The organism is Streptomyces sp. NRRL WC-3626, from assembly GCF_000718785.1.
Taxonomy (GTDB): Bacteria; Actinomycetota; Actinomycetes; order Streptomycetales; family Streptomycetaceae; genus Streptomyces; species Streptomyces edwardsiae.
Genome location: NZ_JOCA01000021.1, coordinates 1 through 55876 on the forward strand (window position 1 = coordinate 1; position 55876 = coordinate 55876).

Genomic DNA, 55876 nt, shown 5'->3' on the forward strand with positions numbered 1-55876 from the left:
AACGCCATCCTCGGCCCCCTCGAGGACAAGCGCGTCGCCGTCGTCAACCGCATCGCCACCGCCATCGGCCGCACCGCCGAACGCCCCGCGGGACTGGACTCCCTGGCCGCCTGCACGCTCACCAAGTGAGGTGACAGGCGCTGTGGCCGCCCCGCACAAACGCCGGCCGGGGCGGCCACGGCGGGCGGAGGACCCGCCGTCAATTGTTTAGACAAACGAAAGACCGTGTCCCATAATCGGTGACCATGGGAAAGACGTATGAGCGCATCGACGGCCGCCTCCGCGCCTTCATCGAGGAACAGCCGGTCTTCTTCACCGCCACCGCCCCCCTGTCCGCCGACGGCACGGTCAATCTCTCGCCCAAGGGGCTCAAGGGGTCCTTCGCGATCCTGGACGAGCTCACCGTGGCCTATCTCGACTTCGCCGGATCCAACGCCGAGACCATCGCGCACCTGCGGGAGAACGGCCGGATCACCCTGATGTGGTGCGCGTTCCAGGGGCCGCCCAACATCGTGCGAGTGCACGGCCGGGGCGAGCCCGTCTTCCGTGACGACCCCCGCTTCGCGGGCCTGCTCGCCCGTTTCCCCGACATCGACCCCTCGGCCCACGGGCTGCGCGCCGTCGTCGTCGTGACGGCCGAACTGATCCGGGACACCTGCGGCTACGCGGTGCCCTTCATGGCGTACGAGAGCGAACGGGACCTGCACGCCAGGCGGTTCGCGCGGGAGGACGACGCCTCGCTCGACGCGTACTTCACCAAGAAGGAGTACATCGCGACCAGCATGGACGGTCTTCCCGGGCTGCCGTTGCCGCTGCCCCCCTCTACCGTCTGAGCCATGCGTCCAGGTGCCGCCCCCACCGCCGTACTCGTCTGTCTGTCCCTGCTCCTGCTCGGCGCCGGACGGCCGTCCGCGCCGCTGCCGGACCGGATGGCGGACACCGGGGGCGGCACCCAGCTGATCACCGCGGTGGCTCCGGCCACCGGCTCGACGACCGGGACCGTCACCTGGTGGGACCGCGAGGGCGGCCGCTGGGTCGCGGCGGGCTCCGCCCCGGCCCGCTTCGGGGCGAACGGCCTCACCGAGGGCGCGGCCCGGCGGCAGGGCACGAACACCACTCCGACCGGGCTGTACGGGATGCCGTACGCCTTCGGCATCGACGCCGCACCGCGCGGGACGGCGTACACGTACCGTCCGGTGCGGCAGAACTCCTGGTGGTGCCAGGACAACGACTCGCGCTCCTACAACCGCTGGACCGAGCCCCGCGCGGCCGACTGCCGGGCCGCCCGGGCCGAGCATCTGATCGGCTACCGCGCGCAGTACGCCCATGCCCTCGTCGTCGATTTCAACTACCGGCGCCCGGTCCGCGGCCGGGGCGCCGGGATCTTCCTGCACGTCAACGGGCGCGGGGCGACCGCGGGATGCGTGTCCGTGCCGGAGGCGGCCATGCGCGAGATCCTGCGCTGGGCCGATCCCGCGCGGGGTCCGCACCTCGCGATCGGCACCGAAGGCGGACGCACGGCGATCACCCGGTACTGAAACCGGATTTTCCTCTGAACACTCCAGCGTGATGGCACGTATGTGTGGGCCAAGGGTCAATTCCCCACGGAGGAACCGTGACCACCACGCTCGCCGGCGGCCGTGCCGCCCGCCGCCAGACGATGCGCCGCATCCGTCCGCGCCGCTCCCCCGCCGTGCCCCTGTTGCTCGCGGTGGCCGCGGGCGCGGTGGCCGTGCTGTGGTTGTGGTGGACCAACACACCGTCCATCGCCGACACCACCGGGAAGATCATCGCCGCGGGCCGGATCACCGGCCTGCTGGCGGGCTATCTGATGGCCCTGGTGGTGCTCCAGATGGCACGCGTGCCCGCGCTGGAACGCCGGGTGGGCTCCGACCGGGTCGCCCGCTGGCACGCGATGAGCGGCCGCTACACCGTCAGCCTGGTCATCGCGCACGTCTTCCTGATCATGTGGGGCTACGCCCGTCAGGCGGGCAAAAGCCTCGGCGACATCGTGCAGCAGACGATCACGTCCATCAACACGCTGCCGGACATGGGCAAGGCCGCGATCGGCACCGGTCTGCTGTTCGTGATCGCGTTCATCTCCATCGGCCCGATCCGGCGCCGGCTGCCGTACGACGGCTGGTACCACGTGCACCTGCTGACGTACGCGGCGGTCTTCCTGACGTTCTGGCACCAGATCACCACCGGCAACGAGTTCGCCGTCCAGCCGGCGGCGAAGACCTTCTGGTACGGGCTCTACGGCGTGGTGACCGCGCTGGTGCTGTGGTACCGGATCATCACCCCGGTACGGCTGAACATGCGGCACCGGATGCGGGTCGAGGCGGTCATCGAGGAGACGCCGGGCATCGTGTCCGTCCTGATCGGCGGGCGCAAGCTGCACCGGATGGGCGCGGAGGCCGGACAGTTCTTCCGCTGGCGGTTCAAGGCGCCGGGCATGCGGTTCAGCTCCCACCCGTACTCGCTGTCGGCGGCGCCCCGTCCCGACATGCTGCGGATCACGGTCAAGGCGATCGGCGACCACACCTCCCGGCTGCGCGAACTGACGCCCGGCACGAAGGTGTGGGCGGAGGGCCCGTACGGCGCGCTGACCGCGCAGCGGCGCAGCCGGGGCAAGGTGCTGCTGGTCGCGGGCGGGGTGGGCATCACCCCGATGCGTGCGCTGTTCGAGACGCTGCCCGGCGCCTCCGGCGACATCACCCTGCTCTACCGGGCGAACAGCACACAGGACCTGGCGCTGTGGGGCGAGCTGGCGAAGATCGCCGACGAGCGCGGGGCCCGGCTGATGTACGCGGTGAACAGCCCCGACGGCGAGCGCCCGGACATCTCGGCGGAGAGCCTGCAGCGGAAGATCCCGGACGTCGACCGTCACGACGTGTTCATGTGCGGTCCGCCCGGGTTCGCGCAGTCGGTGTACGAGGCGCTGCGCGGCGCCGGGGTCCCCGCGCGCCGTATCCACCACGAGTCGTTCGAGATGTGAGCGCCGGATCAGCCACGCGATCCAGCCGGGTCGTCCACACCCATCAGGAGCCTGAGAAACGATGAGGAAGAGTCACCCCGTCCGGCGGGCCGTGCTCGCGACCGCCGCCACCGTGTCCGGCATCGTGCTGCTGCTGTCGCTGAAGCCGGCGTCCGACCCCGGTTCGGCCGCTGCGGCCGGCGGGGCGGCCCCGCCCGTGGCGGCCCAGTCCCCGCAGGGCGGCGCCGCCCAGCCGATCGGGAACGGCACCGTCACCGGTGACGCCGCGCAGACCCAGTACGGGGCGGTGCAGGTCCGGCTGACGGTGAGCGGTGGGAAGATCACCAGGGCGGAGGCGGTACAGGCGCCCAAGGGCGGGCAGAGCGACCAGGTCACGTCCAGCTCCGTGCCCCGGCTGAACCAGGCGGCCGTGGCGGCGCAGAGCGCGGACATCGACGTGGTGTCGGGGGCGACGTACACGAGCGGCGGGTACAAGAAGTCGCTGCAGTCGGCGCTGGACAAGGCGCGGGCGGCGGCCGGGTCCGGGCAGGGCTCCGGCGAGGATGCCGGCGGTGGGAGCGCTCAGGCGCGGACCGTCACCGGGGACGTCGCGCAGACCCAGTACGGACCGGTCCAGGTACGCGTCACCGTCAGCGGCGGGAAGATCACCAAGGCGGAGGCGGTGCAGACGCCCAAGGGCGGGCAGAGCGACCAGGTGACCGCGAACGCGGTGCCGAAGCTCAACCAGGCCGCCGTGGCGGCCGGGGACGCGGAGATCGACGCCGTGTCGGGGGCCACGTACACCAGCGCGGGATACCGGCAGTCGCTGCAGTCGGCGCTGGACAAGGCCGGTGGCTGAGACGGTGGCCGAGCCGGCCGAGGCTCCCGCCGCGGTGCGTCACGTGGAGGAGACGATGGGGACCGTCTTCTCCATCGACGTCCGCGGCGGGGAACCCGCTGTGGTGCGCGCGGCGCTGGAGGAGGCGGTCGCGGGGCTGCACCGGGTGGACGAGGTGTTCAGCACGTACCGCGACGACAGCCAGATCTCGCGGCTGGCGCGCGGGGAGCTGGACGTCGGGGAGTGTGCTGCCGAGGTCGCCGAGGTGCTGGAGCTGGCGGCGGAGGCGGAGCGGGTGAGTGAGGGCTGGTTCAGTCCGCGCTACCGGGGGTCGCTGGATCCCACGGGGATCGTCAAGGGGTGGGCCGTGGAGCGGGCCGCGCGGCGGCTCGCCGCGGCGGGGGCCACCGGGGTGAGCGTCAACGGGGGCGGGGACGTGCAGTTGCTGGGGGTGCCCGGTGCGGGGCGGCCCTGGCGGGTGGGGGTGTCGGATCCGTTGCGGCCCGGAGGGCTGGCGGCGGTCGTCTCGGCGGCGGGGGCCTCGGAGCTGGCGGTGGCCACGTCCGGGACGGCGGAGCGGGGGGATCACATCGTCGATCCGCGGACGGGGCGGTCGGCCGTGACCGATCTGGTCGCGGTGACGGTGGTCGCGGCACGGCTGACGTGGGCGGACTGCTGGGCCACGGCGGCGTTCGCGATGGGTGCGCGGGAGGGGTTGGCGTGGCTGGAATCCCTGCCGGGGGTGGAGGCCCTGCTGATCACGGCGGGCGACGAGGTCCGCTGCACGGGAGGTTTGGCGGGCCGGCTCGGCTGAGCGGCGCTCACGCCGTCAGCCGGGGTACCGGCGTGTCACTCCCCCGCGTTGGCAAGGTGCCGCCGCGCCCACCCGTGCCGCCCCAGCGGCACGACTGCCCGCAGTTCCCCAGGGGCGCGGGGAACCGCGCGACCGGCCACGACGCCGCCGCACCGGCACGACCGCCCGCAACCGCGGCGACTTCGAAACCGACGGCGGTACGACTCCCCAGGGGCGCGGGGAACCGCGCGACCGGCCACGACGCCGCCGCAGGGGGCGTACCCGGGAGACCCCCGCGGAGCGCTCAGTGGCCGTTCTGCGCCAGCCGCAGCAAGTGGTCCGCCAGGGCCTGTCCTCCCGCCGGCTCCCGGCTGATCAGCATCAGCGTGTCGTCGCCGGCGATCGTGCCGAGGATGTCGTGGAGTTCCGCCTGGTCGATGGCCGAGGCGAGGAACTGCGCGGCGCCGGGCGGGGTGCGCAGAACCACGAGATTCGCGGAAGCCTCCGCGGAGATCAGCAGTTCCTGCGACAGCCGCCGCATCCGCTCCTCCTTCGCGGACTCCCCCAGCGGCGCCCGCGGCGTACGGAACCCGCCCTCACTGGGCACCGCGTAGATCAGGTCGCCCTCGTGGTTGCGGATCTTCACCGCGTTCAGCTCGTCCAGGTCGCGGGAGAGCGTCGCCTGGGTGACGCTCAGCCCGTCGTCCGCGAGCAGCTTCGCCAGCTGGCTCTGCGACCGCACCGGCTGCCGGTTGAGGATGTCCACGATCCGGCGGTGGCGCGCGGTACGCGTCTGCGGCACGGCAGGCCCCGCCTGCTGTCCCTGGTCCTGCTCCTGGCTCATCGTCGTCTCATTCTCCGGATCGTCCTTCCCCGCCCGCCGTACCGGCCTGGTCCAGGATGCCGGGCAGCGCCCCGAGGAAGGCGTCCACCGCGTCGTCCCCGAGGGTCAGCGGCGGCATGAGCCGTATGACATCGGGGGCGGGCGCGTTCACGAGGAAGCCGGCGTCCTGGGCCGCCTGCTGCGCCTGGGGCGCGAGCGGCTCGGTGAGCACGATACCCAGGAGCAGTCCCGCACCCCTGACATGGTCGATCAAGGCGTGGCCGAGCGCCTCGATCCCGTCGCGGAGCCGCTCGCCCTGCCGCTTGACGTTCTCGAGGAGCCCCTCCCCGGCGATCGTGTCGAGGACGGCGAGACCGGCGGCGCAGGCGACGGGGTTGCCGCCGAAGGTCGTACCGTGCTGGCCGGGCTTGAGCAGATCGGCGGCGCGGCCGAAGGCGACGGTGGCGCCGAGCGGCAGCCCGCCGCCGAGCCCCTTGGCCAGGGTGACGACGTCCGGCAGGACGCCCTCGTGGGCCTGGTACTCGAACCAGGTCCCGGTCCGGCCGACCCCGGTCTGCACCTCGTCCAGCACCAGCAGCGCACCCGTGGCCGCGGTGATCGCGCGGGCCGCCTTGAGATAGCCGGGCGGGGGCACGACGACCCCGTTCTCGCCCTGGATCGGCTCGATGACGACGAGCGCGGTGTCCTCGGTGACCGCGGCGGCGAGCGCCTGGGCGTCGCCATAGGGGACGTGGGTGACGTCCCCGGGCAGCGGCTCGAAGGGTGCCCGCTTGGCGGGCTGGCCGGTGAGGGCGAGGGCGCCCATGGTGCGGCCGTGGAAGCCGCCGTCGGTGGCGACCATGTGGCCCCGCCCGGTCAGCCGGCCGATCTTGAAGGCGGCCTCGTTGGCCTCGGCGCCCGAGTTGCAGAAGAAGACCCTGCCGTCGCGGCCGAAGAGCTGGACGAGCCGTTCGGCGAGCGCGACGGGCGGTTCGGCGACGAACAGGTTGGAGATGTGGCCGAGGGAGGCGATCTGCCGGCTCACGGCCTCGACGACGGCCGGGTGGGCGTGGCCGAGCGCGTTGACGGCGATACCGCCCACGAAGTCGGCGTACTCCCTGCCGTCGGCGTCCCAGACCCGCGCGCCCTCGCCGCGTACCAGCGGCAGCCGCGGGGTGCCGTAGTTGTCCATGAGGGCGCCCTGCCAGCGCCGGGTCAGCTCTTCGTTGCTCACGACTCCCCCTGTGCGTCGGTCGTCGGGTCGGGCACGACCATCGTGCCGATACCCTCGTCGGTGAAGATCTCCAGCAGGATCGAGTGCTGGACCCGGCCGTCGATGACGCGGGCGGTGGTGACGCCGCCCCGCACGGCGTGCAGACAGCCCTCCATCTTCGGCACCATGCCCGAGGACAGCTCAGGCAGGAGTTTCTCGAGCTGGGAGGCGGTGAGACGGCTGATCACCTCGTCGGAGTCCGGCCAGTCCTCGTAGAGTCCCTCGACGTCCGTGAGGACCATGAGGGTTTCGGCGCCCAGTGCAGCAGCGAGTGCCGCAGCCGCCGTATCAGCATTGACGTTGTAGACATGGTGGTCGTCCTGGCTGCGGGCGATCGAGGAGACGACGGGGATGCGGCCGTCGGCGAGCAGTGCCTCGATCGCGCCCGTGTCGATCGCGGTGATCTCGCCCACCCGCCCGATGTCGACCGGTTCTCCGTCGATCGTGGGCCGGTGCTTGGTGGCGGTGAGGGTGTGCGCGTCCTCGCCGGTGAGGCCGACGGCGAGCGGTCCGTGCCGGTTGAGCAGCCCGACCAGCTCCCGCTGCACCTGTCCGGCGAGCACCATGCGAACGACGTCCATGGCGTCCTCGGTGGTGACGCGCAGGCCGGCCTTGAACTCGCTGACGATGCCGTGCCGGTCGAGGGCCGCGCTGATCTGCGGGCCGCCGCCGTGCACGACGACGGGCTTGAGGCCGGCGTGCCGCAGGAAGACGACGTCCTGCGCGAAGGCGGCCTTCAGGTCCTCGTCGATCATGGCGTTGCCGCCGAACTTGATGACCACGGTCTTGCCGTGGTGTCGCGTCAGCCAGGGCAGTGCCTCGACGAGGATCTGCGCCTTGGGCAGCGCGGTGTGCTTCCGCGTGGGTCCGTTGCTCATGAGGAGTACGCGCTGTTCTCGTGGACGTAGTCGGCGGTGAGGTCGTTGGTCCAGATGGTGGCGGTGGCGTCGCCGGCGGCGAGGTCCGCGACGATGTGGATCTCTCGGTAGCGCATGTCGACCCGGTCGCGGTCCTCGCCGACTCCGCCGTTGCGGCACACCCAGACGCCGTTGATGGCGACGTTGAGCTCGTCGGGCTCGAAGGCGGCCCGGGTGGTGCCGATGGCGGAGAGGACGCGGCCCCAGTTGGGGTCCTCGCCGTGCAGGGCGCACTTGAGGAGGTTGTTGCGGGCGATGGAGCGGCCCACCTCGACGGCGTCGTCCTCGGTCGCGGCGCCCACGACCTCGACCTTGATGTCCTTGCTGGCGCCCTCGGCGTCGCGGATGAGCTGCTGGCCGAGGTCGTCGCAGACGGCCCGTACGGCGTCGGCGAAGTCCTCGTACTCCGGGGCGACTTCGGAGGCGCCGGAGGCGAGCAGCAGCACGGTGTCGTTGGTGGACATGCAGCCGTCGGAGTCGACGCGGTCGAAGGTGACCCGGGTGGCGTCGCGCAGGGCCTTGTCGAGGACGTCGGGGCCGAGGTCGGCGTCGGTGGTGAGGACGACGAGCATGGTGGCGAGGCCGGGGGCGAGCATGCCGGCGCCCTTGGCCATGCCGCCGACGGTCCAGCCGTCCTTGGTCACCACGGACGTCTTGTGCACGGTGTCGGTGGTCTTGATGGCGATGGCGGCCTTCTCCCCGCCGTGCTCGGACAACTGCCCCGCCGCGGTCTCGACGCCGGGGAGCAGCTTGTCCATGGGGAGCAGGACGCCGATGAGCCCGGTGGAGCACACGGCGATCTCGCCCGCGCCCGTGCCGAGCACCTCGGCTGCCTTCTCCGCGGTCGCGTGGGTGTCCTGGAAGCCCTTGGGCCCCGTACAGGCGTTGGCGCCGCCGGAGTTGAGGACGACGGCGGACAGCTGCCCGCTCTTCAGCACCTGCTCGGACCAGAGCACGGGTGCCGCTTTGACGCGGTTGGAGGTGAAGACGCCGGCGGCGGCGCGGCGGGGGCCGTTGTTGACCACGAGGGCCAGGTCGGGGTTGCCGTTCTCCTTGATCCCGGCGGCGATGCCCGCCGCCGTGAATCCCTGTGCTGCCGTCACACTCACTGTGTCTCCTCGTTCGCTTCTCCGCCCGTGCGGCGCGGAGGTGCGGGCGTCGTGCTCGTCTGCGGCCCGGCGGCTGCCCGCGCGTCGCTCACGGCGCCACTCCGATCGTCGTCAGCCCGGTGGTCTCGTCGAGACCCAGGGCGAGGTTCATGCTCTGGACGGCACCGCCCGCGGTGCCCTTGGTCAGGTTGTCGATGGCGCTGATCACGATGATCCGGTGCGTGGCGGCGTCGTACGCGACCTGGATCTGAACGGCGTTGGAACCGTGGACGGACGCGGTCGCCGGCCACTGGCCCTCGGGGAGCAGCCGGACGAAGGGCTCGTCGGCGAAGGCCTTGTCGTAGACGGAGCGCAGGGACTCGGCGGTGACGCCGGGCTTCGCCCTGGCGTTGCAGGTGGCGAGGATGCCGCGGGGCATCGGCGCGAGGGTCGGCGTGAAGGAGACGGTGACCCGCTCCCCCGCCGCCGCGCTGAGGTTCTGGATCATCTCGGGGGTGTGCCGGTGCCCGCCGCCGACGCCGTACGGCGACATGGAGCCCATCACCTCGGAGCCGAGGAGGTGCGGCTTGGCGGACTTGCCCGCGCCGGAGGTGCCGGAGGCGGCGACGATCACCGCGTCGGGCTCGGCCAGCCCCGCGGCGTAGGCCGGGAAGAGGGCGAGGGAGACGGCGGTCGGGTAGCAACCGGGCACCGCGACGCGCTTGGACCCCTCCAGCGCGGCGCGGGCACCCGGCAGTTCGGGCAGGCCGTAGGGCCAGGTGCCGGCGTGCGGGGAGCCGTAGAACGCCTCCCAGTCGGCGGCGTCCCGCAGCCGGAAGTCGGCACCCATGTCGATCACGAGCACCTCCTCGCCGAGCTGCTCGGCGACGGCGGCGGACTGGCCGTGCGGCAGCGCGAGGAACACGACGTCGTGCCCGGCGAGCGCCTCGGGCGTGGTCGGCTCCAGTACGCGGTCGGCCAGGGGCGCCAGATGCGGCTGGAGCGCGCCCAGCCGCTGTCCGGCGTTGGAGTTGCCGGTCAGGGCGCCGATCTCGGTCCCGGGGTGCGTCAGGAGCAGACGCAGCAGCTCTCCGCCCGCATATCCGCTCGCTCCGGCCACCGCCGCACGTACCACCATGGAAAACCCTCCTCCTGGAGAGCATGACTATACGTATCCATGCACGTTTATGCAATGTGTCCCCGAAACGATTCCGCGGCTGCGGTGGCGGGGGTCAGGCCAGGAGTGTCAGGCCGACGAAGATCACGACGGGGGTGAGGAGCAGGGCGGCGAGGTGTCCGATCAGGGTGCGGGGCAGGCCGAGCGCGACGAACAGCACGGCTCCGCCGACCAGCCACCAGCCGTAGATCCGCAGCGCCAGTTCCTGCGCGGCAGTCTCCTCCTCGCGGGTCGCCGGGTTGCCGATCCCACCGATGGCCAGCCACAGGAGTATGCCGCCGACCAGGGCGTTCGCCGCCATGACGAAGAGTGCGACGGACCTGTCGGACCGCCGCACCCTCTTCCAGACCCTCAGGACGCTCATGAGCATGAGAGCGTAACCCGGAGGGTCCCGGGTCACCGCTGCTTGATCCGCAGGAACGTCACCGAGTTGGCCGGAAACGTGTACGTGAACGCGCCGTCGACGCCCCGGAACGTGGACGTCACCGGGGTGACCGGGGCGTCCGTCTCCGTGTTGACCGCGTCCGCGTCGGCGGCCAGCGTGGTCACGCGGGCCTTCGGGGAGACCCTGGCGCCGCCGAGGTCTATCGCGGTGCGGGCCTCGGCCGGCCGGGCGTTGACGACCTTGACGATCAGCTCACCGGTGCGGGTGTCCTCGGTGACCACCTGGCGGAACGGCTCGGCCGGCTTGTCATCGGTGAAGCTCCCCCACTCCTGGCCGTCGAGGTAGAGGGTGACCTGGCGGCCGCGCACCTTGACGTCGATGTCGTAGGCGCGGCCCGTCTCGATCGAGCCGGCCCTGGAGATCAGCGTCGACTTGCCGCCGTCCACGGCCTGCTCGACGGCGGACTGGGTGTTGTTCCAGCCGCCGAGGTTCCACCAGTAGTAGTTGCCGGTGTCCTTGACGCCGAAGGCGACGAGGAAGCCCTCTTTGCCGGCCCTCTTGGTGGCCTTCACATGGAGGTCGTAGTCGCGCCAGGCCGGGTCGCCGGCTGTGACCAGGGTGTTCTCGGCGGTCTCGTCGCTCTGCACGTACTGGCCGTCCTGGACGCTCCAGCTGCCGCCGCCGCTGTGGGTCCACTGTCCGGCGTCACCGGAGAAGTCGTCGGTCAGCAGGGACGCGCCGTCGGCGGAGGTCACCTTCACGTCGTCGTACGCCGCGCTGGTCGCCCAGGTCGACAGGCCGACGGCGCCGGTGATCGGGCCGCTGACGTCGGGGGTGGTGGTCGCCTGCGAGGGGACCACCCGGTCGCCGGTGTTGGTCATGAACAGCTTCTGGACCTCATAGTTGGCCGAGCCCCAGGAAGCGCGGTTGTTGAACCAGATCATGTCCGGGGACCACTGGACGTAGTCCTCGTTGGCGAGCAGCGGCGCGTACGAGGCCAGCTTCACGATGTCGGCGTTGCGCTCCAGGCCGGTCATGAACGCGGCTTCGGCGAGACCGTTCTTCCAGGCGTTGCCCTGGGAGGCGTACTCGCCGAGGAAGACGTCGGGCCCGTTCCTGTCGTAGGAGTCGTAGCGGTCGTTGTTCTGCAGGAACCACTGCGGGCTGTTGTAGTAGTGCTCGTCGACCAGGTCGACGCCGGCCTCGCGGTTGAGCTGCCAGGCGGTGTCGAAGGTCGTACCGGAGTCGTCGGGGCCGGAGTTGGAGACGACGGTGATGTCCGGGTGCTCCGCCTCGATGGCGCTCCGGAACTTCTGGAAGCGGGCGAAGAACTCGCGCGGCAGGTTCTCCTCGTTGCCCACGCCGACATGGGTGAGGCCGAAGGGCCTGGGGTGGCCCATCTCGGCACGGACCTTGCCCCAGGTGGAGTTCGCGGGGCCGTTGGCGAACTCGATGAGGTCGAGGGTGTCCTGGATGTGCCGGTTCAGCAGCGCCTCGTCGTCGGTGGCCCTGTTCTGGCCGCAGCCGGTGACCAGGGCGGGGACGACGGGCAGCGGCATCGCGCCGACGTCCTCGGCGAAGCGGAAGTACTCGTAGTAGCCGAGGCCGTAACTCTGGTTGTAGCCCCAGAAGTTGGCGTTGGTGGCGCGCTCCTCGACCGGGCCGACGGTGTCCTTCCACTGGTAGGAGCGCTTGCGCTGCCAGCCGGAGGCCTCGCTGTAGTCCTCCATGGAGCCGGTGTTGACCAGACAGCCGCCGGGGAAGCGGACGAATCCGGGGTTCAGGGCGGCGATCTTCTCGGCGAGGTCCTTGCGCAGGCCGTTGGGCTGGTGCTTGTAGGTGTCGCGCGGGAACAGCGACACCATGTCGAGGGCCGCCGCGTCCGTGGTGGCGACGGCGAGGCGGCCGCGGTTGCTGGTGCGGGACGCGGTGAACGTGGCCGTGTACTTGGCCCAGCCGCCCCGGACGGCCACCTTGCGGGCCCTGGCGAGGTCACCGGCGGCGTCCTTCAGCGTGACGGTGAGGGTGCTCGCGCCCCCGGCGCGGGCCCACACGGAGAAGTCGTAGCGCTCACCCTCCTCCACCCGGACGCCGGTGTTGTAGCCGGAGTTGGTGACCGACGAACCGGCGTTCAGGGAGAGGTAGTTGCGGTTGCGCTCGTTGAGTCGGCCGGAGTCGTTCAGCACCTCGGCCGTGCCGCCCACCGTCCAGGAGGTCAGCGGCGTGTAGGAGCCGTTGTCGGCGGTGGAGTACTCGAAGGACCTGTTCTGCACGAGCTCGGCGTACAGACCGCCGTCGGCGGCGCGGTTGATGTCCTCGAAGAAGACGCCGTACATTCTGTCGCCGATCTCGGCGCCCCTGGCGTCCGGGTCGACGGTGATCGTGTAGTCGGGGGCGTCCTCGGCGTGCGCGGGAACCGGGACGAGGGCGGCGGCGGTCAGCAGCGCGGTGGCGGCGGTACCGAGTCCGAGCCGGGCGCGGTGGCGTGCTGTGCGTGACATGGATACTCAGCGGCTCTCTCTAGGAGTTGGGGTGACTCTAGGAGGTGTTCGATATATCGATCAGTGGTCAGCACTTCGAACGGCAAGATAGGGAGGAGGCAGGAGCACGTCAATGGGTCGCGCGAGGGCGGAGACCATGCGGGAACGAGGCGGGATGGGCGAGTTCTGGCCGGTGCCCGATGTACTGGACTATCTGAACGGCCGCTGGCGGGCTGAACGGACCGTGCGGGACCTGACGGGCGGGGAGGAGGGCCGGTTCGAGGGGACGGTCGTTTTCGGCCCACTGGAGGGCGGCGGTCTGCTGCAGAGCGAGTCCGGCGACTTCACCTGGCGGGGGGTCACCCGGCCCGCGGAGCGGACCCTGCGCTTTCTGCCCGGTCCGGGCGGCACGGCGGACGTACGGTTCGCGGACGGCCGGCCCTTCCACGGCCTGGATCTCACGACGGGCCACCACATCGCCGACCACCCCTGCTCGGCGGATCTCTACCGGGGCGAGTTCACCGTGCGGGACGCGGACCACTGGCGGACGGTGTGGAGGGTACGCGGCCCCGCCAAGGACCTGGAGCTCACCACCGCCTACGCGCGCGTGGGCTGAGCGGACACCCCTTCGAGGCGCAGGCTCCAGCGGCCCGCCAGGCCGGCGACGCCGATCGTCGACAGCGGGCCGACGTCGATGCTCCAGAACGCGGACGGCGGCGCCTTGAGCACATACACCAGGGCCGCGCGGATCACGGACGGCTCGGCCACGGCGACGACCCGGCAGTCGTCCTCGGCCGGCCGGGTGTCGAGCCAGCCGCCGACCCGGCCGATGAACCCCAGCAGCGACTCCCCGCCGTGCGGGGCGGAGCGCGGGTCGGCGAGCCAGGCGTCCACGGCACCCGGCTCGCGGGCCATCGCCTCCCCCAGGGTCAGCCCCCGCCAGCGGCCCATGTCGCAGTCGCGCAGGGCGAGTTGCACGAGCGGCGCGTAGCCGAGGCACTCCCCGGTGGCGCGGCTGCGCGGGGCCGGCGAGCAGTAGCGCAGATCGGCGGCGGCGAGGGGCAGCAGTTCGTGCGCGACCCGTTGCACCGCGCTCCAGCCGGCCTGGTCCAGTGGCCGGTCGTCCTCGAAACGTTCCGCGAGCACCGAGGAGCTCCCCGCGGCGGCGACGAACGTGACCCGAAGTGCCATGCGGCGATCGTGAGACGCCCACGGGTCCGGGTCAAGGGGTGTCACCGAGACGTCACTCACGGTACATCCGGCCTTACCGGCTGGTAGGGCCAGGCGGGCGAGCGCCCCCGGCGCCCCCTCATTCGTCGACGAGCGCCATCCACTGATCCGGCCGCTCCAGCGGCCGGAACCCGAGCCTGGCGTAGACCTCGTGCGCGTCGTGCGTGGCCAGCGCGATCCGGCGCAGCCCGTACGGCCGCAGCTCCTCCCGTACGGCCGCCACCAGCGCCGTGCCCAGACCCTTGCCGCGCACGGAGGGGTCCACGTACACATCGCAGAGCCACGCGAACGTCGCCCGGTCGGTGATGATGCGGGCGTAGGCCACCTGCTCACCCGAAAGCGTGTCGTAGACGCCGAAGTTGAGCGAGCCCTCGACCGCCCGGTCGTGCTTCTCACGGGTGCGGCCCAGGGCCCAGTAGGCGTCGCCGGCCAGCCACCGGTGCACGCGCTCGGCGTCGATCCGGGCGGGGTCGGTGGAGATCTCGTAGCCGTCGGGCAGGGGCGGGGTGTCGGTCATGACGGGATGCTCGCAGCTCACGCGAGGCGGCGTCGAACACTTATCCCCGCCGCGCCTCGTTCCAGGCCGCGCGCAGTCGTCGTACGCCTTCCGTGATCTCCTCGGCGCCCGCCACCGCCGCGAAGCTCAGGCGGAGGTGGGCGGCCGGGGGTTCGGCGCTGAAGTAGGGGCGGCCGGGGGTGACGGCGACGCCCGCGCGCAGGGCCGCGGCGGTCAGGGCGGACTCCGCCGTGCCGTCGGGCAGCCGCGGCCACAGGTGGTAGCCGCCGGACGGGATGTGCGGCAGGGTGAGTTCGGGCAGATGGAGGCGGAGCGCGGCGGTCATCGCGTCCCGGCGGGTGCGCAGCGCGGCCGAGATCGCGCGCAGATGGCGCGGCCAGGCCGCCGAGCCGACGAGTTCCAGCGTGGCCTCCTGCAACGGCCGGGGCACGAAGAAGGTGTCGACGATCTGGATGGCCCGCAGCCGTTCCAGGACCGGCCCGTGCCCGACGAGCGCGCTCACCCGGAAGCTGGGCGAGGTCGCCTTGGTCAGCGAGCAGACGTGCACCACCACCCCGTCGGGGTCGTCGGCGGCGAGCGGACGCGGCAGCGGGCCCGCGTCCTCGTGCACCAGCCGCCGTACGAAGTCGTCCTCGACGACGAAGGCGCCCGCCTCGCGGGCGATGCGGAGCACCTCGCCGCGCCGCCCGGGGGCGAGCACGGCCCCGGTGGGGTTCTGGAACAGCGGCTGGCAGACGAAGACCCGGGCGCCGGTCGCCCGGAACGCGTCGGCGAGCAGTCCGGGCCGTACGCCGTCCGCGTCCACCGGGACGGGCACCGGGCGCAGTCCGGCCGCGCGGGCGATGGCGAGCATGCCCGGATAGGTGGGCGACTCGACGAGGACGGGTGCGCCCGGCGGGGCGAGCGCGCGCAGGGCGGTGGTCAGGGCGGACTGTCCGCCCGCGGTGACCAGCACACCGGCCGCCGTGACGGGCCCGCCGATGCTGCGCGCGAACCACTCGCGCAGCTCGGGCAGCCCCTCCATGGGCGGCCGCCCCCAGGCTCCCGGCCGGCGCCCGGCGCGGGACAGTGCCGCCGCCATGGCCCGTTCCGGCTGCAGGGAGGGGTGCAGATAGCCGCCGTTGAACTCGATCACCCCGGGCGGCGGGGCGGCCAGCGAGACCAGCACCCCGGAGGCGTCCACCGAGCGCGGTACGAGGTCGGCGGCGCCGTCGGCGCTGAGGGCGACCTCCTGCCAGGAGGTGTCCCCGGCGGGCGCGGACGTCACCCGCGGCTGTGCGCGGAAGGCGCCGGCGCCGGGCCGGGTGACCACCAGCCCCTCGGCGGCGAGCTGCGCCAGCGCGCGGGACACGGTCACCGGACTGACCCGGAACCGCTCCACCAAAGCCCGGCTGGACGGGAGCTTTCCACCGGGAGAGTAGCGGTCCAGCTCCCTTCGCAGCTTGTCCGTCAGCTCACCGACACTGCTACGCTCATGCATGAGAGCTCAGAGTAGCGCTACCGCCCCGGCACCGATAGCAGTCACCGCCCCGCACGACCGGCGCGGATTCGGCACCGTCCAGGCCGCCCTCGGCGTGATCGCCTTCTCCCTCACCTTCCCGGCCACCGCCTGGGGTCTCGAGGGCTTCGGGCCCTGGTCGCTGGTGGCCGTGCGCAGTGTGCTCGCGGCGTTCATCGCCGGCGGCTGTCTGCTCGCGCTCCGCGTGCCGCCGCCGGAGCGGAAGCACTGGCCCGGACTCGCGGTGGTCGGCGCCGGAGTGGTCCTCGGCTTCCCGATGCTGACCACGCTCGCCCTGCGGACCTCCACCACCGCGCACGCGGCCGTCGTGGTGGGCCTGCTCCCGCTGACCACGGCGCTGCTGTCCGCCCTGCGGGTCGGCTCCCGCCCCTCGCGCACCTTCTGGGTGGCCGCCCTGGCGGGCGCGGCGGCGGTGCTGGCGTTCACCGTGCAGCAGAGCGGCGGCGCGCTGACCACGGCCGACCTGTATCTCTTCGGCGCGCTCCTGGTGTGCGCGGCCGGCTACACCGAGGGCGGCAGGCTGGCCCGGGTGCTGCCGGGCTGGCAGGTGATCGGCTGGGCGCTGCTGCTGTGTCTGCCGCTCACCCTGCCCGTCGCCGCCGTCGCGCTGAGCGTGGAGCCGGTGGAGCCGACCGCGCACAGTGTGGCCGGACTGCTGTGGGTGGCGGCCGGTTCGCAGTTTCTCGGGCTGATCGTGTGGTATCGGGGCATGGCGGCCATCGGCATACCCAAGGCCAGCCAGTTGCAGCTGGCGCAGCCGCTGCTCACACTGGTGTGGTCGGTGCTGCTGCTGAACGAACAGCTGACGGTGGCCGCCCCGCTGACGGCAGCGGCCGTGCTCGTCTGCATCGCCGTCACCCAGCGGGCACGCGGCTGAGAGGAGGCCCCGATGCGCGCAACCGAGGGTGACCAGCTTGTCCAGCACGGCAGGGTGGTCGGCCAGCAGGACAAGGTCGGAGAGATCGTCGAGGTGATGGGCCAGGAGGGGAACCCGCCCTTCCGCGTCCGCTTCGAGGACGGGCACGAGGGCGTGTGCTCACCCGGCCCCGACACCGAGATCCGGCACCGGGCGGCTCGGCGGAGGTGACTCAGCGCGGGGGCTCCGCCGGCCGGCCGTAGTGGTCGGCGACCACCCGCGCCATCGCCCCGGCCGGATCGGCCGCCACCTCACGGGCGGCGAAGTAGACATGCCCGCGCACCTCCGGGTACGTCCCGGCGAGCGTGAGGTGACGGGACAGCTCGGCCGGATCCCGCCAGGGCGCGGGCTGGGCCGGATCGCCCGCCTTGTAGAGCGCCTCCCCCGCGTAGAGCCGGGTCCCGGTGCCCCGGACGACCTCGGCCCACCAGGGAAGCAGCTTCGCGTAGTCGGCGGCGGCGAAGCCGATGTTCCAGTACAGCTGCGGGCAGATGTAGTCGATCCAGTTCTCCCGCGCCCACCGGCGGGTGTCGGCGTGCAGATCGTCGTACGTCTGCACGCCCGCGCGTGTGTCCGAGCCCCGCTCGTCCGTCTCCGCGTTGCGCCACACGCCGAAGGGGCTGATGCCGAAGCGTGTGCCGGGCCGGATCCGCTCGATGTGGTCGGCCGTCTCGCGCACCAGGCGGTCGGTGTTGTCCCGCCGCCAGGCCGCCCGGTCCTCGAAGCCGCCGCCGAAGGCGTCGTAGGCGAGGTCGTCGTCGAAGGTCTGCCCGGCCACCGGGTACGGGTAGAAGTAGTCGTCGAAGTGGACCGCGTCGACGGGGTAGCGGCGCACCGCGTCGAGCATCGCCTCCCGCACGAACGCGCGGACCTCGGGCAGGCCCGGGTTGTAGTAGAGCTTGCCGCCGTACGTCACGACCCAGCCGGGGTTGCGGCGGGCGGGATGGGAGGCGGTGAGCCGGGCGGGGTCGGCGTGCGTGGCCACGCGGTACGGGTTGAACCAGGCGTGCAGCTCCAGCCCGCGCGCGTGCGCCTCCTCGACGGCCGTGCCGAGCGGGTCCCAGCCGGGATGCGCGCCCTGGGTACCGGTGAGGTACCGCGACCAGGGTTCGTACGGCGACGGCCACAGCGCGTCGGCGGTGGGCCGTACCTGGAAGACCACCGTGTTGAGACGGTTCCGGACGGCCGTGTCGAGGTGGGCGAGCAGTTCGGCGCGCTGCCGCGCGGCGCTCAGCCCCGGCCGGGAGGGCCAGTCCCGGTTGGTGACGGTGGCCACCCACATGCCCCGCATCTCACCGGTCGCGATCTCGCCGGTCGCGGCGGCCGGCACCTCGCGCCGGCCGGGCGCGGCCGACGCCCGCGGCACCGTCGCCAGCGCGGCCAGCGCCGCCGTGGCGAACGCCCTGCGTGACACCCGCCCCATCGCATCCCCCTGCAACACCGTCGAAACACCTGGTCGGGTCCGGTCCTGCGGCCAGGATGCCCCACCCCCGCGATCGATCATCGATACTTCCGGGTAACGTGCACGAACGGAGCAGGCCCCGGGACCGGAACCTGCCACAGCCGTAAGCAGGAGCGAAAGGACCGATGTGACCGACATCGAACGCGTCGGAGTGGTGGGCTGCGGTCAGATGGGTGCGGGGATCGCCGAAGTGTGCGCCCGGGCCGGACTGGACGTCAAGGTGGCCGAGACCACCGGCGAGGCCCTGGAGATCGGCCGCACCCGGCTGTTCAACTCCCTGTCGAAGGCGGCCGAGCGCGGCAAGATCTCGACGGAGGAGCTGGAGGCCACGCAGGCGCGGCTGAGCTTCACCACGGACCTCGGCGAGTTCGCCGACCGTGATCTGGTGATCGAGGCCGTGGTCGAGAACGAGCAGGTCAAGACCGAGATCTTCCAGGTCCTCGACCAGGTCGTGACCCGGCCCGACGCGATCCTGGCGTCCAACACCTCCTCCATCCCGCTGGTGAAGCTGGCGGTCGCCACCGCGCGGCCGGACCATGTCATCGGCATCCACTTCTTCAACCCGGCCCCGGTGCAGAAGCTGGTCGAGCTGATCCCCGCGCTCACCACCTCCGAGGGCACGCTGAGCCGCGCCCAGGCGTTCACCGAGAAGACGCTGGGCAAGCACGCGATCCGCGCGCAGGACCGCTCCGGTTTCGTGGTGAACGCGCTGCTGATCCCGTACCTGCTCTCCGCGATCCGGATGTTCGAGTCGGGCATCGCCAGCCGTGAGGACATCGACAACGGCATGGAGATGGGCTGCGCCCACCCGATGGGCCCGCTGAAGCTGTCCGACCTGATCGGCCTGGACACGGTGGCCTCGGTGGCGTACTCGATGTACGAGGAGTACAAGGAGCCGCTGTACGCCGCTCCCCCGCTGCTCCAGCGCATGGTCGACGCGGGCCGCCTCGGCCGCAAGAGCGGCTCGGGCTTCTACACCTACTGAGCTCCGGTGAAGGCCCGGCACCCCGCGGGAAGCTGCCCGACAGCATCCCCGCGGGGTGCCGGGCCTTCGGCGTTTCAGGGACTGCCGTCCTGGCCGAGCCTGAGGTGGTGCAGCAGGAGTAACGCCGCGGCCATGCCCGCGGCCGGGACCTCCTGGGCGGCGACCAGATCGGGGACCACCTTCAGGGGCACCCACTCCCGGCGGTCCGACTCGAAGTCGTCCACCGGGTGGCCGACGTACTCGCCCTCGTCGGACCAGTAGACGTGGTGCCGGGCGTCGGTGAGGCCGTTGGACGGCTCCACGCTCATCAGATGGCGCAGCGGTCCCGGGCGCCAGCCGGTCTCCTCCTCCAGTTCCCTCGCGGCGGCCACGGCGATGTCCTCGCCGTCCTCGACGACGCCGGCGGCGAGCTCCCATCCCCAGCTGTCGGTGATGAAGCGGTGGCGCCACAGCAGGAGGACCTCGTTGGCCTCGTTCACCACCGTGGCCACGGCGACGGGCCGCAGCCGTACGAGGAAGTGGTCGAGGTGCCGGCCGTCCGGCAGCTCGACATCGGCGAGGTTGACGCTGAACCAGCGGTTGGCGTACACGGTCTCTTCGCTCTGCTTCGTCCACTGCACGGTGCTGCCACCTTCCGACGGGTAAGGCGCAATATCGCAGCAGCGGTGGCCCCGCAGGCAGGCGCACGGGAGGCCGCCCGCGGCGCAGCGACGGGCGCGGCGGGGGCGCGGACAGGGCACGCGGTCCGGGGGATGCGCCGGTCGCCAGGGGGCGCGCGACACAGGAGCGCGCGACGCCGCGGGCATGCGTCGGACGCCCTCTAGAGCGGTACGCGCAGTGCCCCGTCGATGAGTTCGGCCGCCTCGGCGGTGCCGGCGCCGCCGCTGCGGACGAGGTGCTCACGCACCGCGCGCAGCCGGTCCCGCACCCGCTGCGACTCCATTCCCCGGGCCAGTTCGGCCATCTGCACGGCGAGGGCGACCGCCCTGTCGGCATTGCCCTGGCGCAGTTCGACGGTGCTCAGCATGGCCAGCCGGTGCACACGGCCCCGGTCGTGCGCGGGCGTGTCCACGGCCGCCGCCGCGTGCTCGCCGGCCGCCGCCAGTTCGCCGAGGCTGAGCAGCGCCTCCGCCACCTGGACGTTGACCAGGCCCGGCTGGACATAGCCGGTCTCGTCGGGTTCGGTGCCGGGCCGGATCCGCTCGGCGGCCTGCTCGGCCCGCCGGATGCGGGACAGCGCGCCGCTGCCGTCACCGAGGTGCGCGTACGCCTTGGCCTGCATCGCGTACAGGTCGGAGGCGAGCGCCGGGGTGATGTGGGGGCCGGCGGCGCGCAGCGCGGCCTCCGCGAAGGCGACGGCCTGCCGGTACTCCCGCATGAACAGCGACTGGTTGACGAGGAGCGCGATCACATAGGCGCCCAGTCCCCGGTCGCCGCTGGCCTTCGCCAGCCGCAGCGCCTGGTGGAAGTAGCGCTGGGCGAGCCCGTGCGCGTCGGAGTCGTACGCGCAGATGCCGGCGATCGCCACCAGGCCGCCGGTGGCGCGGTGGAGCTGGCGGCCGGTGGCGTCGGTGTAGCTGCCGCGCAGCAGGGGGGCGGCCTCGGCGTTGAGGAAGCCGACGATCCGGGCGCGGGTCGCGACCCCGCCGGCCTTGCGGTACAGCTGCTCGTAGTGGGTGCGGGCGGTGCGCAGCATGTCGAGGTCGCCGGAGGTGACGCGGTGCCGGCCGCCGCGGGAGACGTCCACGTCCTCGGGCGGGTTCTCCCACTCCCATACGGGCATCACGGCGGGCGTGCCGGTGACGGCGGGGGCGCCGAGTATGTGCGGGCGGCGCTGCTGGTCGGAGCGCCACAGGGCGGTGGCCCGCTCGACGAACCCGGAGAGCGAGCCGGCGTGCGGGTCGGCCGGTCCGCCGGGCACACCGAGACCGATGTCGTCGAGCGTGACCTGGCGCCGCAGCCGGGCGGCGAGCACCTCGCAGATCAGGTCGGGCACCTGGCCGCGGGGCCGCTGTCCCTTCAGCCACCGCGCCACGGCGGTGTGTTCGTAGCGGAGCGACAGTCCGCGGGCCCGACCGGCCTGGTTGACGTGGGCCGCCAGGCCCGCGTGCGAGATCCCGGACTCGTCCAGGATCGCGTCGAGGAAAGTGTTGGGCTGCATTCCAGGCCCCCCGTTGGCTCGGTGGCGGACAGAGTAATGGCCTGCCGTTCACACGGGGTGCGAACGGAGTGCCCCGATCCGTAGTGTGCGCACACTGTCGCTGAGCGTGTCCGGCCGGTTGACTGAACTGCCTCGAAAGAGGCCGGCCGGGCCGCCGGCTCCCCCTCGTACAGTGCGGCGGCCCGATTCCACGCCGTCCGCCCCGCTGCCTGCCCGACACTCCGTGGTGGGACGGACGGCGTGGCGCGGCCGGTCACGCGGGGGACTGGAGGTGGGGTTTCGCGTGCGGGTGCGCGGGGGTGATGCCCACGTGCCGCTCGTTCCTGAGGATCAGCAGCGCCACGTCGTCGTTCGGCGGGCCGGCGGTGTGTTGCAGGAGTGCCGTCAGGACCGCGCACAGCACGGAGCGGGGCGTGAGGGGGCGTTCGCGGGCGGCCGCGGTGAGGACGTCGCGCAGCGGGAAGAACCGGCCCTCGGCGTCCCGCGCCTCCTCGGCTCCGTCCGTGTGCAGGACGAGCGTGTCGCCGGGCAGCAGCGGGCCGCAGAGGACGGCGGGGAGGTCCGCGGGCAGCGGGAACAGGCCGAGCGGCGGGAGCGGTTCGGTGCGGGCGAGCGGTTCGGCCCGTGCGCCGGTGAGCAGATACGGCCAGGGGTGGCCGCAGTTCAGGGCCCGTACGACGCCGTCGGGGAGGATCTCCAGGAGCAGGACGGTGACGAACTCCTCGCCGGGCGGGCCGTCCTGGGCGCGTTCGCGCAGGTGCCGGGCCATCGCCCGGTCCAGTCGGCGCAGCACGCCGGCGAGGTCCGCCTCGTCGTGGGCGGCCTCACGGAAGCTGCCGAGGACGGCGGCGGCGGTCCGTACGGCCCCGAGGCCATGGCCGCGCACGTCGCCGATGACGGCGCGTACGCCGTGCTCGGTGGCGACCACCTCGTACAGGTCGCCGCCGATCCGGGCGCCGGGGTCGGCGGAGAGGTGGACCGCGGCGGCGGCCAGGCCGTCGACTTTCGGGGGCGGCGGCCTCAGCAGCGCGCTCTGTGCGGCCTCGGCTGTCCGACGGGCCTCGCGCAGGTCGCGCAGGAGGCGGTGGCGTACGTGCATCACCAGGCCGGTGATGAGCGCGCACATGACGGCGCTGCTGATGAGGCGGGCGGTGAGGGCGTCGTCGTGGGCGAGTGGGCAGGTCGCGCGGTAGGCCACCGCGGTGGCGCCCAGGGCTGTGGGTACGGCGTAGGTGGGCAGCCTTGTGGGCTGGAACCTCGGTGGCACCCTGTGGGGAGCCCCAGGCTTGAAGCGGATCATGCGGATGGCCCCCCATTTTGGCCCGGACAGCGCAGACCGGCCTCTCGAGGCCGGTCTGATTCTGTCCAGTGGGTGGCGTGAAATGGGGGTATCGGGGTGGTTAGTCACCCGAACGAGTGAGGTGACCGGCGGGTTGAGGGGGGCGGGGGAGGCGCGGGCGGCATGTCGCGCCCCCCGCGGCCTCCGGGGGCGGAGTTTTTCGCCCCCGCCGCCCCTTCCCGTTCCCGTCCCCGGGGGCTGCGCCCCCAGACCCTCATGTCGGCCCTTCGGTCCTCGTCCTCGAACTCCCGGAGCGGCTGAGGGTCAGCCCCTCAGTACCGCCCCCGTGCGGTCTCCCGCCAGCGTCACCGCCGACTCCCGGGCCGCCGACGCCTCGTCGACCGTCAGGGTGCGGTCCGTGGCCCGGAAGCGGAGGGCGTAGGCCAGGGACTTGCGGCCCTCGCCGAGCTGGTCGGCGTTCTCGTACACGTCGAACAGGCGGATGGACTCCAGCAGTTCGCCGGCGCCCTCGCGCAGCGCCGCCTCCACCTCCGAGGCGGGTACGAACGCGTCGACGACCAGGGCGACGTCCTGCGTGGCGACCGGGAAGGTGGAGATGCCCGGCGCCTGCGGGGTGTCGTCGCCGACCTGCTCCAGGGCGTCCAGGTCCAGTTCCATCGCGCAGGCGCGCGCGGGCAGGCCCAGGGTCTTCAGGACCCGCGGGTGCAGCTCGCCGGCGTGGCCGATGATCCGCTCCTCGCCGTCGGCCGTGACGGTCAGCTCGGCGCAGCGGCCGGGGTGCCACGGGCCGTACTGGCCCTTGCGGACGCCCAGTTCGGCGCCGGCCTCACGGGCGACGGTCCGGGCGGCCTCGACCGCGTCGGCCCAGTCGCCGGAGCGGCCCCCGCCCCACCAGCCGGCCTGCTCGCGGGCGCCGGCCAGCACCACGGCGACGTGCCGGGGCTGCTCCGGCAGCGCGGCGTCCAGCGCGGCGATGTCGTCCACGCTGGGGCGCCGGTCCACGGGCAGGTTCGCGGCGGCCCGCCGCTCGTCGCGCGGATGGAAGACCAGGCCGGTCTCGAACAGGGCGAGGTCGTGCGAGCCCCGGCCGTCGTTGCGGCGCAGCGCGCCGAGCAGGCCCGGCAACAGCGAGGTGCGCAGCGCGGGCTCCTCGTCGCTGAGCGGGTTGACCAGCTTCACGACACGGCGGGCCGGGTCGTCGGCGTCCAGGCCGAGCTGGTCGAAGACCTGCTCGCTGACGAACGGGTAGTTCAGCGCCTCGACGTAGCCGGCGCCGGCCAGGGCGCGGCCGATCCGGCGGTGCAGACGCTGACGGGCGGTGAGCCCGCGGCCGGCCGGCGGCTTGGGCAGCGTGGAGGGCAGGTTCTCGTAGCCCTCCAGCCGGATGACCTCTTCGGCCAGGTCGTTCGGGTCGGTGAGGTCGGGCCGCCAGGACGGCACGGTGACGATCAGCTCGTCCTGGCCGTACACGTCGCAGCCGACCTCCTGGAGGCGGCGTACGACGGTCTCGCGGCCGTACGCCACACCCGCGACCTTGTCCGGGTGGTCGGCGGGCGCGGTGATGGTGTGCGGCGCGGTCGGGGCGATGACCTCGGTGACGCCGGCCTCGGCGGTGCCGCCCGCGAGCAGCACCAGCAGGTCGACGGTCCGCTGCGCGGCAGCGGCGGCGGCCTGCGGGTCGACGCCGCGCTCGAAGCGGCGGGACGCCTCCGAGGACAGTTTGTGGCGGCGGGCGGTGCGCGCGATGGACACCTGGTCGAAGTGGGCGGCCTCGATCACCACGTCACCGGTCGGCTTCTCGAGGTCGTCGTGGTCGGCGATCTCCGTGTCGGCGCCGCCCATGACACCCGCGAGGCCGATGGGGCCGCGGTCGTCGGTGATGACGAGGTCCTCGGCGTGCAGCGTGCGCTCGACGCCGTCGAGGGTGACGATCTTCTCGCCCTCGGCGGCCCGGCGCACGCCGATGGTGCCCTGGACCAGGGAGCGGTCGTAGGCGTGCAGCGGCTGGCCGAGCTCCATCATCACGTAGTTGGTGACGTCGACGGCGAGCGAGATCGGGCGCATGCCGACCTTCTGCAGCCGGCGCTTCAGCCAGATCGGGGAGCGCGCCTCGGGGCTGAGGCCGGTCACCGTACGGGCGGTGAAGCGGTCGCAGCCGGCCGGGTCGGACACCTTCACCGGGTAGCCGAACGCGTTCGGGCCGGGCACGTCGAGGAGGGCCGGGTCGCGCAGCGGCAGGCCGTAGGCGATGGCGGTCTCGCGGGCGACGCCGCGGAGGGAGAGGCAGTCGCCGCGGTTGGCGGTGACGGCGATGTCCAGGACCTCGTCGACGAGTTCGAGGAGCTCGATGGCGTCCTTGCCGACCTCGGTCTCCGGCGGCAGCACGATGATGCCGTGCGTGCCGTCGTCGCCCATGCCCAGCTCGTCGGCGGAGCAGATCATGCCGTGGGACGTCTTGCCGTACGTCTTGCGGGCGCTGATCGAGAAGCCGCCGGGCAGGGTGGCGCCGGGGAGGACCACGACGACCTTGTCGCCGACGGCGAAGTTGCGGGCGCCGCAGACGATCTCCTGCGGCTCACCGGTGCCGTTGGCCCGCCCCACGTTCACCGTGCAGAAGCGGATCGGCTTCTTGAAGCCCTCCAGCTCCTCGATGGTCAGCACCTGGCCGACGACGAGGGGGCCCTTGAGGTCGGCGCCGAGGTGCTCGACGGTCTCGACCTCCAGCCCGGCCGAAATGAGCTTGGCCTGTACGTCACGGCCGGTCTCCGTCGCCGGCAGGTCGACGTACTCCCGCAGCCAAGAAAGCGGGATCCGCATCAGATCTCCATCCCGAACGGCCGGGTGAACCGGACGTCACCCTCGACCATGTCTCGCATGTCCTCGACGTTGTGGCGGAACATCAGCATCCGCTCGATGCCGAACCCGAAGGCGAAGCCGCTGTACTTCTCGGGGTCGACGCCGCAGGCGGTGAGCACCCGCGGGTTGACCATGCCGCAGCCGCCGAGCTCGATCCATCCCTCGGACGAGCAGGTGCGGCAGGGCCGGTCGGGGTTGCCGACGGACGCGCCCTTGCAGACGTAGCAGAGCATGTCCATCTCGGCGGACGGCTCGGTGAAGGGGAAGAAGTTCGGCCGCAGCCGGGTCTTCATCTCCGCGCCGAACAGCGACTGGACCATGTGGTCCAGGGTGCCCTTGAGGTCCGCCATGGTCAGGCCCTCGTCCACGGCGAGCAGCTCGACCTGGTGGAAGACGGGGGTGTGTGTGGCGTCCAGCTCGTCGGTGCGGTACACCCGGCCGGGGCAGATCACGTAGACCGGCAGCTCGCGCTCCAGCAGGGAGCGGATCTGCACGGGCGAGGTGTGGGTGCGCAGGACGACACCGGACTCGGTGCCGCCCTCGGGGCCCTGCACGAAGAAGGTGTCGGCCTCGCCGCGGGCCGGGTGGTCCGGGCCGATGTTGAGGGCGTCGAAGTTGAACCACTCGGCCTCGGCCTGGGGGCCCTCGGCGACCTCGTAGCCCATGGCCACGAAGACGTCCTCGATGCGCTCCGACAGCGTGGTGAGCGGATGGCGGGCGCCGGCCGGGACGCGGTCGTGGGGCAGCGTGACGTCCACGGCCTCCTCGACCAGGACGCGCGCGTCGCGCTCGGCCTCGAGTTCGGCCTGACGGCCGGCGAGCGCCTTGTTCACGGCGCCGCGTGCCTGGCCGACGCGCTTGCCGGCCTCGGCCTTGGCCTGCGGGGGCAGGGCGCCGATCTCACGGTTGGCCAGCGCCAGCGGGGAGGCGCCGCCGGTGTGGGCGACCTTGGCCTCCTGGAGCGCGTCGAGGGAGTCCGCGGCGGCGAAGGCGGCGAGCGCCTCGTCCCGCATGCGCTCGATCTCTTCCGGTTTCAACGCCTCGACCTCGACAGGGTCGTACGACTTATTCGGTGCCGACATCTCTTCCCGTACTTCCGATTGTCCCCCAGCTACCACTGGGAGGTGCCCCCGGGCTGATGGTCCCCGTACCGACTCCCGGACGGTGCGTCCAGGTTTTTGGGACACAAAGGTGCCAAAGGCCGAGTCTAACGGTGTGGTGGTGAGCGAATGCGCCCGTGGCGCCGGGCCCGGATCTCAGCTGAGATACGCGGGTGCCGCCACGGGCAACGTAAATCGGAACTCGGCGCCGCCGCCGGGGGCGCGTCCGACCGTGATGGTGCCGCCGTGGGCTTCGACGATGCCCTTGACGATGTACAGCCCGAGGCCCGTGCCGCCACGTTTGCTGCCCCGCCAGAAGCGGGTGAAGACGCGGTTCATGGACTCCTCCGGGATGCCGGGCCCCTCGTCGCTCACCGTGACCGACGTGGCCGCGCTCTCGCCGGTCTCCCGTTCGCGCGGGGACGCCGAGGGCGTGATGTCGATCGTGACGGTTCCCTCGCCGTGGCGCACCGCATTTTCCAGCAGGTTGCTGAGCACCTGGTCCACCTTGTCGGGGTCGGCCCACAGGTCGGGCAGCGGGTGCTGCACCCGGAGCAGGAAGCGGTCTGCCTCCTGGCCCGCCGCGACATAGGCCTGGATGTGCCGTCCGACGGCGGCCCCGATGTCGACGGGCTGGCGGCGCACCTCGAGCCGGCCGGAGTCGATACGGGATATGTCGAGCAGCTCGGCGATGAGCCGGGTGACCCGGTCGGCGTCGGCGTCGACGGTCTCCAGCATCAGCCGTTTCTGGTCGTCGGTGAACCGCTCCCACTTGGCGAGCAGGGTGGCGGTGAAGCCCTTGACGGAGGTGAGCGGGGAGCGCAGTTCGTGGGCGACGGTGGCGATCAGCTCCGCGTGGCTGCGCTCGGTGCGGCGCCGGGCCTCGGTGTCGCGCAGGCCGACGACGACACGGCGGACGGGGCCGGTGGGCCGGGTACGGACGTAGCGGGCGGAGACGAGGACCTCGCGGCCGCCGGGAAGCAGCAGGTTGCGTTCGGGCTGGCGGACGCGGATGGCGAGGCCGCCGTAGGGGTCGGTGAGCTGCCACCAGCGGCGGCCCTCCAGGTCCTCTAACGGCAGGACGGTCTCCAGCGGCTGCCCGAGGGCGCGCTCGGCGGGGACGGCGGTGATACGGGCGGCGGCCGTGTTGAAGCAGATCACCCGCCCGTGCTCGTCGGCGACGACGAGTCCGTCGGGCAGCTGGTCGGGGTCGATGCCGAGTTCGGCGAGATCACCGGGCCGGGGCGCGGGCGGGCGCGCGGCCCGTCGTGCCCCCGGTGCGCTGCTCGTGCCGACACTCATCCCCGTACCCCACCTCTCGGACCATCCTCGGGGCGCCCCGTGCTCGAGCCCCTGCCGAGAGCTTGGGGAGGGTCCCCCGGGCTGGTCACCCTACTAGCTCCCGGTGACGGAGCGGCACCCTCCGGCGGCGCGCTGTGCACGGGCCGACGCGTAGAGACATACGGCGGCGGCGGTGGCGAGGTTCAGGCTCTCCGCCTTTCCGTGGATGGGAACGCGGACGACGGCGTCGGTGAGGGCGCGGGTCTCCTCGGGCAGACCCCAGGCCTCGTTGCCGAAGACCCAGGCGGTGGGGCCGCCCATGGTGCCCTTGTCGAGCTCGTCGTCGAGGTCCCGGTGGCCCGCGCCGTCGGCGGCGAGGAGGCGTACGCCCGCGTCCCGCAGTCCGGCCACGGCCTGTTCGACGGGAACGCCGACGGCGACGGGAAGGTGGAACAGGGAGCCGACGGAGGCGCGTACGGCCTTGGGGTTGTACAGGTCGACGGAGGCGTCGGTGAGGACGACGGCGTCGGCTCCGGCGGCGTCGGCGCAGCGCAGCACGGTGCCGGCGTTCCCGGGGTCGCGCACATGGGCGAGGACGGCGACGAGCCTGGGCCGGGCGGCGAGGATCTCCTGGAACGGCGTGTCCAGGAACCGGCACACCCCTACCAGCCCCTGCGGGGTGACGGTGGTGGAGATGTCGGCGATGACGTCCTCGGACGCGAGGTGGACACGCGCCCCGGCGTCACGGGCCGCCCCGACGATGTCGGCGTACCGCTCGGCGGCCTCGACGGTGGCGAACAGCTCGACGAGCGTGTCCCCGTGCCCGGCCGCCTCCCGCACGGCCTGCGGCCCCTCGGCGAGAAACAGCCGCTCCTTCCCCCGGAAGTTCCGCTTCCCGAGCCGCCGAGCGGCGGCAACACGCGGAGAACGGGGGGAGATCAGCTCGGGGCTGACGGGAGCCATGTCTTCACCTTCGGAGGAATCGCAATGTACGGGGTCGCGGCAACGGTGCAGCTCCCTGGTGGCCCTGCGCCGCCCTGCACACAGCGGCGCCCGCAACCCCCTGGGGGCGCGGGGCTGTTTCGATGTGCGGCTCCGCCGCGTGGGCGCGACCAGCCGCAGCCGGGCCCGCACCCGAAGGACCGCCGAGGAACGGCAAACAACAGGACCCGCAAGCCATAAGCCTGCGGGTCCTGCACTCACGTCCGGCTCAAGGCCAGCGCAGCGTCACGCGGCCTTCGGCGCGTTGACGTCCGCCGGCAGCGCCTTCTGCGCGACCTCGACCAGCGCGGCGAACGCCGTCGCGTCGTTGACGGCCAGCTCCGCGAGGATCTTGCGGTCGACCTCGACGTTGGCGGCCTTCAGGCCCTGGATGAAGCGGTTGTACGTGATGCCGTTGGCGCGGGCAGCGGCGTTGATGCGCTGGATCCACAGCTGACGGAAGTCGCCCTTGCGCTTCTTGCGGTCGTTGTAGTTGTAGACCAGCGAGTGGGTGACCTGCTCCTTGGCCTTGCGGTACAGGCGCGAGCGCTGACCGCGGTAGCCGGAGGCCTGCTCGAGGATCGCCCGGCGCTTCTTGTGGGCGTTGACTGCCCGCTTGACGCGTGCCACTTGTTAACTCCTTGTAGCGGGGCCGTGGTTGTCGCCACACGGCCCGGAAACGATTGGGTCCCGGTGTGCGTGGATCAGGCGCGGTGCGCCCGACCTCACTTGCCGAGAAGCTTCTTGATCTTCGCGGCGTCGCCCGGGGCCATCTCGGCGTTGCCGGTGAGGCGACGCGTCACGCGGGACGACTTGTGCTCGAGCAGGTGGCGCTTGCCGGCGCGCTCACGCAGCACCTTGCCGGAGCCGGTGATCTTGAAGCGCTTGCTGGCACCGCTGTGCGACTTGTTCTTCGGCATAGCGCCGTTCTCTCCTCGTCGGTGGCGCTCCGATGCCCGGTCTTGAGAACCGGGCACGGTGGAGCGTCGTACTTGTTGTCGGTTGCTTCCTGGGGCTCGCACCCCGGGGAGTCACGCCTCGGCAGGCTCCTCGGCCGGCAGGTCCTCGGCTTCCGCGACGTTCTGCGACTTGCCGGGGTTGGCCTTCGCGTCCGCCTTGCGGGCTTCCTGCGCCTGCCGGGCCTCGGCCATCGCCTCGGTCTTCTTCTTGTGCGGACCGAGAACCATGATCATGTTCCGGCCGTCCTGCTTCGGGTTCGACTCCACGAACCCGAGGTCGGCCACGTCCTCCGCGAGACGCTGCAGCAGTCGGTAACCGAGCTCCGGCCGGGACTGCTCGCGACCACGGAACATGATCGTGATCTTGACCTTGTCGCCCTGCTTGAGGAACCGGACGACGTGACCCTTCTTGGTGTCATAGTCGTGCGGGTCGATCTTCGGCCGGAGCTTCATCTCCTTGATGACCGTGTGCGCCTGGTTCTTGCGCGCCTCACGGGCCTTCATGGCCGACTCGTACTTGAACTTCCCGTAGTCCATGAGCTTGCACACGGGCGGACGGGCGTTCGCCGCGACCTCGACGAGATCGAGGTCGTACTCCTGCGCAAGCTCCAGGGCCTTGGCAAGCGGGACAATCCCGACCTGCTCGCCGCTGGGACCGACAAGTCGCACCTCGGGAACGCGAATCCGGTCGTTGATGCGGGGCTCGGCGCTGATGGATCCTCCTCGGTAGCACCACGCGACGGTCTGGCGGACAGCCGCGTAACGTCTGTATTCGTGAGACCTAACCGCGCCGAAACAGAAAAAATGCCCCGGCCGATCACAGGCGGGGTTCCTCGAACTACCGGAACACCGCCACGATGATCGCGGGGCGCGCTTTCGGGCCGATCGCCGCCTCGGGGGACGGGACCGCCTGACCGGTGACCTGCCGCCCGGGGGGCGGTCAGGTGGGAGTTCGAAGCCTCCACTTGTGGGCCGGGCTCATATGCTGCGAGGCACACGGGTCCGACCGGTCGTTACACAAGGTTAGCAGCTCCCGGTGGGCCGCACCAACCGGCCGTACCGGCCTCCTGCCGTCAGGGGGGCGCCCCCCTTGCGCCTATCGTGTGGGGCATGAGTGAGACCTCCCCTTCGGACACCCCCGGAACCTCCGGTGACCCCGACTTCGACGCCATGGCCCGCGACATCGCCGAGGTCCCGGCCGTCGAGGTGATCGTGACGGTCGCCGTCAACCTGATGAGCGCCGCCGCCGTGAAGCTCGGTCTGACCGAGGAGGGCGACACGTTCAAGGACCTGGACGAGGCCCGCAAGCTGGTGCACGCGCTGGCCGGTCTGCTGGACGCCTCCGCGACCGAGATCAGCTCGTTCCACGCGGCGCCGCTGCGCGACGGTCTGAAGTCGCTCCAGCTGGCGTTCCGCGAGGCCTCGCTGGTCCCGGACGAGCCGGGTCAGGGTCCGGGCGAGAAGTACACGGGCGCCGTCTACGGCTGAGGTCTCAGGGACGTACGTACAAGGGCTCGCCGGGAGGCGTGGTCCCGGCCGGCAGGACTGCCAGGTCGAGGCCGCGCACCAGGCGGGCCCTCAGTGTCTCGTCGGCGGCCAGCCGCCGCGCCATGGCGCGCGCGGCCTCGGCGGCCGGCACGGCGGGGTCGAGGACGAGGGCGAGGGTGCCGTCGGCCTGGCCCGGCCCGAGGTGGGCGCGCAGGACGGCGGGTTCCGCGGCGACCGCGGCGCGTACGGCCTCGACGACGGCCGGGTCGGCGAGCGGGTCGGTGCTGGTGCGGCCCTCGGCGAGGGCGAGCAGGGTGGGGCCGGTCAGTTCGAAGGGCACGGGCCCGGCCAGGTCCAGTACGACGGTGTCCGCCTTCTCGTGCGCGGCGGCCTCCAGGGCCTGGCGCAGCGGTACGGCGACGGGGCGGGCCTCCGGGTCCCAGCGGGCGAGCGACTCGGTGGAGGTGAAGGCGGGAAGGGCGGTGCGGTTGCCCGCCTTCAGCGTCGGTACGGCCATGTCGCTGGTCTTCTCACGGCGCAGCCCGTTCTCGTCCCGCTCCACCTCGCCGAGTACGGCCACCACGGGAACGAGCAGCCGGGCGTCCTTGAGTGCCGCGAGGACGGGGCCGACGGCGTTGCCGTCCTCCGCCCAGCCGGCGAGCGCGGCGCTCAGCCGGGGGTCGGCGGTGCCGTCGTCGTCGCGGAACGGGGAGTCGGGGATGTTCTTGTTCGCCACGGTCACCGACCCTATCGGGGGCGGGCCGGGGTTCACGGCGGCGGGGACGATGTACATGACCGCGCACCCGGCGGCGGTGCGGACGGCGGACAGGGAGGACGCGGTGGAGAGCGCGACGGAGGCGGCGGTGGACCGGGACGCGGTGCTGGCGGCGGCCATGGAGCGGGTGGACGTGGCGGACGGCGCCGAGGTGTCGGTGGCGGTGCTGGAGACCGGCTCCGGGGAGGGTGCCTCGTACGGCGCGGGCGTCTTCGACACGGCGAGCGTCGTCAAGGTCGACGTCCTCACGGCGCTGCTGCTCCGGGCGCAGGACGCGGGGCGGGCGCCGACGGCCGAGGAGCGGACGTACGCCACCGCGATGATCGAGAACAGTGACAACGACGCCACGTCGGCGCTGTGGCGGTCCATCGGCACGGCGGAGGGGCTCGACGCCGCGAACGAGCGGTTCGGGCTGACGGACACGGCGGGCGGGGACGGGCCGCTGTGGGGGCTGACGCAGACCACGGCCGACGACCGGATCCGGCTGCTGCGGCAGGTGTTCGTCGCGCAGGGGTCGCGGCTGAGCGAGGCCTCGCGGGCGTATGCGCGGGAGCTGATGGGGCGGATCGCCGCGGGGCAGCGGTGGGGGGTGTCGGCGGCGGCCGACGGCGCGGGGTGGGCGCTGAAGAACGGCTGGCTGCGGCGCGGCACCACCGGCCTGTGGGTGATCAACAGCATCGGGCGGGTGACGGCGGGCGGCCACGACTACCTGGTGGCGGCGCTGTCGCGGGGCAGCGCGACCCGGGAGGAGGGGATCGCGCTGACCGAGGCGGCGGCGCGGGCGGCGGTGTCGGTGTTCAGCGGGGGCGGACCGGCCGGGGCTCAGACCTCGTCGTAGCGGGGGCGGCGGCCTCGCCACAGGACCACGGCGGCGACCAGCAGGACTCCGCCCGCGCCGCCCGCCAGGGGGGCCGCCCAGTCGGCGGTGTCGCCGCCGGAGTCCGCGGTGTCCGGTCCGGGGCCGAAGTACCGGTCCCCGTAGGCCGCCGCCTTCAGCCCCTCCGGCTTCAGCCGGGACGCGGCCTCGATCGCGGCGGCCGGGTCGATGAAGCCGAAGCCGCGGGAGTCGTCGCGCCCGTCGGCGGGGGCGTTGCGGGCGGTGTCCTTCAGGAGGTCCTTGACCTGGGCCGGGGTGAGGTCCGGGTGGGCCGCCTTGATCAGGGCGACGGCACCGGAGACGAACGCGGCGGCGGCGCTGGTGCCCCAGCCCTCGTAGTACTTGTGGTCGGGGTCGGCGATGATCACGTCGACGCCGGGGGCGCTGACCGTGGCGTACCAGCGGCGGGTGGAGAAGGGGGCGCGGGTGCCGTAGCGGTCGACGGCGGTGGCGGCGATGACGCCGGGGTAGGCGGCCGGGTAGGAGACGTGGTCGCCCTTCTCGCCGCCGTTCCCGGCGGAGGCGACGACGGTCACGCCCTTGCGCAGGGCGTACTGGATGGCCTGGTCCTCGCCGGATTCGGGGTGCGCGGAGGCGGAGTCGTCGCCGAGGGAGAGGTTGATGACGTCGGCGCCGTGGTCGGTGGCCCAGCGGATGCCGTCGGCGAGGGCGTTGCCGCGGGTGCGGCGGGCCTTGGCGCGGGCGTCGTCGCCGTCCTCGAGGATCACGCGGACGGGGAGGATCTTCGCCTCGGGCGCGATGCCCATGACGCCGTCGGCGTTGCCGGCGCCGTGTCCGTGGCCGGCGATGATGCCGGCCATGGCGGTGCCGTGGCGGGCCCAGGCGCGGTCGCCCTCGCTCGCGCCGAAGCCGACGAGGTCCGTGCCGGTGAGGACGTTGCCGTCGAGGTCGGGGTGGTCGGCCTCGACGCCGGTGTCCAGGACGGCGACGGTGACGCCCGCGCCCTTCGTGGTCTGCCACGCCTCGGTGGTGTGCATGGCCTCGAGGGCCCACTGCCGGGCGCGGATGCCGTCCGCGTGCGCCTCGGTGGCGGGGACGAGGACGAGGGCGGCGGCGAGGAGGCCGCCGAGTGCGGCGGTGCCGGTGCGAGGGCTCATGACGGCTGCTCCGTGGCGGTGCCGGCCTTCTTGCGCAGGCCGCGTTCGACGCGGTCGGCGAGGCCCTGGGCCTCGTGGCCGAGGCCTGCCTGGGCGGGGGCGGTGGTGGCTCCGGACTCCATGGCGTCCTCGGCGGGCTGGGGGGTGTCGACGGTGCGGCCGTCGGCCCAGCCGGTGACGGCGTAGACGACGACGGGGGCGTCCGTGAGGACGGAGACCGTCCAGGAGGCGCGCTGCTTCGCGCCGAACCCGGCGGCGGCGGTGCCCTTGGCCGCGTACGGCAGGGGCATCAGGTCGCTGCGGCGGTCCAGGCGCTCCTTCTCGAAGCGGCGGGCGAGGGTGGTCATGGCGGCGGCGTCGGCCCTGGTGAACAGCAGGCCGACGGTGGTGACATGACTCTGGGTGGCGTCGGTGTAGGTGGCGCGCAGCAGGCGCTCGCAGCCGACGGGAGCGAGGACCTTGCGCATCAGGGCGTCGAAGGCGCCGTCGCAGTCGCTGTCGGGGGCCACGGCGATACGGGTCCAGACGCGGTCGGCGCCGCCGGGGCCCGCGCCCTTGCCCTGCACGGTGGGCGGGAACAGCTGGTCGACCGGGACGTCGTGCCACATGTCCTGGGCGGCGGCGAAGCCGGGCCGGGCGCCCGGCCCGTCGGAGTCGCCGGTGAGCCAGCTCCCGGTGACGGCGCCGCCGATGAGTCCGGTCCCGAGGACCAGGCAGGCGGCTGCCGCGATGGCCTGGGACCGTCCGCGCCGTCCGAGCGGCCGGGGCCGCGCGCCCTCGCCGTACCCTTCCGGCTCCCCGAACGACACCACGGGCCGCCCCGCCCCGGACGCACCGCCCGGCGCCATGGGCGCACTCCAGGAGAACGCGGGATCGGGCACACGACCGCTGCCGGCCCCGGACGGGGTGCCGTGCGCCGGGCCCGCGCCCGGACGCGGGTCCGAGGCCCGGTGATCGGCGCCGGGGCGCCGGGCCGGGCCGGGTACGTCGGTCGGCGCGTACGGCGGTGGTGAACCGGCACCGCGCGCGTCGCCCGTGCCCGGACGTCCGTCCCAGGGTCGGCCGGCCTCCGGTCGCCGCGCCGGGCGGGACGCGTCGGCCGGCGGGTACGCCGGGGCCGCCCCGGCAGCGGCCGTGCCCGGGCGCGCGCCCGGAGACTGCCGGCGCGCGGGGCGCGGCGGGTCGGTCGGCGGGGGCGTCCCGGGGCCGCGTGTTTCGCGCGTGACCGGGGGGCGTTCGCCGGTGTCCCCCGGCGGGGGTGTGTGGGCGTCCCGGGTGCGCAGGGGGCGCAGGCGGGTGGTCGTCTCCGCGGGGGACTCGGGCGGGGTGGGGCGGTGGGTGGGCTGTGGGGGGACGGAGCGGGTCTCGCCGCCGACGGTCGGCGGGGTGTCGGGGAAGCGGGCGGAGGCGCGGGGCGGCGGGGGCGTGCCGTCGCCGGTGCGCGGGCGGGGCGCCGAGGGGCCGGTGTTCCCGGCCGGCGGTTCGCGCCGTTCGAAGGCGCCGGAGGCGCGTCCACGCGGCCCGCCCGTGCCGTCGGCGTCCGTGGCGACCGGTTCGCGGGGGTCGAAGAGGCCGGCGCCGCCCGAGGTGCGGCCTCGGGGGACGCTGGGTTCCGGGGCGTCCTGGCCGTCGCGTTCGTCCGTCGGGGACTCGTTCGGTTTCGGCGGATGCGCGGGGCGCGGTGGGACGGCGGGTCGTGGCGGGTGGGAGGCGCGGCGCGCTTCCGTGCTCATGCACCCCCCGTTCCGTCGTGCCCGCCCGGCACGGACTCGTCCCGGGCACAGATACCCGCACGGACGGCGCGTCATCCCGGCCCGGCCCGACGGCCGGCGCCTGTTCCGCCCTGCGTGCGCGTCACTCTACGGCGTGATCCGCGTCGAACGGGAACCAGTCCGCAGGCCCGCGGCATCTGCCCGGAACATCCCCTACCGTGCGGTAATCGCGTCTGGCAGGCTGCGTTCATGACTGTGCGCGCCGCCGACCGGGCCCGTTACGACAGGGCCACCGCACCGCTCGACGCCCCTTTCGCGATCGTGGACCTGGACGCCTTCGACGCCAACGCGGACGATCTGGTCCGCCGGGCGGGCGGGAAGCCGGTCCGGGTCGCGAGCAAGTCCGTACGCTGCCGTGCGCTGCTCGAACGGGTGCTCGCGCGGGACGGTTTCGCGGGGATCATGTCGTTCACCCTGGCCGAGTCCCTGTGGCTGGCCCGCTCCGGATTCGACGACGTCCTGCTGGCCTACCCCTCCGCCGACCGGTCCGCCTACGCGGAGCTCGCCGCCGATCCCAAGCCGGCCGCCGCCGTGACGGTCATGGTGGACGATCCGGCGCAGCTGGACCTGATCGACGCCTCGCGCGGGGGCGGCGGCGAAGTGGTCCGGGTGTGCCTGGAGTTGGACACGTCACTCAAGCTGTTCGGCGGGCGGGTGCGGATCGGTGCCCGGCGTTCCCCGCTGCACTCCCCCGCCCAGGTCGCGGAGTTCGCGCGCGCGGTGGCCCGGCGGCCGGGATTCCGGGTCGTGGGGATCATGGCGTACGAGGGTCATGTGGCCGGTGTGGGTGACGCGGTGGCCGGGCGCCCGCTGCGGTCGCGTGCGGTGCGGCTGATGCAGACCGCCGCGCGCCGGGAGCTGGCCGAGCGGCGGGCCGCGGTGGTACGGGCGGTCCGGGAGGTCGTACCGGAGCTGGAGTTCGTCAACGGCGGCGGCACGGGCAGTGTGCAGCACACCGCCGCGGAGGACGCGGTCACCGAGATCGCGGCCGGTTCGGGGCTGTACGTGCCGCGGCTGTTCGACAACTACACGTCGTTCGCCGGCCGTCCGGCCGCGCTGTTCGCGCTGCCCGTCGTACGGCGGCCCGGTGTCGGCGTGGTGACGGTGCTGGGCGGGGGCTATCCGGCGTCGGGGGCGCCCGGCGCGGACCGGCTGCCGGTGCCGTATCTGCCGGAGGGGCTGCGCTACGACCCGCAGGAGGGGGCCGGCGAGGTGCAGACGCCGCTGCTGGGGTCGCCCGCCGACGATCTGCTGATCGGCGACCGGGTGTGGTTCCGGCACGCGAAGGCGGGCGAGCTGTGCGAGCGGTTCGACGCGCTGCGTCTGGTGGAGGGCGACACGGTGACGGCGACCGTGCCGACGTATCGCGGCGAGGGCCACACGTTCCTGTAGCCGCTCAGTCCGCGGGGCCGATGCTGCTGCCGACGCCACCGGAGGAGGCCGTGTCGGTGACCGAGCGGATGCCGTTCGTGATGCGGTCCATGTCGGCCAGGGGCGGGCCGTCCTCGCCGGCGTCGAAGACGTAGCGGACGAGGACCGGGGAGCCGGTGCCGACGCTGGAGGGGAATACCAGTGACTGCACGTAGCCGCCGGGCCCCTTGGCGGTGGTGACGCGCCACCGCACGAGATATCCGGCGCGGCCCGCCACCGCGACCGGACCGGACTTCACGACCTCGTGGGACGTCAGGCCGCCATAGGGGCGCTGGCCGAGGGCGTCCTTGTCGAAGGCCGCGTCGGCCGCGTCGGAGACGTCCTCCTCGGCGAGCGCCTCGGGCGAGGTCTCGTCCTTCCCGGTGACGGTGCGGGAGATGACGAGGCCGTGCCGGCAGACGGTGCCGTCGCCGGGGCAGTCGTAGGTTCCGTCGGTGGTCATGACGACGTCGTCCTGGGGCACGTTCTTCGGCCGGACCCAGCCGTCGAGGAGCGGGAGGGTGATCCCGTTGAGCTGGTCCTCGACCACGTTCGGGTCCTCGGAGGAGGACGGCGACGGCGTCGGTGACGACGGCAGGGGCGGCGGGGCGGACGTGGAGCCCGTCGGGCCGCTCCGCGTCTTCGGTTCGCCGTCGTCACCGCCGAGCAGTACCGCACCGGTGACGACCGCCGCGACCAGCACGGCCCCGGCCGTGGTGAGCGCGATCGCCTTCGTACGGCCGCCGGACGGCGCCCGCGGCACGGCGGGAGCCCCGGGGGTGCGCCGGTGCTCGGTCCAGGCCGTGCCGTCCCACCAGCGTTCCAGGTGCGGGCCGTGCGGGTCGGCGTACCAGCCGGGCGGGGGCGTCATGCTCATCCCGGCACTGTAACGACGAGGGCTACAGCGGCGTGACGTACGCCCCCGAGATCCCGCCGTCCACGAGGAAGTCGGTGGCGTTGACGAAGGAGGAGTCGTCGCTGGCCAGGAAGGCGACGGCGGCGGCGATCTCGGCGGCGTCGGCGAACCGGCCGAGCGGGATGTGCACCAGCCGGCGGGCGGCCCGTTCGGGGTCCTTGGCGAACAGTTCCCGCAGGAGCGGGGTGTCGACCGGGCCGGGGCACAGGGCGTTGACCCGGATGCCCTCGCGGGCGAACTGCACCCCGAGTTCGCGGGACATGGCGAGCACGCCGCCCTTGGAGGCCGTGTACGAGATCTGGCTGGTAGCCGCCCCCATCCGGGCGACGAAGGACGCCGTGTTGATGATGGAGCCCCTGCCCTGGCGCCGCATGTAGGGGATGGCGGCCCTGCAGCACAGGAAGACGGAGGTGAGGTTGACGTCCTGGACGCGCTTCCAGGCGTCGAGCCCCGTCTCCAGGATGGAGTCGTCGTCGGGCGGGGAGATTCCCGCGTTGTTGAAGGCGACGTCGACGCTGCCGTAGGTGTCGTACGCGGTCCTGAACAGCGCCTCGACCTGCTCGGGGTCGGTGACGTCGACGTGCACGAAGATGCCGCCGGTCTCCTCGGCCGCGGCCTTGCCGCGTACCTCGTCCACGTCCGCGCAGACGACGTGCGCGCCCTCGGAGGCGAGCCGGCGGGCGGTGGCGAGTCCGATGCCGCTGCCGGCTCCGGTGACGACGGCGGTACGGCCGACGAGTCGGCGGCAGATGATCTCTTCGCTCATGTGCGGTCAGGCCTCCGTGCTGATGAAGACGTTCTTGGTTTCGGTGAAGGCGGTCAGCGCGTCCGGGCCGAGCTCGCGCCCGACCCCGGACTGCTTGAACCCGCCGAACGGGGTCCAGTAGCGCACGCTGGAATGGGAGTTGACGGACAGGTTGCCCGCGCGGACGGCCTGCGAGACGCGCAGGGCGCGGCCGACGTCGCGGGTCCACAGGGAGCCTGAGAGGCCGTAGTCGGTGGCGTTGGCCAGGCGTACGGCGTCGGCCTCGTCGTCGAAGGGGAGGACGACGGCGACGGGGCCGAAGACCTCCTCGACGGCCACCCGCGCCTGCGGGTCGACGCCGGTGAGGACGGTGGGCGGGAACCAGTACCCGGGGCCCTCGGGGGCCTTGCCGCGGATGCCGTCGAGGCCGTCGGTGGCGTAGGAGCGGACACGGGCGAGCTGGGCGGCGGAGATCAGCGGGCCCATGTCGACGCTCTCGTCCGCCGGGTCGCCGACCCGGACGGCCTCGATCGCGGGGGCGAGCAGTTCCAGGAACCGGTCGTGCGCGGAGCGCTGGACGAGGATGCGGGTGCGGGCGCAGCAGTCCTGCCCGGCGTTGTCGAGGAAGGACATGGGGGCGGCCGCGGCGGCGGCCTCCAGGTCGGCGTCGGCGAAGACGATGTTGGGGCTCTTGCCGCCGAGTTCGAGGGTGACGCGCTTGAGGTGGGCGGCGCCCTTGGCCCACACCTGTCTGCCGACGGCCGTGGACCCGGTGAACACGATCTTGGCGACGCCGGGGTGTTCGACGAGGGCGTTCCCGGTGACCGGGCCGTGTCCGGGGAGCACCTGGAACAGGCCCTCGGGCAGGCCGGCTTCCAGGGCGAGTCCGGCCAGGCGCAGGGCGGTGAGGGGGGTCGTCTCGGCGGGTTTGAGGAGCACCGCGTTGCCGGCGGCGAGGGCGGGTGCGGTGCCCCAGGCCGCGATGGGCATCGGGAAGTTCCAGGGGGCGATGACGCCGACGACGCCGAGCGGTTCGAGGAAGGTGACGTTCACGCCGCCGGGGACCGGGATCTGCCGGCCGGTGAGGCGTTCCACTCCCCCGGCCGCGTAGTCGAGCAGGTCGCGGACGTTGCCTGCCTCCCAGCGGGCGTTTCCCAGGGTGTGGCCGGCCTCGCGGACCTCCAGGCGGGCCAGTTCCTCGAGGTGCTCGTCGACGGTGGCGGCGAACCCGCGCAGCAGCCGGGCCCGGTCGGCGGGGGCGAGGGCGGCCCAGGCGGTCTGCGCGTGTGCGGCGCGTACGACGGCGGTGTCGACGTCGGCGGGGGTGGTGGCCGGGACGGTGGCGATCAGCTCCTCGGTCGCGGGGTTGCGTACCTGGAGCTCGGGGGGCTGGTCGGACACGGAGGGCCTCACATGCGTTCGAAGGAGCGGCGCAGCTCCCAGTCGGTGACCGCGGCGTCGAAGGCGTCGATCTCGACGCGCGCCATGTTGCGGTAGTGCGCGACGACCTCGTCGCCGAAGGCCGCCTTGGCGATCGGGCTGGTCTCCCACAGCTCGGCGGCCTCGCGCAGGGTGGTGGGGACGTGCGCGAAGTCGGCCGTGTAGGCGTTGCCCGCGCACCGCTCGGGCAGTTCGAGCTTCTGCTCGATGCCGTACAGCCCGGCCGCGACCATGCCGGCCACGGCGAGGTGGGGGTTGACGTCGCCGCCGGGCAGCCGGTTCTCGAAGCGCAGGGAGCGGCCGTGGCCGACCACGCGCAGCGCGCAGGTGCGGTTGTCGTGGCCCCAGGCGACGGCGGTGGGGGCGAAGGAGCCGGGCTGGAACCGCTTGTACGAGTTGATGTGCGGGGCGTAGAGCAGCGAGAACTCGCGGAGCGCGACGAGCTGCCCGGCGAGGAAGTGCCGCATGACCTCGGACATGGCGTCCGGTACCGCGGCGGAGTCGGGCATCGCGGTCCCGCCGTCGAGGCCGGCGAGGGAGAGGTGGATGTGGCAGGAGTTGCCCTCGCGCTCGTTGTACTTCGCCATGAAGGTGAGCGAGACGCCCTCCTGGGCGGCGATCTCCTTGGCGCCGGTCTTGTAGACGGCGTGCTGGTCGCAGGTGACCAGGGCCTCGTCGTAGCGGAAGGCGATCTCGTGCTGGCCCGGGTTGCACTCGCCCTTGGCGGACTCGACGGTGAGTCCGGCGCCGGCCATCTCGTTGCGGATACGGCGCAGCAGGGGCTCGACGCGGCCGGTGCCGAGCACCGAGTAGTCGACGTTGTACTGGTTCGCGGGGGTGAGCCCGCGGTAGCCGGCGTCCCAGGCCTGCTCGTAGGTGTCCTTGAAGACGATGAACTCCAGCTCGGTGCCGACCTGGGCGGTGTAGCCGAGGGCGGCGAGACGGTCCAGCTGGCGGCGCAGTATCTGCCGGGGGGCGGCGACGACCGGGGAGCCGTCGGCCCAGGCGAGGTCGGCGACGACCAGGGCGGTGCCCTCGTTCCAGGGCACCCGGCGCAGGGTGTCGAGGTCGGGGTACATGGCGAAGTCGCCGTAGCCGGTCTCCCAGGAGGACATGGCGTAGCCGTCGACGGTGTTCATGTCGGCGTCGACGGCGAGCAGGTAGTTGCAGCCCTCGGAGCCGTGGCGGAGGACCTCGTCGAGGAAGAAGCGTGCGGCGAACCGCTTGCCCTGGAGGCGTCCCTGCATGTCGGGGAAGGCCAGGACGACGGTGTCGATCTCGCCGCCGGCGACGAGGGCGCGCAGTTCCTCGACGGAGAGCGGGGGTGTGCGGTCTGCCACGGGAGGGCCTCCTCGGGCCGCTGCGAGTTGCTGTGGGGAGGGTGCGGGCTTCTGCGGTCGGGCCGGGAGCCATAAGGTATTGCGGGGAACCATTGCTTGGGAAGGGGGCGCGGCGGGATGCCGGACGATGCGGGCGGCGGGGTCGGTGACCGGCTGGCGCCGGTGCTGCGGCAGGTCCGCGCGGGCAACGGCTTCGAGGAGGCCCTGGAGCAGATCCTCCAGGTGGTGCGGCTGGGTCTGGTGGCGGACGGGGAGCGGCTGCCGGCCGAGCGCGAGCTGGCGGAGCGGCTGGGGATCAGCCGGGTGACGCTGCGCGAGGTGCTGAAGGTGCTCCAGGACCAGGGGCTGGTGGAGTCGCGGCGCGGCAGGTACGGCGGGACGTTCGTGCTGCCCCGCCCGACGGACACCGGCGGGGAGGAGCTGCGGCGGCGGATCGCCGAGGTCGACATCGAGGACGTGCTGCGCTTCCGGGAGGTGCTGGAGGTGGGCGCGGCGGGACTGTGCGCGGCGCACGGGCTGGCCCCCGAGCAGGCGGCGCGGCTGCGCGAGGCGCTGTCCGGCACGCGGGACGCGCCGCTGGCGGAGTACCGCCGCCTGGACACGCTGTTCCATCTCACGCTGGCGGAGCTGTGCGGTTCGCCGACGCTGACGGCGCGGTACGCGGCGGTACGGGCGTCGGTGAACGACCTGCTGGACTGCATCCCGCTGCTGGTGCGCAACCTGGAGCACTCGCAGCGGCAGCACACGGCGCTCGTGGAGGCGGTGCTGGAGGGGGACGCGGACGGGGCGCGGGAGACGGCGCGCGAGCACTGTGCGGGGACGGCGGCGCTGCTGCGGGGGTTCCTGGCGTGAGGTGATCCGGATGGTTTGCCGCGGCTTGATGCACGGGTCTTGCGCTCACGCCGTTCACGCCAGGAAGGTATGGGCCGACAAAGGTCTGGATCAGCTCCATTACCCGTTGCTCGCCACCGCCCCCTGCGGAGTCGCCCCGTGAGCCTTCCATCCGCGTCCCCCGAGCCCGCCGGTGAGGCGGACGACTACCTCGAACGCCGCAGACTGCGCCGTGGCAGCGCCGGCTGGCTGCTGCTGACCGGGCTCGGTGTCGCCTACGTCGTGTCCGGCGACTACTCGGGCTGGAACTTCGGCCTGGCCGAGGGCGGCTTCGGCGGCCTGGCCATCGCCATGGTGCTGATGGGCGCCATGTACACCTGCATGGTGTTCGCGCTGGCCGAGCTGTCGTCGATCCTGCCCACGGCCGGCGGGGGCTACGGCTTCGCCCGCCGGGCGCTCGGGCCGTGGGGCGGATTCCTCACCGGGACCGCGATCCTCATCGAGTACGTCCTCGCCCCGGCCGCGATCTCCATCTTCATCGGCGACTACGTCGAGTCCCTCGGCCTGTTCGGCCTGGAGTCCGGCTGGCCGGTGTACCTCGTCTGCTTCGTCGTCTTCATCGGCATCCATCTGTGGGGCGTCGGGGAGGCGCTGCGCTTCAGCTTCGTCGTCACGGGCATCGCGGTGGCGGCGCTGGTGGTGTTCGCGCTGGGCGCGCTGCCCGGGTTCGACGCGTCCTCGCTCGACGACATCCCGGTGGACTCCTCGGCGTTCGGGGCGAACTCCTGGCTGCCGATGGGTCTGTTGGGCATCTGGGCGGCGTTCCCGTTCGGCATGTGGTTCTTCCTGGGCGTGGAGGGCGTACCGCTGGCCGCCGAGGAGACGAGGGAACCGGCCCGTACGCTGCCGAGGGCGATCCGCTGGTCCATGGGCATCCTGGTGGTGCTGGCCGTGGTGACCTTCGTCGCGGCGGCCGGGGCGCGGGGCTCGGCGGCGGTCCAGGACGCGGGCAACCCGCTGGTGGAGGCGCTGCAGCCGGACGGCGAGGCGACGACGCTGAGCCGGATCGTCAACTACGCGGGCCTCGCCGGGCTCGTCGCCTCGTTCTTCTCGCTGATCTACGCCGGTTCGCGCCAGCTGTTCGCGCTGTCACGGGCGGGCTATCTGCCGAGGTTCCTGTCCCTCACCAGCAGTCGCAGGGCTCCGTATCTCGGTCTCCTCGTGCCGGGCGCGATCGGCTTCGCGCTGGCCGCGGGGACGGGCAACGGCGCCCGCATGCTGAACATCGCCGTCTTCGGCGCGACGATCTCGTACGCGCTGATGTCCCTCTCGCACATCGTGCTGCGCCGCCGGGAACCGGAACTGCCGCGGCCGTACCGGACCCCGGGCGGGGTGCTGACCTCCTCCGTCGCGCTGGTGCTGGCCTGTGCGGCGCTGGTGGCGACGTTCCTGGTGGATGTGACGGCGGCGTTCATCGCGCTGGCCGTGTACGGCGTGGCGGTCGCCTACTTCGGGCTGTACAGCCGCAAGCATCTGGTGGCGAGGGCACCGGAGGAGGAGTTCGCGGCGCTGGCGGCGGCCGAGGCGGAGTTGACACGGGAAAGGTGAACGGCATGACGGCGAGGCCACTCATCGGCATCAGTACGTACGCGGAGCCCGAGGTGAGCTGGGGGGCGTGGCGGCTCGACGCCGCGCTGCTGCCGGCCGGCTATCCGAGGCTGGTGCAGCGGGCGGGAGGGCTGGCCGCGATGCTCCCGCCGGACGCCCCGGAGCACGCGGCGGCGACCGTGGCCCGCCTGGACGGCCTGGTCATCGCGGGCGGTCCTGACGTGGAGCCGGTCCACTACGGCGCCGAGCCGGACCCCCGCACGGGCCCGCCCGACCGGGCGAGGGACGCCTGGGAACTGGCCCTGATCAAGGCGGCCCTGGCCCAGGGGGTCCCGCTGCTCGGCATCTGCCGGGGCATGCAGCTCCTGAACGTCGCGTTGGGCGGCACCCTGACCCAGCACATCGACGGCCACGCGACCGCCCCGGGCACCTTCACCCACCACTCGATCAAACCGGTCCCGGGCACCCTCTACGCCGCGGCGTCCCCCGCCCAGATGTCGGTTCCCACCCACCACCACCAGTCGGTGGACCGACTCGGCAAGGACCTGTCCCCCTCGGCCCACGCGGAGGACGGCACGGTGGAAGCCATCGAACTCCCCCCACCCGCATGGACCCTGGGCATCCAATGGCACCCGGAAATGTCCAACGACCTCAGCATCATGCGGTCCCTGGTCGACTCGATCCGCGGCCTCCCGTAAACACCGCACCGCGCGAACACCCCCCGCCCCCGCCCCCGCTCCCGCGGGCAATCGTGTCGCTGGGGCGGCACGGGTGGGCGCGACGGCACCCTGCAAACGCCGGGCCGCGCGAACACCCCCGCCCGCGGCCCCGGCCGACCTCACCCCCGCGTCAGTGACAACAGATCCCGAGCCGGCCCCGTGGGCCGGTGCCCCGTGGGCCACACCGCCCGCAAGTCGCGAGCCAGCGCCACCCCGTCCACCGGAATCCGCACCAGCCGCCGCAACGCCAGCTCCTCCCCCACCGCCAGTTCACTCAGCACCGCCGGCCCCGCCCCACCCACCGCCGCGGCCTTCACCGCAGTGGTCGAGGACAGCTCGATGAGCGGCCGAGCCAGCCCCCCGAGCGCGGCGTCCAGCACCTGCCGGGTCCCCGACCCCTCCTCCCGGAGAATCAGCGGCGTCGCCGCCAGTTCCTCCGCCGCCAGCGCCCGCCGCCGCCGCGCCCACGCATGCGACGGCGCCGTCACCACGATCAGCCGGTCGTGCCCGATCACCGCGGAGTCCAGCCCCGTCGACACCGTGAGCCCCTCCACGAACCCCACGTCCGCCTCCCCGGACAGCAACCGCTCCGCCACCGCCGCCGAGTTCCCCGCGAGCAGCGACACCGCCGTGTCCGGCCGCTCCGCGCGCAGCGCGAGCAGCCACCCGGGCAGCAGATACTCGGCGATCGTCATGCTCGCGGCGACCCGCAGCCGCGAGTCCCTGCGGTCCCGCAGCGCCTGCGCGCCCACGTCGAACGCCTCCGCCGCCTCCACGATCCGTCGCGCCCAGTCGGTGACGAGCGCCCCCGCGTCCGTGAGCCGCGACCCGCGCGGCGACCGGTCGACCAGCGCCACCCCCAACTGCCGTTCCATCGACCGGATACGGCTGCTGGCGGCCGGCTGGGTGATGCCCAGTTCCCGCGCCGCCCCGCCCAGACTCCCCAACCGGGCCACGGCCAGCAGCAGTTCCAGCGCGCCGAGGTCCGGCACCCGGTGCGCCAGGGACCCCGGACTCACCGTGCGCTGCCCCGGATGATCGTGGTCGTCCGTCTTGCTCATAAGCCCAGCTTATGCCGCCATAGAGGAGTGCTCCCTGGTCACGGCGCCCCGCCCGTCCGACCGTAGGACCATGGTCACCGCAACCCGGCGCCTGCCGCCCCTCCCCCGTGCCACCGCACGGCCCCCGCGCACCACGGCCGTCCGTCACCTCGGACCCAACTGGTACGCCTGCGTCATGGGCACCGCCATCGTCGCCGGAGCGGGAGCCACGCTCCCCGTCGTCCCCGTGCACGCACCCGGCCCGCGCCTCGCGCTCACCACCGTCTGGGCCCTGTCCCTGGTTCTCCTCGGCGTCCTCCTCACCGCCCGCGCCCTGCACTGGGCCCACCATCGCGACCGCGCCCGCGCCCACCTCCTCGACCCGGCCATGGCCCCCTTCTACGGCTGTCTCTCCATGGCCCTGCTGGCCGTCGGCGGCGGCGGTCCGGCCCTCGGCCGGGACTGGATCGGGCTGCGCGCGGCGGTCGTCCTCGACGCCGTGCTGTTCACCGCCGGCACGGCCGTCGGACTGGCGGCGGCCGTGGCCGTCCCGTACCTCATGGCCGTACGCCACCGGGTGACGGCGGACGACGCGTCGCCCGTCTGGCTGCTGCCGCTGGTCGCGCCCATGGTGTCCGCCGCGCTCGGTCCCCGCCTGGTGCCGTACCTCCCGGAGGGCCAGGCCCGCGCGACCCTGCTGCTCGCCTGCGTCGCGATGTTCGGGCTGTCCCTGCTGGCCACCCTGATCACGCTGCCGCTGGTCTTCGGCCGGCTGCTCACCGGCGGTCCGCCGCCCCTCGCGCTCACCCCGGCGCTGTTCCTGGTGCTCGGGCCGCTCGGCCAGTCCACGACCGCCGTCGGCGCGTTCGCGGACGTCGCACCGGGGGTCGTGGCGGCGCCGTACGCCGAGGGTTTCCGGGTGCTCGCGGTGTTGTACGGGGTGCCGGTCATGGGATTCGCGCTGCTGTGGCTGGGCCTTGCCGCCGCGCTGGTCGTACGGGCATGGCGGCGGGGTATGCGGTTCGCGATGACGTGGTGGGCCTTCACGTTCCCGGTCGGGACGTGTGTCACCGGCGCGGGAGCCCTCGCCGCGCACACCGGGCTGGCCGCCTACGACGTGCTGACGCTCGTCCTGTACGCCCTGCTGCTGGTGGCCTGGGCCGTCGCCGCCCGGTGCACCGCGCGCGGGCTGGTCAGCGGCGCGCTGCTCGCAGGGCCCGTGCCAGCGCTGCCGGGGCCTCGGTCAGCGACGGCCCGTACCAGGTGAGGTGCCGGCCGTCGACGAGCGCGCAGGGCAGTCCGGGGAAGGCCTCCGGGCCGTCGTCGGCGGTGAAGCGGTAGGGCTCGTCGGGGAGCACGACGAGGTCCGGCTCCGCCGCGCGCAGCACGTCGGCCGGGACCCGGGGATAGCGCTCCGGATGGCCCGCGTACAGGTGGTCGACGCCGAGGCGGGTGAGCAGGTCGCCCGCGAAGGTGTCGCGGCCCAGCACCATCCAGGGCCGCCGCCAGATCGGCACGACCGCCGTCCGGCGCTCCGCGGGCTCGGGCACCGCCGCCCAGGCGGCCTCGGCCTCGTCCAGCCAGCGGGGGCGGGCGGTGATCCCGCACGCGGTGAGCACCCGGTCCAGTTCACGGAACGCGGCAGGCAGGGTCCGTACCTCGGTCACCAGCACGTCGATTCCGGCCGCGCGCAGGGCTTCCAGGTCCGGCTCGCGGTTCTCCTCCTCGTTGGCGATCACCAGATCGGGGGCGAGGGCGACGATCCGTTCGACCTTCGGGTTCTTGGTGCCGCCGACGCGTACGACGTCCAGCCCGGCCGGGTGGGTGCACCAGTCGGTGGCGCCCGCCAGGGCGCCGGGGGCGGAGAGCGCCACGGCCTCGGTGAGCGACGGGACGAGGGAGACGATCCTGGCGGGGCTCATCGGCGCGGCTTGTCCCGTACCGCCTCGATGTGTTCGGCGACGGCGACGACCAGCAGCCGGGTCTCCGGCACCGTGGCCCGCCAGCGGTGCCGTACGCCGCCGGTGAGGTACAGGGTGTCGCCGCGGCCGAGCCGGTACGCCCTGCCCTCCGCCTCGATCTCCACGGCGCCGTCCGCCACATACATCAACTGGTCGTTGCGGAACTGGAGTTCACGGCCCGCGTCATGGTCGCCGGTGAACTCCGAGGCGTACATCTGATGGTGACCGCGTACCAGGGACCGCACCCGTGGCTCGGTCCACGGCTCGGCGCCGTCGGCGCGGACGACGTCCACGCTGCACGCCGGGTCGGCGGCGGCGAGGAGTTCCACGGCGGTGGTGCGCAGGGCGTCGGCGACCTTCTCCAGCGAGGTCTGGCTGGGCCGCGCCCGCTCGTTCTCGATCTGGCTCAGGAACGGGACCGACAGGCCGCTGCGCTCGGCCACGACGGCGAGCGTGAGGTCCAGCGCACGGCGTCGCCGCCGGACGGCCGCGCCCACCCGCAGGGGCTGTTCCTTGTGGTCGCCCATCGCTCCGGCTCCCTCCTCACCGATCGTCCCGCACCCCGTGCGCCGCTGTTCGGGCGCACTCCTTCTGTTGGGTTGTCTGCACCCTACGCATGTTCGGCAAACCGTTTCAGGCGCCTGTCACGTCGCCGTCGTGCCCGACCGGCGCCGACCCGCCAGTTCGCGCCAGCCGCCGCGGGGCCCCCTCGATTTCCCCCGCATGCGATAAGGGGTGTTCCCGCCATTGTTCACCTCCTCCGCCCGTAGGTCACGGGGTAGGTCCGGGGAGGGCTTTACGTTGCGTGGTTGTCCGGATTCTTTCCGTGTTTCCGTTCAGGTCGGGAGGGGTTCGAAGGCCCGGGAGAGGCCGAAGGGGCGGGCCCGGGCCGCGCCGTCAGGTGCGGGTCCGGGCCCGCCCCCTCGGGCGCGGCCGGTACGGCGGTTACTGCGGGGTCATCCGCTCCACCATGCCCGGGTGCTCCTTCAGCCAGTCCGCGACGGCCTCCTCCTCGTTGCCCTGGCCGCGGTCCTTGATCTCGGCCTCCAGGCTGCCGAGCTCGTCCTCGCTCATCTTGAAGTTCTTGATCCACTCGGTGAGCTGCGGATACTGCTCGGGGAACTTCTTGCTGGAGATGGTGCGGATCGTGTTGCCCTCGCCGAAGGCCTTCTTCGGGTCCTTCAGCTTGGTCAGCTCGTAGTCGCTGTACGCCCAGTGCGGGGACCACAGGGTGACCGCGACGGGCTCCTTCTTGGCGAGGGCGCGCTTGAGCTCGGCCAGCATCGCCGGCGTGGAGCCGTCGACGACCTCGTACTCGTCCTCCAGGCCGTAGCCCGGCATGACCTCGTTCTTGAGCAGCTGCATCTCACCGGTGCCCGGCTCGATGCCGATGATCCGCCCGTCGAACAGGTCCGCCTTGCCCTTGAGGTCCGCCAGGGACTTCACGTCCTTGACGTACGACGGGACGGCGATCTCCAGCGACGTGGGCTCGTACCAGGTGCCCAGGTCGGTGAGCTGGTCTTTGCTCTTGTCCCAGTAGTTCTTCTGCGCGTACGGCAGCCAGGCGTCGAAGTTGAGGTCGAGGTCCCCGGAGGCGAGGCCGGTGTAGACCGGGCCGACGTCCATCTGCTTCAGGTTCATCTTGTAGCCGCGCCGCTCGAGGACGTTCTTCCACAGGTAGGTGACGGCGACGTCCTCCTCCCACGGGAACCAGGCCACGTCCAGCGCCCGCTTCGCCTCGGCGGGCGTACCGCCCGAGCCGGACTCGACCGGCGCCAGCTTGTCGACGACACCCGGGTTGTCCTTCAGCCAGGCGCGGACGGCGTCCTGCTGCTTGCCCTTGCCGGCCTTGTTGATCTCGGCTTCCAGGCTGGTGAGCTGCTTCTCGGTCATCGAGAAGTCCTTCAGCCACTGGCCCACGGCGGGGTTCTCGCCGGCGAAGCCCTTGCGGGACAGCGTGTGCACGCCGTCGCCCTTGCCCCAGGTGCCCTTGGGGTCCTTCAGCTTCTTCAGGTCGTAGTCGCTGTACGCCCAGTGCGGCGACCAGAGGGTGACGACGACCGGTTCCTTCTTGCTGTAGGCCCGCTTCAGCTCGGCCAGCATCGCCGGCGTGGAGCTGTCGACGACCTTGTACTCCTTGTCCAGGCCGTATTCCTTGAGGACCTTGCTCTTCAGCAGGCCCATCATGCCGGCGCTGGACTCGATGCCGGTGATCTCCCCGCCGAAGGCGGACGCCTTGCCCTTGAGGTCCTCGAGGGAGTTGACGTCCTTCATGTACGACGGGACGGTCAGCTCCAGCGACGTCTCGTCGTACCAGGAGCCGAGGTCGTCGAGCTGCTTGCCGTACTTCTTCCAGTACGCCTCGTGGGTGGTGGGCAGCCAGGAGTCCGTCTGGAAGTCGATGTTGCCCTGTGCGAGGGCGGTGTACAGCGGGCCGGCCTCGAACTGCTTGGCGTCGACCTCGAAACCGCGCTGCTCCAGGATCTCCTTCCACAGGAAGGTGGAGGCGACGCCCTCGTCCCAGGGGATGTAGCCGATGGTGATCTTCTTGCCGTTGCCGACGTTCTTGCCGTCCGCGGCGGGGGCGGAGCCGCCGGAGCCGGAGCCGAAGATCCCCATGCCGCCCGCGACCAGCGCGAGGACGACGACACCGACCACGGCGACCTGCGGACGGGGCCGGTACGACCAGATCTTCAGCCCCTGCGTGGCGCGCGCCTTGGCGGCGGCACGCCGGCCGAGCGGGGAGACCTGGGTGCCCAGGGCGCTGGTCATCCGGTCCAGGTAGATCGCCAGGATGACGATGGCGATGCCGGACTCGGCGCCGAGACCGATGTTCAGCTGGCCGATGGCCTCGATGACGGCGCCGCCGAGTCCGCCGGTGCCGACCATGCCGGCGATGGCGGCCATGGACAGACCGAGCATGATCACCTGGTTGACGCCCGCCATCACCGTGGGCAGCGCCAGCGGCAGCTGGACGCGCAGCAGGGTGTTGCGCGGGGTGGTGCCGAACGCCTCGGCCGCCTCGACCAGTTCCTTGTCGACCTGGCGGATGCCCAGCTCGGTCATGCGCACGCCCGGAGCGAGCGCGAAGATCAGCGTGGCGACGATGCCCGGGGCGGATCCGGTCCCGAAGAACAGGATCGCCGGGATGAGGTAGATCATCGCGGGCAGCGTCTGCATGAAGTCCAGGATCGGCCGGACCACGGCGCTGACCCGGTCCGAGCGGGCCGCCCAGATGCCCACCGGCACCGATATGACCAGCGCGATCACCGTGGCGACGATGACAAGGGACAGCGTCACCATCGAGTCCTCCCACAACTCCATGGAGTCGAGGAAGGCGAAACCGACGAAGGTGAGGACACCGGCGAAGGTGCCGCGCAGCCAGAACGCGATGACCGCGAAGATGCCGCAGAGGATCAGCGGCTCGGGGGCCTGGAGTACAGCGTTGACACCGTCGTAGGCACCCGTGAAGACGGCCTTGAAGAAGTCGAACAGCCAGCTGACGTTGGCGAGCAGCCAGTCGACGGCGCTGTTGACCCAGTCGCCGAGCGGAATCCTAGGCACGGGCCATCACCTTCTCGCCGCCCTTGTCGCGCGGGGTGTCGCACACCCCGGGATCGGCCTCCTCGTCGCCGAGGAAACCGATGAGGCGCTGCCGGGGCACGACACCGACCAGCGCGCCCTCCTTGTCGAGCACGGCCACGGGGTGCGGCACACGCGCGCTGATCGCGCACAGGTCGGTGAACGGCGTGTCCGTCGACGCGGTCTCACAGCCGCAGTCGGCCTCGTCACCGCGCACCTCGCGCTCCATCACGGAACCGGCCGTGAGGACGCGCGAGCGGTCGACGTCCTGGGTGAAGGAGGCGACGTAGTCGTTGGCGGGCCGGATCAGGATGTCCTGCGCGGTGCCGATCTGTTCGATACGGCCGTCCCGCATCATCGCGATCCGGTCCCCCAGGCGCATGGCCTCGTTGAGGTCGTGGGTGATGAAGACGATCGTCTTCTTCAGCTTCTTCTGCAGTTCGATCAGCTGGTCCTGCATGTCGCGGCGGATCAGCGGGTCGAGCGCGCTGAAGGACTCGTCCATCAGCAGCAGGTCGGCGTCGGTGGCGAGCGCGCGGGCGAGACCGACCCGCTGCTGCATACCGCCGGACAGCTCGTCGGGCCACGACTTCTCCCAGCCGGCCAGGCCGCACAGGGCGAGCGCCTCGTCGGCGCGGCGTTCGCGCTCGGCGCGGGGCACGCCCTGCACTTCAAGACCGTAGGCAGCGTTGTCACGGACACTGCGGTGCGGGAACAGCGCGAAGTGCTGGAAGACCATGCTGATCTTCTTGGAACGGACCTTGCGCAGTTCCCGGTCGGGCAGCGCGGTCAGGTCCTCGCCGTCGAAGCGCACATGTCCGGCGGTCGGCTCCAGCAGTCCGTTCAGCATGCGCAACAGCGTGGACTTGCCGGAGCCCGACAGGCCCATGACGACGAAGATCTCGCCCGGCTCCACGGTGAACGAGGCGTCGATCACGGCGGCGGTGGTGCCGTCGGCGCGCAGTTCCTCCCGGTCGGCTTTCTTCTGGCGCAGTCGTTCGACCGCCTGGTCCGGTCGTCTGCCGAACACCTTGAACAGGCGCTCGGCCTCAAGCCTGGATGACACGCGTACCTCTTGTCTCGACGGCAAATGGCTGAAGCGATGCCGGACGGGCAGCTGCACGCGGCCCAAAACAGTTGAATCCGTAACCGGCATCGCTCCGTGGCCGCGCCTCCCCGGTTTCCCTTGACGCAAACGGGTTCGTGCGCCGCCTCACACTGGTCGCGCTGGGCGCAACAGGTTGCATCTGCCGCTTTCGCGGACGGTCGTGCCGCTCGGCCGGCGCGGCGGCACCCCGTGGGCGCAGGGCCGCGAGACCCGCCGCCGGCCCGCACCGACTCGCTCGCGTTGTCAGCCCGGTGCGGCATGATGCGCAACGTGACCGGACGACTCATGCTCCTAGACACCGCCTCCCTCTACTTCCGCGCCTACTTCGGCGTCCCCGACTCCGTCAGGGCCCCCGACGGCACCCCGGTGAACGCCGTCCGCGGACTGCTCGAGTTCATCGACCGCCTGGTCAAGGACCACCGCCCGGACCACCTCGTCGCCTGCATGGACGCCGACTGGCGCCCGCACTGGCGGGTGGAGCTGATTCCCTCCTACAAGGCGCACCGCGTCGCCGAGGAGCGCCCCTCGGGCCCGGACGAGGAGGAGGTCCCCGACACCCTGTCCCCCCAGGTCCCGGTCATCGAGAGCGTGCTCGACGCGATCGGCATCGCCCGGGTCGGAGTCGCCGAGTACGAGGCCGACGACGTGATCGGCACGTTCACCGGCCGCGCGACCGGCCCGGTCGACATCGTCACCGGCGACCGCGACCTGTACCAGCTGGTGGACGACGGCCGCGCGGTGCGCGTCCTGTACCCGCTCAAGGGCGTCGGCACGCTCCAGATCACCGACGAGGCCCTGCTGCGCGAGAAGTATGGGGTGGACGGCAAGGGGTACGCGGACCTCGCGCTGCTGCGCGGTGACCCGAGTGACGGCCTGCCGGGCGTACCGGGCATCGGGGAGAAGACCGCGGCCAAGCTGCTGGCCGAGTTCGGCGACCTGGCCGGGATCCTCGCGGCCGTGGACGACCGGCAGGCCAGGCTCACGCCGTCGCAGCGCAAGCGTCTGGACGAGGCGCGGCCGTATCTCGCGGTCGCCCCCAAGGTCGTCCGGGTCGCGGACGACGTCCCGCTCCCGGACGTCGACACGGCACTGCCCCGCGGGCCGCGCGACCCGGCCGCGGTGCAGGCGCTGGCGGCCCGCTGGGGACTGGGCGGCTCGCTGCAGCGGCTGCTGACCACGCTGTCGGTGTGAGCCACAGACCCGAGGTGCTAACTTAGGTAACCCTAACTGTGGTAGCTGGGAGGCTCCTCATGGCAGAGCGACCGGGACGCGCCCCGCGCGCGCCGCACACCGCCGAGGTCGTCCGCACCGAGCGGCTGACCCCGCACATGCAGCGTGTCGTGCTCGGTGGTGAGGGACTCTCCGACTTCTCGGCGGACACCTGCACCGATCATTACGTCAAGCTGCTGTTCCCGGCGGGGGGCGCGACGTATCCGGAGCCGTTCGATCTCCAGCGCGTCCGGGAGGAGTTCCCTCGCGAGCAGTGGCCGGTGACCCGGACGTACACGGTGCGGCAGTGGGACGCGGTGCACCGTGAGATGACGCTGGACTTCGTCATCCACGGCGACGAGGGGCTGGCCGGGCCGTGGGCGGCGAACGTCCGGCCGGGTGAGCTCGTCCGCTTCATCGGCCCCGGCGGTGCGTACGCCCCCGACCCGGCCGCGGACTGGCATCTGCTGGCCGGCGACGAGAGCGCGCTGCCGGCGATCGCGCGTTCGCTGGAGGCGCTGCCGGACGGTGCGAGGGCGTTCGCCTTCGTGGAGATCTCCGGTCCGGAGGAGGAGCAGAAGATCGACTCGGACGTGGAGGTCCGCTGGCTGCACCGCGGTGGCCGCCCGGTCGGCGAGGCACTGGTGGAAGCCGTCCGGGGTCTCGACTTCCCGGAGGGCCGGGTACACGCCTTCGTCCACGGCGAGGCCCACTGCGTCAAGGCCCTGCGCCAACTGCTCCGGGTCGAACGCGCCATCCCCCGCGAGGACCTGTCCATCTCGGGCTACTGGCGCCTGGGCCACAACGAGGACGGCTGGCAGGCCTCGAAGCGCGACTGGAACGCCCGAATCGAAGCAGAACAGGAACCCACACCCCCGCCCGCCTGACCGGTCGGGATGCCGGTCAGGTGTGCCCGCCGTAGCACGGGGCCGGGTCCCCGCAGGCGGGCGGCCCGGCGACCGGGACGTACGGCTCCGTCCTCACCGACTGTGGACGCTGACGGCGTAGCCGCCGCCGTCGTAAGGATCGGCGTCCCAGGTGGCGAAGCGGTCGACGAGGGTGAGGCCGGCCGCGGCGCAGCAGTCGTCGTACTCCGGCAGCGTGAGGCCGGGCGGCACGGGCAGGTGTGCTTCGTCCAGGCCGAAGCCCGCGACCAGCAGGCCGCCCGGACGCAGGGCGGCGGACAGGTTCTCGAGCACGGTGGTCTCGGTGCCGGGAGCGAGCAGCGGGAAGATATTGCCTGCGGCGACGACGAGATCGAAGTCCGGGGTGATGCCGAGCGGGACCGGCTCGAACTCCGCCAGATCATGCTGGAACCAGGGCAGTCCGGGTGCCTGCTTCCGTGCCACCGCCAGCATCGACGCGTCGAGATCCACCCCGACACAGTCGTATCCCAGCTCCGCGAGCCGGATCATGACCCGCCCGGTACCGCATCCTGCGTCCAGCACCCGTGCTCCGGCAGGCACGAGCGCGGCGCAGAACCGCGCCTCCCCATGCACGTCCTCGCCGCTACGGGCCAGGGCCGCGAACCGTGCGGCGTAGTCCTCTCCGGACGTCTTCCCGGCCAACTCGGTCCAGCGGTTCATGAGGCCGAGTGTAGACCGGCCGGGTGGCCGCTCGAGGGAGCGGCCGGACCAGCGGTGCCGAGAACCGCCGCGGGGAAGGGCACCGCGCTGTCCACGCGCTTCCTCAGGGCGCGCCCCGGCACCACCGGCAGCACGGCGACGGAGGGGGCGGCAGGCCGGGGCGGTCCCGGCGTACGGGAAGAGGCCCGGGACGCCGGCCTCGCGTCCTCGGCCGGTACGAGGCGTCGCCCGTCCGGGAACCCCCTTCCGGGCACGGGCGTTGACAGGAGTTGCGGGGAGAGCGAGGGGAGGACGACTGTGACACAGGGACACTCACGGGATCCTTGGCGGCTG

The 55876-nt window shown here is 72.6% G+C and carries 53 protein-coding genes (1 of these 53 cut by a window edge); 19 read left to right on the forward strand and 34 right to left on the reverse strand.

Annotated elements, in window-relative coordinates; genetic code table 11:
• Positions 1-245: 245 nt before the first annotated feature.
• From IF28_RS0126865 to IF28_RS0126885, 5 genes are all read left to right on the forward strand, one after another.
• Positions 246-833, forward strand: coding sequence for a pyridoxamine 5'-phosphate oxidase family protein (locus IF28_RS0126865; RefSeq protein WP_030225193.1), 588 nt, complete (start codon positions 246-248; stop codon positions 831-833).
• 3 nt (positions 834-836) lie between these two features.
• Complete coding sequence (locus IF28_RS0126870; RefSeq protein ID WP_030225195.1) at positions 837-1538, forward strand: L,D-transpeptidase family protein; 702 nt, start codon at positions 837-839, stop codon at positions 1536-1538.
• A gap of 77 nt (positions 1539-1615) precedes the next feature.
• Positions 1616-2998, forward strand: a complete 1383-nt coding sequence (locus tag IF28_RS0126875; protein WP_030225197.1) for a ferric reductase-like transmembrane domain-containing protein — start codon at positions 1616-1618, stop codon at positions 2996-2998.
• Between the two features lie 61 nt (positions 2999-3059).
• Positions 3060-3836 (forward strand): FMN-binding protein, encoded by a 777-nt coding sequence (locus IF28_RS0126880; protein ID WP_030225200.1) that lies wholly within the window; start codon positions 3060-3062, stop codon positions 3834-3836.
• A gap of 55 nt (positions 3837-3891) precedes the next feature.
• The gene (locus IF28_RS0126885) at positions 3892-4629 is read left to right on the forward strand and encodes an FAD:protein FMN transferase (protein ID WP_037894127.1); all 738 of its coding nucleotides are present in this window, start codon (positions 3892-3894) and stop codon (positions 4627-4629) included.
• Positions 4630-4912: 283 nt separating this feature from the next.
• Here the strand turns inward: IF28_RS0126885 and IF28_RS0126890 are convergent, their stop codons facing one another.
• The 7 genes from IF28_RS0126890 to IF28_RS0126920 form a co-directional block, all read right to left on the reverse strand.
• Positions 4913-5452: an arginine repressor gene (locus IF28_RS0126890; protein ID WP_030225205.1), complete on the reverse strand. Its 540-nt coding sequence runs from the start codon at positions 5450-5452 to the stop codon at positions 4913-4915.
• Between the two features lie 7 nt (positions 5453-5459).
• Positions 5460-6665, reverse strand: coding sequence for an acetylornithine transaminase (locus IF28_RS0126895; RefSeq protein WP_030225207.1), 1206 nt, complete (start codon positions 6663-6665; stop codon positions 5460-5462).
• Entirely contained in the window at positions 6662-7582 is a 921-nt protein-coding gene (argB, locus tag IF28_RS0126900) for an acetylglutamate kinase (RefSeq protein WP_030225209.1), read from the reverse strand. Before argB ends, IF28_RS0126895 begins: the two co-directional genes overlap by 4 nt.
• A complete protein-coding gene (gene argJ, locus IF28_RS0126905) occupies positions 7579-8730 on the reverse strand; it encodes a bifunctional glutamate N-acetyltransferase/amino-acid acetyltransferase ArgJ (protein ID WP_030225211.1) in 1152 nt (383 codons plus the stop codon). The genes argB and argJ overlap by 4 nt, the downstream gene beginning before the upstream one ends.
• Before the next feature lie 88 nt (positions 8731-8818).
• Complete coding sequence (gene argC / locus IF28_RS0126910) at positions 8819-9847, reverse strand: N-acetyl-gamma-glutamyl-phosphate reductase (RefSeq protein WP_030225213.1); 1029 nt, start codon at positions 9845-9847, stop codon at positions 8819-8821.
• 94 nt (positions 9848-9941) lie between these two features.
• Positions 9942-10250, reverse strand: a complete 309-nt coding sequence (locus IF28_RS0126915) for a hypothetical protein (protein WP_234325351.1) — start codon at positions 10248-10250, stop codon at positions 9942-9944.
• A gap of 32 nt (positions 10251-10282) precedes the next feature.
• Positions 10283-12772, reverse strand: coding sequence for an alpha-L-arabinofuranosidase C-terminal domain-containing protein (locus IF28_RS0126920; RefSeq protein ID WP_030225217.1), 2490 nt, complete (start codon positions 12770-12772; stop codon positions 10283-10285).
• Positions 12773-12926: 154 nt separating this feature from the next.
• Here IF28_RS0126920 and IF28_RS0126925 point away from each other — a divergent pair, with 154 nt between their 5' ends.
• Positions 12927-13367, forward strand: coding sequence for a DUF6314 family protein (locus tag IF28_RS0126925; protein ID WP_030225219.1), 441 nt, complete (start codon positions 12927-12929; stop codon positions 13365-13367).
• Here the strand turns inward: IF28_RS0126925 and IF28_RS0126930 are convergent.
• From IF28_RS0126930 to IF28_RS0126940, 3 genes are all read right to left on the reverse strand, one after another.
• A complete protein-coding gene (locus IF28_RS0126930) occupies positions 13349-13942 on the reverse strand; it encodes a histidine phosphatase family protein (protein WP_030225221.1) in 594 nt (197 codons plus the stop codon). The two genes, IF28_RS0126925 and IF28_RS0126930, sit on opposite strands and share 19 nt — an antisense overlap.
• A gap of 118 nt (positions 13943-14060) precedes the next feature.
• A complete protein-coding gene (locus IF28_RS0126935) occupies positions 14061-14498 on the reverse strand; it encodes a GNAT family N-acetyltransferase (RefSeq protein ID WP_030225224.1) in 438 nt (145 codons plus the stop codon).
• A gap of 40 nt (positions 14499-14538) precedes the next feature.
• Entirely contained in the window at positions 14539-15978 is a 1440-nt protein-coding gene (locus IF28_RS0126940) for a PLP-dependent aminotransferase family protein (RefSeq protein WP_037894109.1), read from the reverse strand.
• Between IF28_RS0126940 and IF28_RS0126945 the strand changes: the two genes are divergently transcribed.
• Positions 15977-16894 (forward strand): DMT family transporter, encoded by a 918-nt coding sequence (locus IF28_RS0126945; protein WP_030225228.1) that lies wholly within the window; start codon positions 15977-15979, stop codon positions 16892-16894. The genes IF28_RS0126940 and IF28_RS0126945 overlap by 2 nt on opposite strands.
• A gap of 12 nt (positions 16895-16906) precedes the next feature.
• Positions 16907-17104, forward strand: coding sequence for a DUF1918 domain-containing protein (locus tag IF28_RS0126950; RefSeq protein WP_030225230.1), 198 nt, complete (start codon positions 16907-16909; stop codon positions 17102-17104).
• Position 17105: 1 nt separating this feature from the next.
• On the opposite strand, the gene IF28_RS0126955 is transcribed toward IF28_RS0126950, so the two are convergent.
• The gene (locus IF28_RS0126955) at positions 17106-18356 is read right to left on the reverse strand and encodes a glycoside hydrolase family 10 protein (RefSeq protein ID WP_030225232.1); all 1251 of its coding nucleotides are present in this window, start codon (positions 18354-18356) and stop codon (positions 17106-17108) included.
• 166 nt (positions 18357-18522) lie between these two features.
• On the opposite strand from IF28_RS0126955, the gene IF28_RS0126960 reads away from it, so the two are divergent.
• On the forward strand, positions 18523-19380 hold the full coding sequence (locus IF28_RS0126960) for a 3-hydroxybutyryl-CoA dehydrogenase (protein WP_030225233.1): 858 nt from the start codon (positions 18523-18525) through the stop codon (positions 19378-19380).
• Positions 19381-19454: 74 nt separating this feature from the next.
• Here IF28_RS0126960 and IF28_RS0126965 read toward each other — a convergent pair whose 3' ends face one another.
• The 10 genes from IF28_RS0126965 to infC all read right to left on the reverse strand — a co-directional run bounded on the left by IF28_RS0126965 (position 19455) and on the right by infC (position 30732).
• Positions 19455-20000, reverse strand: a complete 546-nt coding sequence (locus IF28_RS0126965) for an NUDIX hydrolase (RefSeq protein WP_030225234.1) — start codon at positions 19998-20000, stop codon at positions 19455-19457.
• Positions 20001-20200: 200 nt separating this feature from the next.
• Complete coding sequence (locus tag IF28_RS0126970; protein WP_030225235.1) at positions 20201-21541, reverse strand: hypothetical protein; 1341 nt, start codon at positions 21539-21541, stop codon at positions 20201-20203.
• Positions 21542-21794: 253 nt separating this feature from the next.
• Positions 21795-22841 (reverse strand): PP2C family protein-serine/threonine phosphatase, encoded by a 1047-nt coding sequence (locus IF28_RS0126975; RefSeq protein ID WP_030225237.1) that lies wholly within the window; start codon positions 22839-22841, stop codon positions 21795-21797.
• Between the two features lie 303 nt (positions 22842-23144).
• Positions 23145-25658 carry a phenylalanine--tRNA ligase subunit beta gene (pheT, locus tag IF28_RS0126980; protein WP_030225239.1) on the reverse strand — a complete coding sequence of 838 codons (2514 nt, stop codon included), beginning with the start codon at positions 25656-25658 and terminating at the stop codon, positions 23145-23147.
• On the reverse strand, positions 25658-26779 hold the full coding sequence (pheS, locus tag IF28_RS0126985) for a phenylalanine--tRNA ligase subunit alpha (protein ID WP_030225241.1): 1122 nt from the start codon (positions 26777-26779) through the stop codon (positions 25658-25660). Before pheS ends, pheT begins: the two co-directional genes overlap by 1 nt.
• 174 nt (positions 26780-26953) lie before the next feature.
• Positions 26954-28099: a sensor histidine kinase gene (locus IF28_RS0126990; RefSeq protein ID WP_030225243.1), complete on the reverse strand. Its 1146-nt coding sequence runs from the start codon at positions 28097-28099 to the stop codon at positions 26954-26956.
• 93 nt (positions 28100-28192) lie between these two features.
• Positions 28193-29041: a TrmH family RNA methyltransferase gene (locus tag IF28_RS0126995; RefSeq protein ID WP_030225245.1), complete on the reverse strand. Its 849-nt coding sequence runs from the start codon at positions 29039-29041 to the stop codon at positions 28193-28195.
• A gap of 264 nt (positions 29042-29305) precedes the next feature.
• Complete coding sequence (gene rplT / locus IF28_RS0127000) at positions 29306-29689, reverse strand: 50S ribosomal protein L20 (protein WP_004933571.1); 384 nt, start codon at positions 29687-29689, stop codon at positions 29306-29308.
• A 95-nt stretch (positions 29690-29784) separates the two neighbouring features.
• The gene (rpmI, locus tag IF28_RS0127005; protein WP_003977225.1) at positions 29785-29979 is read right to left on the reverse strand and encodes a 50S ribosomal protein L35; all 195 of its coding nucleotides are present in this window, start codon (positions 29977-29979) and stop codon (positions 29785-29787) included.
• Positions 29980-30090: 111 nt separating this feature from the next.
• Positions 30091-30732, reverse strand: coding sequence for a translation initiation factor IF-3 (gene infC / locus IF28_RS0127010; protein WP_078621453.1), 642 nt, complete (start codon positions 30730-30732; stop codon positions 30091-30093).
• A gap of 396 nt (positions 30733-31128) precedes the next feature.
• Between infC and IF28_RS0127015 the strand changes: the two genes are divergently transcribed.
• Entirely contained in the window at positions 31129-31506 is a 378-nt protein-coding gene (locus IF28_RS0127015; protein WP_030225255.1) for a DUF1844 domain-containing protein, read from the forward strand.
• A gap of 4 nt (positions 31507-31510) precedes the next feature.
• Here the strand turns inward: IF28_RS0127015 and IF28_RS0127020 are convergent, their stop codons facing one another.
• Positions 31511-32242 carry an SseB family protein gene (locus IF28_RS0127020; RefSeq protein WP_030225258.1) on the reverse strand — a complete coding sequence of 244 codons (732 nt, stop codon included), beginning with the start codon at positions 32240-32242 and terminating at the stop codon, positions 31511-31513.
• Positions 32243-32291: 49 nt separating this feature from the next.
• On the opposite strand from IF28_RS0127020, the gene IF28_RS0127025 reads away from it, so the two are divergent.
• Complete coding sequence (locus IF28_RS0127025) at positions 32292-33119, forward strand: serine hydrolase (protein WP_420713797.1); 828 nt, start codon at positions 32292-32294, stop codon at positions 33117-33119.
• Here the strand turns inward: IF28_RS0127025 and mycP are convergent.
• Both mycP and IF28_RS40300 read right to left on the reverse strand, forming a co-directional pair.
• Positions 33104-34276 carry a type VII secretion-associated serine protease mycosin gene (gene mycP, locus IF28_RS0127030; RefSeq protein WP_030225262.1) on the reverse strand — a complete coding sequence of 391 codons (1173 nt, stop codon included), beginning with the start codon at positions 34274-34276 and terminating at the stop codon, positions 33104-33106. The genes IF28_RS0127025 and mycP overlap by 16 nt on opposite strands.
• Positions 34273-36009, reverse strand: coding sequence for a hypothetical protein (locus IF28_RS40300; RefSeq protein WP_324616058.1), 1737 nt, complete (start codon positions 36007-36009; stop codon positions 34273-34275). The genes mycP and IF28_RS40300 overlap by 4 nt, the downstream gene beginning before the upstream one ends.
• Positions 36010-36237: 228 nt before the next feature.
• Here IF28_RS40300 and IF28_RS0127040 point away from each other — a divergent pair, with 228 nt between their 5' ends.
• Positions 36238-37440, forward strand: a complete 1203-nt coding sequence (locus tag IF28_RS0127040) for an amino acid deaminase/aldolase (RefSeq protein WP_030225265.1) — start codon at positions 36238-36240, stop codon at positions 37438-37440.
• Between the two features lie 4 nt (positions 37441-37444).
• On the opposite strand, the gene IF28_RS0127045 is transcribed toward IF28_RS0127040, so the two are convergent.
• From IF28_RS0127045 to IF28_RS0127060, 4 genes are read right to left on the reverse strand one after another with little or no spacing between them, the layout of a single operon-like run.
• Entirely contained in the window at positions 37445-38329 is an 885-nt protein-coding gene (locus IF28_RS0127045; protein WP_030225267.1) for a DUF2510 domain-containing protein, read from the reverse strand.
• Between the two features lie 28 nt (positions 38330-38357).
• On the reverse strand, positions 38358-39140 hold the full coding sequence (locus IF28_RS0127050) for a 3-oxoacyl-ACP reductase (RefSeq protein ID WP_030225269.1): 783 nt from the start codon (positions 39138-39140) through the stop codon (positions 38358-38360).
• Between the two features lie 6 nt (positions 39141-39146).
• Positions 39147-40520, reverse strand: coding sequence for an aldehyde dehydrogenase family protein (locus tag IF28_RS0127055; protein ID WP_030225270.1), 1374 nt, complete (start codon positions 40518-40520; stop codon positions 39147-39149).
• A gap of 8 nt (positions 40521-40528) precedes the next feature.
• The gene (locus tag IF28_RS0127060) at positions 40529-41899 is read right to left on the reverse strand and encodes a glutamine synthetase family protein (protein WP_030225271.1); all 1371 of its coding nucleotides are present in this window, start codon (positions 41897-41899) and stop codon (positions 40529-40531) included.
• 117 nt (positions 41900-42016) lie between these two features.
• Here IF28_RS0127060 and IF28_RS0127065 point away from each other — a divergent pair, with 117 nt between their 5' ends.
• The 3 genes from IF28_RS0127065 to IF28_RS0127075 all read left to right on the forward strand — a co-directional run bounded on the left by IF28_RS0127065 (position 42017) and on the right by IF28_RS0127075 (position 45036).
• The gene (locus IF28_RS0127065; protein ID WP_030225273.1) at positions 42017-42751 is read left to right on the forward strand and encodes a FadR/GntR family transcriptional regulator; all 735 of its coding nucleotides are present in this window, start codon (positions 42017-42019) and stop codon (positions 42749-42751) included.
• Between the two features lie 138 nt (positions 42752-42889).
• On the forward strand, positions 42890-44338 hold the full coding sequence (eat, locus tag IF28_RS0127070; protein WP_030225275.1) for an ethanolamine permease: 1449 nt from the start codon (positions 42890-42892) through the stop codon (positions 44336-44338).
• Positions 44339-44343: 5 nt separating this feature from the next.
• Entirely contained in the window at positions 44344-45036 is a 693-nt protein-coding gene (locus tag IF28_RS0127075; protein ID WP_030225277.1) for a gamma-glutamyl-gamma-aminobutyrate hydrolase family protein, read from the forward strand.
• A gap of 140 nt (positions 45037-45176) precedes the next feature.
• Here the strand turns inward: IF28_RS0127075 and IF28_RS0127080 are convergent, their stop codons facing one another.
• Positions 45177-46118: a LysR family transcriptional regulator gene (locus tag IF28_RS0127080; RefSeq protein WP_030225279.1), complete on the reverse strand. Its 942-nt coding sequence runs from the start codon at positions 46116-46118 to the stop codon at positions 45177-45179.
• Positions 46119-46188: 70 nt separating this feature from the next.
• On the opposite strand from IF28_RS0127080, the gene IF28_RS0127085 reads away from it, so the two are divergent.
• Complete coding sequence (locus IF28_RS0127085) at positions 46189-47364, forward strand: TDT family transporter (RefSeq protein ID WP_030225281.1); 1176 nt, start codon at positions 46189-46191, stop codon at positions 47362-47364.
• On the opposite strand, the gene IF28_RS0127090 is transcribed toward IF28_RS0127085, so the two are convergent.
• The 4 genes from IF28_RS0127090 to IF28_RS0127105 all read right to left on the reverse strand — a co-directional run bounded on the left by IF28_RS0127090 (position 47291) and on the right by IF28_RS0127105 (position 52706).
• Positions 47291-48019 carry a helical backbone metal receptor gene (locus IF28_RS0127090; protein ID WP_030225283.1) on the reverse strand — a complete coding sequence of 243 codons (729 nt, stop codon included), beginning with the start codon at positions 48017-48019 and terminating at the stop codon, positions 47291-47293. The genes IF28_RS0127085 and IF28_RS0127090 overlap by 74 nt on opposite strands.
• Entirely contained in the window at positions 48016-48585 is a 570-nt protein-coding gene (locus IF28_RS0127095) for a helix-turn-helix domain-containing protein (protein WP_030225285.1), read from the reverse strand. Before IF28_RS0127095 ends, IF28_RS0127090 begins: the two co-directional genes overlap by 4 nt.
• A gap of 418 nt (positions 48586-49003) precedes the next feature.
• A complete protein-coding gene (locus IF28_RS0127100) occupies positions 49004-51622 on the reverse strand; it encodes an ABC transporter permease/substrate binding protein (protein ID WP_030225288.1) in 2619 nt (872 codons plus the stop codon).
• Positions 51615-52706, reverse strand: a complete 1092-nt coding sequence (locus IF28_RS0127105) for a quaternary amine ABC transporter ATP-binding protein (RefSeq protein WP_030225291.1) — start codon at positions 52704-52706, stop codon at positions 51615-51617. The genes IF28_RS0127100 and IF28_RS0127105 overlap by 8 nt, the downstream gene beginning before the upstream one ends.
• Positions 52707-53009: 303 nt before the next feature.
• Between IF28_RS0127105 and IF28_RS0127110 the strand changes: the two genes are divergently transcribed.
• Positions 53010-53939, forward strand: coding sequence for a 5'-3' exonuclease (locus tag IF28_RS0127110; RefSeq protein WP_234325355.1), 930 nt, complete (start codon positions 53010-53012; stop codon positions 53937-53939).
• A 59-nt stretch (positions 53940-53998) separates the two neighbouring features.
• Positions 53999-54844: a siderophore-interacting protein gene (locus IF28_RS0127115; RefSeq protein ID WP_030225295.1), complete on the forward strand. Its 846-nt coding sequence runs from the start codon at positions 53999-54001 to the stop codon at positions 54842-54844.
• A 93-nt stretch (positions 54845-54937) separates the two neighbouring features.
• Here the strand turns inward: IF28_RS0127115 and IF28_RS0127120 are convergent, their stop codons facing one another.
• Entirely contained in the window at positions 54938-55543 is a 606-nt protein-coding gene (locus IF28_RS0127120) for a class I SAM-dependent methyltransferase (protein WP_030225297.1), read from the reverse strand.
• Between the two features lie 297 nt (positions 55544-55840).
• Here IF28_RS0127120 and IF28_RS0127125 point away from each other — a divergent pair, with 297 nt between their 5' ends.
• Positions 55841-55876: the 5' portion of a response regulator transcription factor gene (locus IF28_RS0127125; RefSeq protein ID WP_030225299.1), read on the forward strand. 645 nt of this gene lie beyond the right edge of the window; only the first 36 of its 681 coding nucleotides appear in the window; the start codon lies at positions 55841-55843; the stop codon falls past the right edge of the window.

Coding starts and splice junctions, on each gene's coding strand:
- IF28_RS0127080 (WP_030225279.1), bottom strand. CDS start 46,118: ATGAGCAAGACGGACGACCACGATCATCCGGGGCAGCGCACGGTGAGT.
- IF28_RS0127090 (WP_030225283.1), bottom strand. CDS start 48,019: ATGAGCCCCGCCAGGATCGTCTCCCTCGTCCCGTCGCTCACCGAGGCC.
- IF28_RS0127075 (WP_030225277.1), top strand. CDS start 44,344: ATGACGGCGAGGCCACTCATCGGCATCAGTACGTACGCGGAGCCCGAG.
- IF28_RS0126870 (WP_030225195.1), top strand. CDS start 837: ATGCGTCCAGGTGCCGCCCCCACCGCCGTACTCGTCTGTCTGTCCCTG.
- IF28_RS0126945 (WP_030225228.1), top strand. CDS start 15,977: ATGAGAGCTCAGAGTAGCGCTACCGCCCCGGCACCGATAGCAGTCACC.
- argB (WP_030225209.1), bottom strand. CDS start 7,582: ATGAGCAACGGACCCACGCGGAAGCACACCGCGCTGCCCAAGGCGCAG.
- rpmI (WP_003977225.1), bottom strand. CDS start 29,979: ATGCCGAAGAACAAGTCGCACAGCGGTGCCAGCAAGCGCTTCAAGATC.
- IF28_RS0127110 (WP_234325355.1), top strand. CDS start 53,010: ATGCGCAACGTGACCGGACGACTCATGCTCCTAGACACCGCCTCCCTC.
- IF28_RS0127025 (WP_420713797.1), top strand. CDS start 32,292: ATGTACATGACCGCGCACCCGGCGGCGGTGCGGACGGCGGACAGGGAG.
- IF28_RS0126940 (WP_037894109.1), bottom strand. CDS start 15,978: ATGCATGAGCGTAGCAGTGTCGGTGAGCTGACGGACAAGCTGCGAAGG.
- argC (WP_030225213.1), bottom strand. CDS start 9,847: ATGGTGGTACGTGCGGCGGTGGCCGGAGCGAGCGGATATGCGGGCGGA.
- mycP (WP_030225262.1), bottom strand. CDS start 34,276: ATGAGCCCTCGCACCGGCACCGCCGCACTCGGCGGCCTCCTCGCCGCC.
- IF28_RS0127085 (WP_030225281.1), top strand. CDS start 46,189: ATGGTCACCGCAACCCGGCGCCTGCCGCCCCTCCCCCGTGCCACCGCA.
- IF28_RS0126990 (WP_030225243.1), bottom strand. CDS start 28,099: ATGAGTGTCGGCACGAGCAGCGCACCGGGGGCACGACGGGCCGCGCGC.
- IF28_RS0126975 (WP_030225237.1), bottom strand. CDS start 22,841: ATGATCCGCTTCAAGCCTGGGGCTCCCCACAGGGTGCCACCGAGGTTC.
- IF28_RS0126880 (WP_030225200.1), top strand. CDS start 3,060: ATGAGGAAGAGTCACCCCGTCCGGCGGGCCGTGCTCGCGACCGCCGCC.
- IF28_RS0127045 (WP_030225267.1), bottom strand. CDS start 38,329: ATGACGCCCCCGCCCGGCTGGTACGCCGACCCGCACGGCCCGCACCTG.
- pheT (WP_030225239.1), bottom strand. CDS start 25,658: ATGCGGATCCCGCTTTCTTGGCTGCGGGAGTACGTCGACCTGCCGGCG.
- IF28_RS0126885 (WP_037894127.1), top strand. CDS start 3,892: ATGGGGACCGTCTTCTCCATCGACGTCCGCGGCGGGGAACCCGCTGTG.
- IF28_RS0127050 (WP_030225269.1), bottom strand. CDS start 39,140: ATGAGCGAAGAGATCATCTGCCGCCGACTCGTCGGCCGTACCGCCGTC.
- IF28_RS0127040 (WP_030225265.1), top strand. CDS start 36,238: ATGACTGTGCGCGCCGCCGACCGGGCCCGTTACGACAGGGCCACCGCA.
- IF28_RS0126950 (WP_030225230.1), top strand. CDS start 16,907: ATGCGCGCAACCGAGGGTGACCAGCTTGTCCAGCACGGCAGGGTGGTC.
- IF28_RS0127065 (WP_030225273.1), top strand. CDS start 42,017: ATGCCGGACGATGCGGGCGGCGGGGTCGGTGACCGGCTGGCGCCGGTG.
- IF28_RS0126995 (WP_030225245.1), bottom strand. CDS start 29,041: ATGGCTCCCGTCAGCCCCGAGCTGATCTCCCCCCGTTCTCCGCGTGTT.
- IF28_RS0126890 (WP_030225205.1), bottom strand. CDS start 5,452: ATGAGCCAGGAGCAGGACCAGGGACAGCAGGCGGGGCCTGCCGTGCCG.
- IF28_RS40300 (WP_324616058.1), bottom strand. CDS start 36,009: ATGAGCACGGAAGCGCGCCGCGCCTCCCACCCGCCACGACCCGCCGTC.
- IF28_RS0126865 (WP_030225193.1), top strand. CDS start 246: ATGGGAAAGACGTATGAGCGCATCGACGGCCGCCTCCGCGCCTTCATC.
- pheS (WP_030225241.1), bottom strand. CDS start 26,779: ATGTCGGCACCGAATAAGTCGTACGACCCTGTCGAGGTCGAGGCGTTG.
- IF28_RS0126925 (WP_030225219.1), top strand. CDS start 12,927: ATGGGCGAGTTCTGGCCGGTGCCCGATGTACTGGACTATCTGAACGGC.
- IF28_RS0126970 (WP_030225235.1), bottom strand. CDS start 21,541: ATGCAGCCCAACACTTTCCTCGACGCGATCCTGGACGAGTCCGGGATC.
- IF28_RS0126955 (WP_030225232.1), bottom strand. CDS start 18,356: ATGGGGCGGGTGTCACGCAGGGCGTTCGCCACGGCGGCGCTGGCCGCG.
- IF28_RS0126920 (WP_030225217.1), bottom strand. CDS start 12,772: ATGTCACGCACAGCACGCCACCGCGCCCGGCTCGGACTCGGTACCGCC.
- IF28_RS0127115 (WP_030225295.1), top strand. CDS start 53,999: ATGGCAGAGCGACCGGGACGCGCCCCGCGCGCGCCGCACACCGCCGAG.
- IF28_RS0127015 (WP_030225255.1), top strand. CDS start 31,129: ATGAGTGAGACCTCCCCTTCGGACACCCCCGGAACCTCCGGTGACCCC.
- IF28_RS0126935 (WP_030225224.1), bottom strand. CDS start 14,498: ATGACCGACACCCCGCCCCTGCCCGACGGCTACGAGATCTCCACCGAC.
- IF28_RS0126915 (WP_234325351.1), bottom strand. CDS start 10,250: ATGAGCGTCCTGAGGGTCTGGAAGAGGGTGCGGCGGTCCGACAGGTCC.
- IF28_RS0127095 (WP_030225285.1), bottom strand. CDS start 48,585: ATGGGCGACCACAAGGAACAGCCCCTGCGGGTGGGCGCGGCCGTCCGG.
- IF28_RS0127120 (WP_030225297.1), bottom strand. CDS start 55,543: ATGAACCGCTGGACCGAGTTGGCCGGGAAGACGTCCGGAGAGGACTAC.
- IF28_RS0126930 (WP_030225221.1), bottom strand. CDS start 13,942: ATGGCACTTCGGGTCACGTTCGTCGCCGCCGCGGGGAGCTCCTCGGTG.